This window comes from Buchnera aphidicola (Eriosoma grossulariae) (genome assembly GCF_964059045.1).
GTDB lineage: Bacteria > Pseudomonadota > Gammaproteobacteria > Enterobacterales > Enterobacteriaceae > Buchnera_D > Buchnera_D aphidicola_A.
Window position 1 is genome coordinate 519,042 of record NZ_OZ060402.1, and the last position, 57,671, is coordinate 576,712.

Here is a 57,671-nt window from a genome sequence, read left to right on the forward strand (position 1 = left end):
TCCTTCTTCTTTTAAAACACGACCTATAGATTGTTTTAATGTAGAATGAGGCATTTTTACTGAAATTTTATTAGCGATTTGTCCATTACGAATACGAGTTATCATATCAGATATAGGATCTTGCATACTCATCTATGTTTTTCCTAATGTTTTATTTATCATTATATTCTACCAACTAGATTTTCTTAAACCAGGAATTTCTCCTCTCATAGCAGCTTCTCTAACTTTCATACGACTTAAACCAAATTTTCTTAAAAATGCATGTGGACGACCTGTTTGACTACATCTATTTCTTTGACGAGATGGACTTGAATCACGAGGTAATGTCTGTAATTTCAACACAGCTTTCCATCTATTTTCTTGAGATAAAGTTAAATTAGAAATAATAGCTTTTAATTTTTTTCTCTGAATAAAAAATTTAGTAGCTAGTTTAATACGTTTTACTTCTCTCGCTTTCATTGATTCTTTAGCCATTTTAAATAAAACCTCATTTCTATCATAGAAAATTACTTACGAAATGGAAAATTAAAAGCAGATAATAATTCTAAACCTTCATCATCAGAATTAGCAGTAGTTGTAATTGTTATATCTAATCCACGAATATTATCAATTAAATCATAATTAATTTCAGGAAAAATAATTTGTTCACGAATACCCATGCTATAATTACCTCTTCCATCAAATGATTTTTTTGATAAACCACGAAAATCACGAATACGAGGTATCGCAATATTAATTAAACGATTTAAAAAACTCCATTTACGTTCCCCTCTTAATGTTACTTTACAACCAATAGGATATCCTTGACGAATTTTAAATCCTGCTACTGATTTTTTTGCTTTAGTAATATATGCTTTTTGACCAGAAATTAAAGCTAAATCTTTTACAGCATATTCTAAAATTTTTTTATCAACAGCTGCTTTTCCAACACCCATGTTCAAAGTAATTTTTTGTAATCTTGGAACTTGCATAGAAGAATGATAATTAAATTTTAACATCAAATTTTTTATTACAACTTTTTTATAATAATCATATGGATTGTTCATGATACATCTCCAATTTATTTAACTATTTTATTGTTAGATTTAAAAAATCTAACTTTATTACCATTTTCAAATCTAAAACCAATTCGATCCGGTTTTCCAGTTAAAGAATTAAAGATAGCAATATTAGAAATAGAAATATATGATTCTTTTTTTATAATTCCACCACTTTGATTACGAGCAGGAATTGGTTTTTGATGTTTAGTTACCAAATTAATACCATTAATAATTACTTTTTTAGATTTTAAAACAAATTTTATAATTCCCTTTTTTCCTTTATCTCTTCCTTTTAATACAATCACTTCATCATTTTTTTTTATTTTAGCTGCCATACCAAATAACCTTAATTATAATACTTCCGGAGCTAACGAAATAATCTTCATGAATTTTTCTGTTCTTAATTCTCTTGTTACTGGTCCAAAAATTCTGGTACCTAATGGTTGTTCATTATTATTAAGAATAACACAAGCATTACTATCAAAACGAATTAAAGAACCATCAGAACGACGAATCCCTTTTTTAGTTCTTACTACCACAGCTTTTAAAACATCTCCTTTTTTAACTTTGCTTCTAGGAATGGCTTCTTTAACTGTAATTTTAATCACATCCCCAATTTTAGCATATCGTTTTCTAGATCCACCTAAAACTTTAATACACATCGCAGATCTAGCTCCTGAATTATCAGCAATATTTAATACAGTTTGAGTCTGAATCATCATATACTCCATAAAAAAATATTTTTGATGTTAAAAAAATAACAATATAATTGTTATATATAATGTAAAAACATTAAGAAACATGTTTTTTAATTACACGTACCAATTTCCAAGATTTAGTTTTAGATATTGGACGACATTCACAGATTTCCACTGTATCACCTTCTTGACATTCATTGTTTTCATCATGTACATGTAATTTAGTAGTACGCCTAATAAATTTATTATACAAAGTATGTTTGACTAATCGTTCGATTGTAACGACTATAGACTTTTGCATCTTATTACTTGTTACAGATCCATTTAATACACGACTATTTTTGGTTTTCATATATTATTATTTTCACTTATTAATGTCTTTACTTGAGCAATATTACGCCTAACATTACGCAATAAATGATATTTTTGTAATTTACCAGCAGATAATTGTATTTTTAAATTAAATTGTTCTCTAAATAAATCCAATAATTCTATTTTTAATTCTAATAAAGTTTTTTTTTTTAATTCAATACTATGCATATTTTTATTACCTTTTTAATACAAAAGTAGTTTTGATTGGTAATTTAGCAGCAGCTAACCTAAAAGCTTCTCGTGATTGCTCTTCTGAAATTCCTTCAACTTCATATAATATTTTACCAGGTTGTACTAATGCGACCCAATATTCTACATTACCTTTTCCTTTTCCCATTCTAACTTCTAATGGTTTTTGAGTAATAGGTTTATCTGGAAAAATACGAATCCACATTTTTCCTTGACGTTTAACAGCACGAGTGATTGTACGTCTAGCAGCTTCAATTTGGCGAGATGTCAAACGCCCTCTATCAACAGCTTTTAAACCAAAATCACCAAAAACAACATCCGTTCCTACTGCTAAACCACGATTCCGGCCTTTGTGCATTTTTCGAAATTTAGTCCGTTTTGGCTGTAACATATATACTCTCCTTACTTACGGTTCTTTCGATGTTGTTTTTTTTGTGGAGTATTAGATTTATCTGAAGATATAACAGATACCATGCCATCTAATATTTCCCCTTTAAAAATCCACACTTTGATACCAATTACACCATATGTAGTATGTGCTTCAGAAGTATTATATTCAATATCTGCTCGCAATGTATGCAATGGTACACGACCTTCTCGATACCATTCTGTTCGAGCAATTTCTGTCCCTCCTAAACGACCACTAACTTCTACTTTAATACCCTTAGCACCTTGACGTATCGTATTCTGAACAGCTCTTTTCATAGCACGCCGAAACATCACTCTTCTTTCTAATTGAGAACTGATATTATCTGCAACTAATTTCGCATCTAATTCAGGTTTTTTAATTTCAGCAATATTAATTTGAGCAGGTACTCTAGAAATACTGGAAATTACTTTTCTTAATTGATCTACATCTTCTCCTTTTTTTCCAATAACTATACCAGGCCTTGCAGTATAAATCGTTACCCTAATACTTTTTGAAGGTCTTTCAATAACAATTTTAGATACAAAAGCCTTAGATAATGTTTTCATTAAAAAACTTCTTACTTTAAAATCACTATCTAAATAATTTGAAAAATCTTTACTGTTCGCAAACCAAACAGAATTCCAAGATTTTATTATCCCTAATCGCATACCATTAGGATGTACTTTTTGTCCCATTAATTGTCTCCAGTGGAAATTAACAACTTGATACTACTATAGTAATATGACTTGTACGTTTTAAAATACGATCAGCCCTTCCTTTAGCACGAGGCATCATTCTTTTCATTGAAGGTCCTTCATCAACTAAAATTTTTGTTACTTTTAATTCATCTACGTCAGCACCATTGTTGTGTTCTGCATTAGCTATAGCTGATTCTAGTACTTTTTTTAATAATAATGCAGATTTTTTATTAGTATAATTTAAAATATTCAATGCCTGAGATATATTCTTTCCACGTATTAAATTAGCTACTAAACGAATTTTTTGAGCTGAAGAATTAGCTTGTTTTAATTTTGCTATCGATTCCATTTATGTTCCTTTTTTAATACTGGTAACCTTTTTTATCTTTTTATCAGCTACATGCCCTTTGTATGTTCTAGTTGGAGAAAACTCACCTAATTTATGACCTACCATTTCTTCAGATATAAAAATAGGAATATGTTGTCGACCATTGTGAACAGATATAGTCAAACCAATCATATTAGGGAAAACAGTTGAACGACGAGACCAGGTTTTTAAAGGTTTTTTATCATTGTTTATTATAGATTTTTCTATTTTATTAAACAAACTAACATCTATAAATGGTCCTTTTTTTAAAGATCTTGGCATAAATTAATCCTTTCTATATCATTATTTTTTTCGATGATGTAAAATATATTTTTCTGTACGTTTATTATTTCTAGTTTTTTTTCCTTTTGTTTGAATTCCCCAAGGTGTGACAGGATGTTTCCCAAAATTTCTTCCTTCACCACCACCATGTGGATGATCAACAGGATTCATAGCAGTACCTCTTACTGTTGGTCGAACTCCTCTCCAACGAGAAGCGCCTGCTTTTCCTAAGACACGTAACATATATTCTGAATTACCAACTTCACCAATAGTAGCTCTACAGTTTGATTCTATTTTTCTCATTTCTCCAGAACGTAATCGTATACTAGCATAAACTAAATCCCTTGATACTAACTGTACGTAACTACCTGCTGAACGTGCTAACTGACCACCTTTTCCTGGTTTCATTTCTACATTATGCACTATTGTGCCTACTGGAATATTTTTTATTGGTAAAGTATGACCAATAGTTATAGTGACATTATTTCCTGATATGATTTTATTACCGACTTTTAACCCTTTAGGAGCTAAAATATATTTTCGTTCTCCATCTTTATATAAAATTAATGCAATATTAGCTGAACGATTAGGATCATATTCTAAACGTTCAACAATACCTGTAATATTATCTTTATTTCTTTTAAAATCAATTATCCTATAAGATTTTTTATGCCCTCCTCCTATATGACGTGTAGTAATTCGTCCATTATTGTTTCTTCCACCACTTTTATGTTTTTTTTGGATTAATGAACTGAACGGACGACCTTTATATAAATCTGGATTTATTACTTTAATAACATGACGTCGACCAGGGGATGTGGGTTTGCATTTTACTACTGTCATCGTTAAATTTCTCCAAAACTACTTATTTCTAGTTCCTATAAAATCTAAATTTTCACCATGATGTAAAGTCACGTATGCTTTTTTCCATTGATGACCATATACAATATAATTTTTATGACGTTTATTTTTACCTTTCACTATCAAAGTATTTATATTCTTTACTTTTACATTAAATAATTTTTGAATAGCTATTTTGATATCATATTTATTAACATTTTTTTGAACTTTTAACACCACCGTATTTTTTTTTTCTATTAAGACAGCAGATTTTTCTGAAATATGTGGTGAAATTAATATTTTAAACAAATTTTTTTCACTCATTATACTAACATTTCCTCTATTTTTTTAATTGCGTCTACAGTAATTACAATTCTTTTAAAAGCAATTAAACTGACAGGATCTATAGAATTAGCATATTTAACATCAGTTTTGTATAAATTACGGGAAGCTAAAAATAAATTTTTATCAGTTTTATCAATAATAATTAAGACATCTTGCAATTTTATATTTCTTAATTTATCAACTAATAATTTTGTTTTCGGGAATTCAATAGAAAATTCACTAAATACAATTAGTCTTTTTTGACGTAATAATTCAGAAAAAATACTTTTTAATGCACCTTTATACATTTTTTTATTAACTTTTTGACTGTAATCTTTATTTTTAGCTGCAAAAGTTACCCCACCAGAACGCCAAATTGGGCTTCTAATTGAACCTGCACGAGCACGTCCAGTTCCTTTTTGACGCCACGGTTTTTTTCCAGAACCAGAAACTTCTGCTCGACTTTTTTGACTTTTTGTACCTTGTCTAGTTCCAGCAGAATAAGCAACTATTACTTGATGAATTAATGGTTCGTTAAAATCACGTCCAAAAACTTCTTGAGAAACAGAAATAACTTTTTGTACATCATTTAGTGCTAATTCCATTATTTCAACTCCTTCTTAGACCTTAACAGCGGGTTTGACAATAAGATCACTACCTGTTGAACCAGGAACAGCACCTTTTACCAAAAGAAAATTCCGTTGTATATCAATACGAACTATTTTTAAATTCTGAACTGTCACTCGATGATTACCTAATTGACCAGACATTTTTTTACCTTTAAACACCTTACCAGGTGTTTGATTTTGACCAATTGAACCAGGAACACGATGAGATAAAGAATTACCGTGTGTAGCATCTTGTGTACGAAAATTCCAACGTTTTACTGTTCCAGAAAAACCCTTTCCTTTAGAAATGCCAATTATATCTACTTTTTTTATATTATCCAAAATATTTAAATGAATAATCTGACCAACTTTAAATTTTTGATCGTTGTTAATTCTAAACTCCCATAATCCTCTACCTGCAGCTACAGAAGCTTTAACAAAATGTCCTTTTTGTGCTTTATTTAAACGATTCGGTTTTTTTTCTCCAGTTGTAATTTGAATAGAATTACAATTATCGTAATTAAGTGTTTTTATTTGAGTAACTCTATTTGGTTGAACACCAATGACAGTTACAGGAATTGAAATACCTTCTTCCGTAAATACTCGAGTCATACCAATTTTTTTTCCAACTAAACCAACCACTTTTATCTCCTTAATTTCTTCATCATCCTAAACTAATCTGTACATCTACACCTGCAGCAAGATCTAAACGCATTAAAGCGTCTACAGTTTTTTCAGTAGGTTCAACAATATCAATAAGACGCTTATGCGTACGTATTTCATATTGATCACGAGCATCTTTATTGACATGTGGAGAAATTAAGATAGTAAAACGTTCTTTACGAGTAGGTAAAGGAATCGGTCCTCTTACTTGTGCTCCAGTTCGTTTAGCTGTTTCAACAATTTCAGCAGTTGAAAGATCTATTAATCGATGATCAAACGCTTTAAGACGAATACGAATTCTTTGGTTCTGCATTAGACCAGAACTCCATTTATATATAAAATAAAAAATTACACTATTCGATATATATATAATATGATTAGCGTAATTATTCAGTTTGTAACTCCATTAATTAGGAGTATTGTAAGATACGTAATTTATTAAAATTGTAATTATATAAAAATAAAATATTAATATATAAAAAATAATAAATATTAATTGTTAAAAATAAAGCATTATTTTTTTAAATAACTAATAAAATAATTTAAAAAATTAAAAACAAATTAATAAATTATAATAAAAATGTTTTATTAAAAAATTATATTTTTATGTATAAAATTAATTTTAAAAATACTTAAAAATAATAATATCAGATTTAATAAAAAAGGTATATATTTAAATATAAATTTTTTATAAAAAATTATTTTTAAATATATACCTTTTTATTTAACATAATTATTATTAATTTAAGATATAAATGATAATATACAATATATCAATATTTTTAATAATCATGACATCAAGAAAAGCTAATTAAAAATACTTTTCTTGATGAATAAATATTTTATTAATCATTTAAGAATGGTATACCAATTAACTTAAAACTTTAGATACAACACCAGCTCCAACAGTACGTCCTCCTTCACGAATAGCAAATCTTAAACCATCTGACATAGCAATTGGATGTATTAATGTAACTACCATTTTTACATTATCTCCTGGCATAACCATTTCCATTTCTTCTGGTAATTCTATTGAACCAGTGACATCTGTTGTTCTAAAATAGAATTGAGGACGATATCCTTTGAAAAAAGGTGTATGTCTGCCCCCTTCTTCTTTAGTCAACACATATACTTCAGATTCAAATTTTATATGAGGATGAATTGTTTTTGGCTTAGCTAATACTTGTCCTCTTTCTATTTCATCCCTTTTAGTGCCTCTTAATAATACACCAACATTTTCTCCAGCACGGCCTTCATCTAATAATTTTCTAAACATTTCTACACCAGTACAAGTAGTTTTAATAGTTGGTTTTATACCAACAATTTCTACTTCTTCTCCAACTTTAATAATACCACTTTCTACTCGACCAGTTACTACAGTCCCTCTCCCAGAAATAGAAAAAACATCTTCTATAGGTAATAAAAATGGTTGTTCTATAGCTCGTATTGGTTGAGGTATATAAGTATCTAAAAAATTAGCTAAATCAATAATTTTAGACTCCCATACTGGATCTCCTTCTAATGCTTTTAATGCAGATCCTCTTATAATAGGAGTTTCATCTCCAGGAAAATTATATTGAGTTAATAAATCTCTAACTTCCATTTCGACTAGTTCTAATAACTCTTCATCATCAACCATATCACATTTATTAAGAAAAACAATAATAAATGGAACACCTACTTGGCGGCCTAATAAAATGTGTTCTCTAGTTTGAGGCATAGGACCATCAGTAGCAGCAACCACTAAAACAGCCCCATCCATTTGTGCAGCACCAGTAATCATATTTTTTATATAATCTGCATGTCCTGGACAATCAACATGTGCATAATGTCTTATTTTTGTATCATATTCAACATGAGAAGTATTAATTGTAATACCTCTAGCTTTTTCTTCAGGAGCGTTATCTATTTGATCAAATGCATAAGCTGAACCGCCATAAGTTTTAGCTAAAACAGTCGTAATAGCTGCCGTTAAAGTAGTCTTTCCATGATCCACATGTCCTATAGTACCAACATTAATATGAGGTTTTGTACGATTAAATTTCTCTTTAGACATAATTATATCCTTTCATATTCATATAATATTTAATAAAATTATATTGCATTAATTTAAACCAGTGATGAATAATGCTATTATTCATCACTGGTTTATACTTATTTTATTTTTAATAATTGAATCAGAAATATGCATAGGTGCTTCAGAATATTGTAAAAATTCCATAGAATAAGAAGCCCTTCCTTGAGTTTGTGAACGTAAATCAGTAGCGTACCCAAACATTTCAGACAAAGGCATTCGAGCTTGAATTACTTTATTAGATAACGTATTATGCATTCCTTCAATAATTCCTCGACGACGACTTAGATCACCTATAACATCTCCCATGTAATCTTCAGGTGTTTCTACTTCAACTTTCATTATAGGTTCTAGTAAAATAGGATTGGCTTTATTAAAAGCATTTTTAAAAGCCATAGAAGCTGCTATCTTAAATGCCAATTCAGAAGAATCTACATCATGATATGAACCAAAACACAATCGTACTCCAATATCTACAACAGGATAACCAGCTAAAGGACCAAATTTTAATTGTTCTTGAATACCTTTATTAACTGCCGGAATATATTCTCCAGGAATTACCCCACCTTTAATTTCATTCAAAAAAAGATATCCTTCCTTTCCAGGATCTAATGGAAATATATCTATAACAACATGACCATACTGACCTCGTCCTCCTGATTGCTTAATATGACGACCTTCAACACCTTTGACTATATTGCGAATAGTTTCTCGATAAGCAACTTGTGGTTTTCCTACATTAGCATCGACACTAAATTCACGTTTCATTCTATCTACAATAATTTCTAAATGTAATTCTCCCATTCCTGCGATAATGGTTTGATTAGACTCATGATCTACCCAAACACGAAAAGAGGGGTCTTCTTTAGCTAATCTTGCTAAAGCTTGACCCATTTTTTCTTGATCTAACTTGGTTTTTGGTTCAACAGAAATAGAAATAACTGGTTCAGGAAATTCCATTTTTTCCAAAATAATCACTTTATTAATATCACATAAAGTATCGCCTGTTGTAACATTTTTTAAACCAATGGCTGCAGCTATATCACCTGCTCTTACTTCTTTAATTTCTTCACGTTTGTTAGCATGCATTTGTACTATTCGACCAAATCGTTCTTTTTGAGATTTAACTGAATTAAATATCACATCTCCAGAATTAACTACACCAGAATATACTCTAAAAAAAGTTAAATTACCTACAAAAGGATCTGATGCTACTTTAAATGCTAATGCTGAAAAAGATTCTTTATCATCTGAAATTCTTATGCTAGGTGTAGAAAATATATCATTAGAAACTCCTTTAATATCTTGAATATCAGTAGGAGAAGGTAAATATTCAATAATGGCATCTAATAAAGTCTGAACGCCTTTATTTTTAAATGCAGAACCACATGTTACTAACATAATTTCATTATTTAATGCTCTTTTCCTTAAAGCTGATTTTACTTCATTACTACTAATCACAACACCTGATAAATATTTTTCCATGATAATTTCATTAGCTTCTGCCGCTGATTCAATTAAATTCTGATGCCAATGCTCTGATAATTCTAACATATCTATAGGAATATTTTCATACGTAAAAGTTAAACCTTTATCTAATTCATTCCAATAAATTGCTTGCATTTTTATCAGATCAACAATTCCAGAAAATTTTTCTTCCGATCCAATTGGTAATTGCAAAGGAACCGGATTCCCTCCTAGTCTTGTTTTTATTTGATCTATTACTTGGAAAAAATTAGCACCCATTCGATCCATTTTATTAACAAACGCTAATCTTGGTACTTTATATTTATTAGCTTGACGCCATACTGTTTCTGATTGTGGTTGAACTCCTCCTACTGCACAATAGACCATTACAACACCATCTAAAATACGCATAGAACGTTCTACTTCTATTGTAAAATCAACATGTCCAGGTGTATCAATAATATTTATTCTATATGGAGAAAATTGTTTTTCCATACCGGACCAAAAGGCGGTTGTTGATGCTGAAGTAATAGTGATACCTCTTTCTTGTTCTTGCTCCATCCAATCCATAGTAGCAGCACCATCATGAACTTCACCTATCTTATGATTAATACCAGTATAAAATAAAATTCGTTCAGTAGTAGTTGTTTTTCCTGCGTCTATATGAGCGCTAATTCCAATATTACGATAATTTATAATAGGTGTTTGACGTGACATTCGATTCCTATAATGTATTGTATTTTTACTAAATTAATTTTTATTATAAAATATAAAAATCTTACCAACGATAATGAGCAAAAGCTTTATTAGCTTCAGCCATTCGATGCACATCTTCTTTTTTGCGTACTGATGCACCTTTATTTTCTAAAGACTCAAATAATTCATTAGACAAACGTAAAGCCATTGATTTATCATTTCTTTTTCTAGATGATTCAATTATCCATCTCATAGCTAATGCATTTCTACGAATAGGACGTACTTCTACAGGTACTTGATAAGTAGATCCACCAACTCGACGAGATTTTACTTCTACAGTAGGACGGACATTATCTAATGCTAAATCAAAAATCTCTAATTCATTTTTTCCAGTTTTTTTGGATAATATATTTAAAGCTTGATATACAATTACTTCAGCTATAGATTTTTTTCCATCTATCATTAATATATTGATAAATTTTGCTAATAATTCAGAATTAAATTTTGGATCCGGTAAAATTTTTCTATGACCTATAACACGACGTCTTGGCATATCTAACTATTCCTGTAACAAATATTAAAAATCAATAATACTATAAAGAAATAGTATTATTATAATAAGAATTATATTCTAGTTTATTTTTATTTTTATTTCTTCACTTTTTTTACACCATATTTAGAACGACTAGTTTTTCTTTCTTTCACCCCTGCACAATCTAAAGCTCCACGTACTACGTGATATCTAACTCCTGGTAAATCTTTTACTCTCCCTCCACGTATTAAAATAACAGAATGTTCTTGTAAATTATGACCTTCTCCTCCTATATATGATGTAACTTCAAAACCATTTGTAAGACGTACTCGACATACCTTACGTAAAGCAGAATTAGGTTTTTTAGGAGTAGTAGTATATACACGAGTACACACTCCTCTTTTTTGAGGAGATCCCATTAAAGCAGGAACATTGCTTTTTATAATTTTTCTTGAACGAGGTTTTCGCACTAACTGATTAACTGTTGACATTATATTTCCTTATTGAACAAAATTTTAAAAATACATTAAAATATTAAATTTTTAAATATATTGAAATATAGTAATATATTTTTTTATAATTAATGCTAAATTAATTATTATGAAAATAATTCATTGACCTAATCTCTGTTAATTACCAAGTAATTTGTTTATGATTTTTTACTGTTAAATTAACAAAATAATTATAATCAATAATAGAAAATTGTGATGAAATATATACACTTAAACCACGAGCAATGATATCTTCTTTCAAAACGTACAACATTACTGAATTCAAATTTATTTTTTTTAAAAATATATTATGTTCAATAGCAATTAACACTCCATCCTGTAATGCAATTAAATCATCCTGATGTTCTAACATACTAGAAAGCAATTCAAGATTACAATAACAAGGAGAATTAATAAGAATATGCAACATATTTTATTATCCTTAAAAATTTATAATGAAATTATAATTATTAATATATTTTTTCAGATCTTTAGGATTTAAATATTTTACATTGAATGATAAATTATTAATATTAGACATACCTCTATCTTTAAAAGATTTTTTACAACAATAAATGGTTTTTATTCCATAAATTGGAAGCAACTCCAGCAATAATAAATAATTATGTAATAAAATTTTTTGTGGTTGTTGATTAGGTATTAATTGAAAAATTCCTTCATTAACAAAAAATAAACCTATTTTTTTAAATACTAAAGATGCAGATAAAACCGAATCTACACCTTCACGTCCTATATTACAACCATAAGGACTATGAGAAAATATAAAAGCAACAGATTTCATAATAATATTTAAAATCAATAAAAAACAATATTAAAATTGTATAAAACGATCAGTTTTTTGAATAGAATTTAATAATTCCAAAAAACCTGATAATTTAAAAAAATCACCAATATTACTTTTTTTAAAACCTAATAAAGAAGATTTTTCTGTTTCTAATAATCCACGTTTTAAAGAAGAATTTATACAAATATATAATGGAACTTGAAAATCCTGGTAAAATTTTTTCCATTCATCAAATAAATTCACTTCATTATTAGCGACTGATAACATTAAGTTTGAATTTAATACTCCATTGCCATAAAAAAAAATTAAATCTATTCTATGCTTTAATGATAATAACGCACGAGAAAAAAATAATGCACTACGAGAATTTTGACTATCATAAGGTGATCCTGTAACAATAATAGTATATGTCATATAAATACCACAATCATATATAAAGATATAATTTTATAATGATTATTTATTATTTTTTAAAAAATATATTACTAAAAATAAAACTTGAAAAAATATCTTTATTTAATTTTCATAATTATTAAAATATTATTTATTTAAATACCATACATTACAGCAAAATATTATTTGTAATTTGATTATTTTTTAAATAAAAAATAAAAATGTAAAATATTGTTAATATAAAACTAAATAAAAAATATCTTTCCTAGTGTATTAAAAATCTTTTTTAAAATTATTATTATTTTTATAAAGAATAATATATATAAAATATAAAAACATCATTATTTTAATAACTAAATAATATTTAATGATCAATATATTCAAAATAATAAATATTATTCATTATTTACTAATAATCTGATTATATAAATTTATTCGTTATCAATAAATATCTTCAAAAAAATATCATTGATTTTTTTTAAAATTAATTAAATCAATATAATATTATAAAAATCATAATAAAAATGAAATTATTTATAAATTAAATAAAAAATATATTTTTATGATTAAAATTTTACTGATCGACCATAAACTATTCTGAGTGTTCTATAAAAACGTAGTAAACCTTCATTAATATCTATATTTTTTATATTTAAAGGAGGCGCTAAACGAATGACGTTTGTTCCTGCTTTTAGTATAATTAAACCTTCTTTTAATGCTGTTTTAATTACAATAGGAATATTAATAATATATTCTTGACGAAATACAATTCCTATTAATAATCCTTTTCCTCGAATTTCACTAAATAAATTTAACTTTTTATTTATTTTCACTAATTCTTTTTTAAATATCTGAAATTTACGCTGCACTCCTAATAATAATTTTGGATGATTAATTAAATCTAAAACTGCATTAGACACTGAGCAAGCTAAAGGATTACCACCATAAGTCGTTCCATGTATACCTAATTGTACGATTTTTGCTATTTTTGTACTGGCTAAAGTAGCACCAATAGGAAACCCACCTCCTAAAGCTTTCGCTAATGTAAGAATATCAGGTTTAATACCATAATGTTCATACGCAAATAATTTACCAGTTCTACCAATACCTGTTTGGACTTCATCAATGATTAATAGTACATGATGTTTATTACATAAATCACGTAATCCTACCATAAAATCTATAGTAGCTAATTCTACTCCACCTTCTCCTTGAATTGGTTCTACAATAATTGCACAAGTATGATCATCAATCACTGATTTAACTGATTGCAAGTTATTGTAAGGTACATGAATTATATCTGGAGGTTTAGTTCCGAAACCGTCTGAATATTGATATTGACCACCTACTGATACTGTAAAAAATGTTCGACCATGAAATGAATTATAAAAAGAAATAATTTTATTTTTGTAAACATTGAATTTTTTATTGGAATAATAACGAGCTATTTTTAAAGCAGATTCATTAGCTTCTGCTCCTGAATTAGAAAAAAATACACGTGATTCAAAACTATAATCAATTAATTTCCTTGCTAAATTTAATGATGGTTCATTTACAAATAAATTACTTGTATGCCATAATTTATTACTCTGTTCTTTTAGTGCTTTGATTAATTTAGCATGACAATGTCCTAATGCTGTTACAGCAATACCGCTAGAAAAATCAATATAATCTTTATTCAATTGATCAAATAATCGGCTGCCTTGACCTAAGACAGGAATAAAATCCGCTGGATTATAAAATGGAATCATTACATCATCAAACATTTGTCTATTAAGTATTTTTTTTTTTTCTTTCATTGAAATCCTTACAATAAATTTATTTCATCAATATCTGATTAAAAATATTTTTGTAGTATATAAATAAATATTTATTTTATAAATAAATATTTATTTATAATATTAAAAAATAATTATCAATTGTTTTTTAATTAAATTACTTAACATTATTCTTCCAGTTAAAAAAAAATAAAAATATATTCTTTATATATATCAATTATACTGATTAATATTAATTAATATATCATATCTTTAATAAATATATTTTATATCAAAATGCTTTATGAAAATAATTAATTATTAAAAAACACAAAAAAATAAAATATTTTTTTAAGAAAATAATTATTAATGTATATATTTAAAAATATTTATATATCATATTTAAAATATGTTTCATACACATCTTTATGGTAATACAGGTTAATAAATAATGATATACAAAAACAAAATCAGTCTAACTTTAATTAGTTTTTTTTCTTATTTTTTAACAGGTTCATTAGTAATTGTGACTGGAATGATCATGGGGAATATTGCTAAATTTTTTAATACATCACTTTCTTCTATGAGCTATACTTTTACTATTTTAAATTTTGGAATTTTAATGGCTATTTGTTTGAATACTTGGATAAAAAATTATATATCATTTAAAATACAAATATATTTTGGATACATTTGTATTATTGTGGCAATACTAGCACTGATATATAGTAAAAATTTAATTATTTTTTCAATGAGTATGTTTATATTAGGAATAGTAAGTGGTATCACCATGTCAATAGGAACATTTTTCATAACATATCTATATGACGGTCATCAAAGAGCGATAGTGTTGTTAATAACAGATTCTTTTTTTAGTATGGCAGGAATGGTATTTCCTTTTATAAGTAGTATGATATTATCATATCAAAAACCATGGTATTGGATATATATTTTAATTGGAATAATTTATTCTATAATATTTATTATTGCTATTAATACAAATTTCCCACAATTAAACAATTACCTAAATAATAAAAAAACAATAAACCAAAAAAAACCAATCAAAATCAATATAATTATACTTTCTATATCAGCTACATGTTATATCTTAGGACAATTAGGATTTATTTCTTGGATTCCAGAATATATTATGCAAACTAAACATTTAACAATTAACCAAGCTGGTAAATTAGTTAGTTACTTTTGGATGTTGTATATGATTGGTATGTGGATATTTAGTATAATATTAAATTTTATTAACATAAAAAAATTATTTTTATTTTTAACCGGTACATCAACTATTTTAATGTATTTATTTATTAATAATCAAGAAATAAACAAGTTAGAATACTTAATAGCATTACTGGGTTTTTTTTCTAGTGCAATTTATACAATAATTATTACTTTAGCTTCTTTGCAAACAAAAAAACCTTCAGTTAAAAATATTAATTTAATTCTGATATCTGGAACGATAGGAACACTTTTAACATTTATTATTACTAGTGTCATTGTAGAAAAAAAAGGAATTTACGCAGTATTAATTACATCTAATATATTGTATGCTATTGTTTTTATATTATCTATTACTCTCAACTTTTTTACCATTAATAAAAGTATAATCAAAAATTATATTAAAAAATAAAAATATCGCTCATCAAATAAAATTATCGGTTAAATAATTTTCAATATATTTTAATAATATTTAACCGGTAATCCTATAGCTTTATAAACTTGATCTAAAGTAATTTTTGCTTGACATTGAGCTTTTTCAGCTCCAGATTTTACAATATTTTGCAAATAATCTTCGTTTTTTCTAAAATCAAAATATTTCTTTTGCAAACAAGATATTTTATCTGCAATAAAATCAGATAAATCATGTTTAAATTTACTATACATTACATTAGCATATTCATTTTCTAAACTTTTTATTGTTTTTCCAGAAAAACTAGAAAATATATTTAATAAATTTGATATACCTGCTTTATTTTTTTTATTATAAATGATTGAACAAGGATTATCAGAATCTGTTTGAGCATGATGAATTTTTTTTATAATAGATGAAATATCTTCTAATAAAAATATCGTGTTTTTTGTATTAGGATCAGATTTAGACATTTTTTTAGTAGGATTTAATAAAGACATAATTTTAGAACCAGTTTTTGAAATTAAAGATGAAGGCAATACAAATAATTTTTTGTATATATTATTAAATCGAATAACAATATCATGTATTAACTCTAAGTGTTGCTTTTGATCTTCACCTACTAATATTATATCAGTTTTATATAATAATACATCAGAAGCCATTAAAACAGGATAATTTAACAATCCAACGTTAATATTGTTCGAAAAACGTATAGATTTATCTTTAAATTGAGTCATTCGTGATAATTCACCAACATAACTAAAACAATTTAATATCCAACTCAACTGTGTATGTTCATAAACATGAGATTGAATAAAAATAATTGCTTGATTAGGATCAAACCCACAAGCTAAATATAATGCTATCATATCTAAAATAGATCTAGATAAATCATTTGATTTTCTTCTAACAGTAATAGAATGTAAATCAGCTATACAAAATAAACAATCAAATTTATCTTGTATATGAACTAAATTATTTAAAACACTAATATAATTACCAATAGTAGGCATTCCTGATGGTTGGATGGCACTGAATAATTTTTTTTTAAATAATTTCATTATTTTTTCCATTTATTTTATTTTAAAAAAAAATAAAACAATATTTATTAATAATGTAAAATAAATATCAATTTACTTTTATATTTTTCATATTTCTCTTAATTAAAAAATTTCAAATAAAATTTTTTTACTAAACACAATCACTTAAAAATACTGAATTTAATTTAGATCGAATGGAATTTAAAACTAATTTATAATCCAAACTATCAAATAATACTGATCCTAATACAAAAATATTGGCTCCAGCAGATGCAATGTCCACTATGTTACTAATTTTTATACCACCATCTACTTCTAATAAAACATTGAATTTACTACGATCAATTAAATTCCTTACTTGATAAATTTTATTCATAACAGATGAAATAAATTTTTGATTACTAAAACCTGGGTTCACTGACATTAATACAATTAAATCTAATTTATCTAAAACATAATCTAAATAATGTAATGAAGTAGATGGATTAAAACTTAACCCAGCTTTACAGCCAAATTTTTTAATTAAATTTATAGTATTATCTATGTGATTAGTTGCTTCTGGATGAAAAGTAATAAATGTAGCTCCTGCTTGAGCAAAAGCAGGAATAAATATGTCTACTGGTTTCGTCATAAGATGTACATCAATTGGCGCTGTGATATTAAAATCTCTAAGAGATTTTAATATCATTGGACCCATTGTTAAATTATTTACATAATGACCGTCCATAACATCAAAATGAATTAAATCCCCCCCTGCAGTTAAAGCTCTCGTTACATCTTCACCTAATCGAGCAAAATTAGCTGATAAAATTGAAGGAGCTAACAAAAACTGATTCATTTATTTCTCCAATATTTAAATTAAATCATTTTTTTAAATTTATTGATAATAATAAAAATAATTAAATAAATATTCAAATAATATTAATTTTTTTAAAATATTTTTTATGTGAATTATATAAAAATTAAAATATAAAAAAAAATAATTATCATTAATATAATTTTAAAAATCAAGAAAAGGTGCAATAAAACAATTTGAAAAATATAAAATTAATTAAAAGTTTAACATTGACACCTTTTCGTTTTTAAAACTACATATTGTATATATTTACTGATAACTCACTTTTTCGTATAAAAATTCTGTAAATATACTATAATGCTCATTATTATATAACTTATTGTGTTAAAATATTTTTAGAATCAATATTTGATATTAATTAATGAATATTACATTTTTATATAAAAATAATATTAACAATATTATATCTAAAATTATCAATATAAAATTTATTAAAATTTTATATTGATAATATAAAATAATTAAATTAATTATTCAAAATATTTTATTTTTTAAAATAATTAATATTATTCTATGTGTTTAATATAATTATTAAGAATCATAATTAGTTTTTATAACAAAATCGTTACTGAGACTCTTTTATCGCTGCTAATATTATATTTTTATCAACACCAGTTTGAATTTTAGCTTTGCCTATATTGATAGGCAATATTAATCTTACTGTGCCAGAAATTACTTTTTTATCTCGCATAATATATGGTAAATATGAAGATGGAGGCATATTTTTTGGTCCTTTGGTTGGCAAACCTGCTCTCATTAACAAATTTATAATACGTTTGGTATCTATGCGTTTTAAATAACCTAACATTTCTGAAGTACGAGCAGACATTACAATGCCTACTGATACTGCTTCTCCATGTAACCAGTTACCATAACCAGAATGAGATTCAATCGCATGTCCATAAGTATGCCCTAAATTTAATATTGCTCGTATATTGGCTTCTCTTTCATCTAAAGAAATAATTTTAGATTTTATTTCACAACACTTTTTAATACAATATATAATTTCTTTTTCTTGTAATATTAATAATAAATGTAAATTGTCTTCAACCCAAGAAAAAAATTCTTCATCAAATATAATAGCATATTTAATTACTTCTGCTAGTCCAGCAACTAGTTCATTAGTTGACAATGTGCTTAAATAATTTAAATTAATAATAACAGACGAAGGTTGCCAAAAAGTACCTATCATATTTTTTCCTAAAATATGATTAACTCCAGTTTTACCACCTACAGAAGCATCTACTTGCGATAAAAAAGTAGTTGGTATTTGAATAAAACGAACACCTCTTTGATAAATCGAAGCAGCAAAACCTGTTATATCTCCTATTACTCCACCACCTAATGCAATTAATGTAGTATCACGACTGTGTTGTTTATCTAATAAAGCAGAAATAATTACTTCAGTTTCATTAAAAGTTTTATACTGTTCTCCATCAGACAAAATGACTTGATCAACTTTAATTCCAGATTTTCTTAGTTCATATAATAATTGATCTTTCCATAAATTAGCCAGAGTTTTATTAGTTACAAGCATTGCTTGCTCACCTGACTGCAAAGGATAAAAAATAGAATCATTTTCAAATAAAGAAGATCCTATAATTATAGGATAACTTCGTTTGCCTAACATTACTGTAATTTTTTCCACGGTATTTTTATATCAACCTTATTCATTGAACTATTACATATAATTAATTTTTATCTAAAATTTGAATAATAAATTGTGAAACAGATTTTGCACTTTTAGAATCAGTACTCACTTTAAAATCTGCGATCTCTTCATATAAAAAATTTCTATCTTTGGCTAATTTTTCTAATATCATTCTTGTTGAAATTTTTTTATTTTCTTCTTGTAACAAAGGACGGTTTTTATCTCTTTTTGTTCTAATTAATTGCTTATCAATACTAGTTTCTAAATAAATAACAATACCTCTAGAAGACAGACGATTTCTTGTTTCTTTAGATTGAATAGAACCACCACCAGTAGCTAATATAATCCCTTGTTTATCTGTTAATTCATTAATAATTTTTTCTTCTCGATCACGAAAACCTATTTCGCCTTCTACATCAAAAACCCAGCTAATATCTGCTCCAGTTCGACGCTCAATTTCTTGATCCGAATCATAAAATTCCATATTGAGTTGTTGAGCTAAATGCCGGCCTATAGTACTTTTTCCAGCTCCCATCGGACCTACTAGAAAAATATTTCGTTTTTCTGCCATATTTATATTATTACTAAAATAATTTGTGAATGATAACCAATCCATTGTTGTGAACGGATGGTAAGATAGTAAGATTATATTTATATATACATGAATAATAATCAATTTTTAAAAACATAATAAACTTGTTATATCTAAAATTTTATTTAGAATATCAATTCTATCAATATATTTTAACTTAATATAAAATACAACTTAATTATAAACACTAATTAAAATAATTATATATATTAATATTATTATTTAATACCATAAACAAATGTAATAAATCAATATAATTCAAACAATAATAATAAATATCATAATATAAAATTAATGAAATAAAATATAAATATATTATTCACTATATAATATTCAATATTACTGATCACAATATATAATATACAAAATAATAATTTGAATCTGAAATTAATTCATGATATTATCTATGACCAAGATGTATTAATGAAATCATTAACGAATGATTTCATTAATACATCTTGGTCATAGATAATATCATGAATTAATGATGAATTATTTTTTTTAATTTTTTATTATTCAAAAAAAAAAAAAAAAAAAAATAAATAATTCATCATTAATTTAAAAATAATAAAATATTATATATAATAAAAATATTAAATTGATATAAATTAGAATACATATAAAATTATTTGCATTAAAGGTGAGATGTCCGAGAGGCTTAAGGAACATGCCTGGAAAGCGTGTATACGGAAACGTATCAAGGGTTCGAATCCCTTTCTCACCAAAAAAATATCAATAAAAACATGAATATTCTTCAAATGAACCTTAATAAAAATATTTTCAATAAGTTTGTTTAATTGAAAAAAAAAATCATTATAATAAAACTGATTCCAACGCTAATAATATCATATCATCAAATGTCTGTTCTCTATCTTGAGAAGAAATATGTTCTTGATGCAGAATATGATCAGATACTGTACAAACAGATAAAGATTTTACTCCCAGTTCAGCTGATAAACCATATATTCCAGCTGTTTCCATTTCTATTCCTAAAATATTAAATTTTTTAATCAGAGTTAATCTAAAATCATCATTTTGACAATAAAACAAATCTGTACTAAATAAATTTCCAATTAAAATTGGAATTTGTAATTTTTTTGCAACCAATACCATGTTCATCATCATCTGAAAATCAGCTATAGCAGAAAAATCATAATTATTAAATCTTATTCGATTTACTTGTGAATCTGTACAAGCTCCCATTCCAATAATAATATCTCTTAATTTTATATTTTTATGTATAGTACCACATGTTCCAATACGAATAATTTTTTTTACATTATATGATTTAACTAACTCATAAACATAAATTGAACAAGAAGGTATACCTATTCCATGACTTAAAACAGAAATCTTACATTTCTTATAATAACCAGTAAAACCTAACATAGCACGAGTATTATTAACTAAAACACTATCCGTTAAATATTTTTCTGCAATATATTTTGCACGAAGTGGATCTCCAGGCATTAATACAATATCTGAAAAATCATCTTTATTAGCATTGATATGAATAGTCATAAAAATTATTGTTTCCTATCATCTAAAAATGGTTAAATTTTAATCATTTTTTAAAAATGATAATCATTATCATCAAAAATATATTTAAATCATACTAGTACCATAATGCATACTTGAAAGAGAAAAATACTGTGAAATAGTTTGAGCAATATCCGAAAAAGTATTACGATGTCCTAAATAATGACTTTTATAACCAGGTCTATACAACAATATTGGAATAAATTCTCGAGTATGTTCTGAACCAATCCAAGTAGGATCACATCCATGATCTGCTGTAATAATTAATAAATCTTTTTTTTGTATTTTATTAATTATATTTAATAATTTTAAATCAAAAAATTCTAAACCTTTGGCATAACCGGAAACATCTCTTCTATGCCCCCAAACAGAATCAAAATCAACAAAATTTGTAAAAATTATTGAATTATCTTTAGCCTGATCAATTGCCATATTTGTTTTTTCAAATAAATCTGCTAATCCATATGCTGGTATTTTTTGCGTAATACCTCTTCCTGAAAAAATATCTGATATTTTTCCAATACCAATAACTTCTCCATGTTTTTCTAAAATTAATTTTTCCATGACTGTACGTTCATTTATTGCAATTGAATAATCTTTACGATTATTCGTTCTTGTAAATTCTTTTTTGTTATTACCTAAAAATGGTCTAGCGATGACTCTTCCAATATTATATTTTGTATTATTTAAAATATTACGTACTGAACAAGATAGTTTATAAAGATTATTTAAACCAAAAAAATTTTCATGACAAGCAATTTGAATAACAGAATCCATTGAAGTATAAAAAATTGGTTTACCAGTATGAATATGTTCTTCTCCAAACTGTTGTAATATTGTAATGCCAGAAGAATGACAATTACCAATAATTCCAGGAATATTACAGTGTGAAATAATATTTTCTAATAATTCTTCAGGAATACTAGATTTTTTATTTAAAAATCTATCCCATGATGTTAAAATTGGCACTCCCATAATTTCAAAATGACCAGACAAAGTATCTTTTCCGGAAGAAATAGAACTAGCATACGCATAACTCGCAATTACATCTATATTAAAATTCAATTCTATAGGAAAAGAACCAGTTAATCTGTGCATTAATTTCCCTAAACCTAAAGAAATTAAATTAGGAATATTCAAAGGACCTTGTCTTCCATGATTGGCTTTTTTTAAAAAACACATTTCATAAATATGTTTAAAAGTATTAGCTCCTTCATCATTAAATTTAAATGCATCTGTTGAAGATCCTATTCCAAAAGAATCTAATAACATAATAACAACTCTATTCATAGAATATCTATCTCGAATAAAATAATAATTTTAATAAAATATAGATACATAAAAAATAAAATAAAAATATTAAATTAATGTAATCATAGTATTAATTATTATTAAAAAATTTATTAATAATGTAATGAATAAAATCTTTTTAAAAAGTTGTAAAAAAATAATATAATCAAAAATCAGTAAAAAATTAATTTTGTCTTATTTCACTAAATTTTATTTGAGGATAATTAGAAATTATTAAATTTAAATTAAATAAACTAGGAGCTATATATGTCAAATAACCAGAACTATCAATTGCTAAATATTCTTTGTTTTGCAACTTAAATTGATCTAATTGAATTAAGTCATTACAAAATATCCATCTAATAGCAGCAATACTAACATTCTTATAACATGCTTCAATTTGATATTCTAATTTTAACCTTTCCAAAATCACATCTAATTGTAAAATACCTAAAACACCTAAAACTAAATCATTGTTTATTAAAGGATAAAATATTTGAACAGCACCTTCTTCTGATAATTGCAATAAACCTTTAAATAATTGTTTTTTCTTTAATGGGTTTTTTAAATAAATAATACGAAATATTTCAGGAGAAAATCGTGGTAGTTCAAGAAAATTAATCAATTCTCCTTCCGTAAATGTATCTCCTATTACAATAGATCCATGATTATATATACCAATTATATCTCCTGGATATGCTTCTTCTATAATATTTCTATCTCCAGCTAAAAATCTAATTGCATTATTTAAAATAAATGTTTTTCTCAGACGAACGTTTTGTAATTTAATTCCTTTGTAATAACGACCTGATACAATCCTTATAAAAGCAATACGATCACGATGTTTTAAATCCATATTGGCTTGTATTTTAAAAACAAATCCAGTAAATAAATTTTCTTCAGGATATATAACACGAGTATTACTATGTTTAAATTTTGGACACGGTCCCCATCGGACTAAAAAATTAAACATGTGATTAATTCCAAAACTACGCAAAGCGCTACCAAAAAAAACCGGAGTTATTTTCCCATCAACAAAACAACTATTATTAAATTGACTATAGCATGTATTAATTAATTCAACATCTTCTCTTAATTTTTTTGCAAAATCCAATCCAATATGCATTTCTAATGATTTATTATATAAATCTGATAATGTTGTAATATTATAATCATTAAAATTATTATTTTGTTTGAATTTATAAACGTCTACCATTGAATTATAAAAATTATAAATTCCTTTGAATGAAGAACCACAACCGATAGGCCAAGTGATAGGAATACATTTTATTTTTAATTCTGATTCAATTTCATCTAATATTTTTATCGGATCTTTACTATCTCTATCTAATTTATTAATAAAAGTTACAGTAGGTGTATTATTTAATGAAAGAACATGCATTAACTTCTTAGTTCGTATTTCCACACCTTTAGCAGAATCAATAACCATTAAACAAAAATCGACTGCAGTCAAAATTCTATATGTATCTTCTGAAAAATCTTCATGTCCTGGAGTGTCTAATAAATTAATTAAACAATTACAATAAGTAAATTGCATAACAGAACTGGTAATAGAAATACCTCTTTCTTTTTCTATTTTCATCCAATCTGATTTAACATATTTTTTAGATTTTTTAGATTGAATAGTACCAGTCTCATGGATAACTTTTCCTAAAAATAAAATTTTTTCAGTCAAAGTTGTTTTTCCAGAATCAGGATGCGCAATAATCGCAAAAGTACGTCGTTTTTGAATTTCTATAAAATTATTTTTAATAGACATTAATTGTCTCATTTTTTATCTAAAATTAATAGTGATAAACAACAAAAACAACGCTAAAAAAATAAATTAAAATATAATTATTTATTATTAAATAATAATAAAAAAATTAATGTAATAAAATATTTTTATATAAATATCAATACTATTTTTCAAAAAAATAATAATTGTTATTAAACAATTATCTTCAATTTTAATTTTAAAATTTATAAATATTATCAAAAATAAAACACATTATGATATAAATACCGTTTCAAAAAATTAATCAATATCTTTAATAAAATGAATGGTTCCCACGGTTATGATTAGTAATATCTTGAACACCTTTTAAATTTGGAAATTCTAACAATATTTTTTTTTCTATTCCATCTTTCAGAGTCATGGTTATCATGGAACAACCATTACATCCACCTCCAAATTCTAATATTATATAACCTTCATCAGTAATATTGATTAATTTTACATATCCACCATGATTAGATAATTGAGGATTAATGTGATATTCTAAAAAATCTTCTACACGATTATTTAACATCAATTTTTCAGATAATACTTGTTTAACATATGGAGCTTTTAAAATCAATCTTTCTTCTAATTTATCTGTAATGAGATCAATGTAAGCGTTTTTTAAATATGGTAAGTATTCCTTATTAATATAAATACAAAAACCAACATAGTAAAAAACACTATCAGATGTTCTTATTTCATCTTTTAAACAGTAAGTAACTTTACCTTCAGCTTGATTAGTTCCAACATTTTGTACAAAAATTCTAATTTGTGTACCTGCATCTTCTTTTTGCAATAATGTACGAAAATATAACTCTGCTTTTTTTGAAATAACAATCATAATAATATTTAATCAAAAATAATATAATATTAAAATATTTTAACTGATTAATTTAATAAAAACAATATTCAAAAAAACAAGAACGATGATTTAAATTTATATATTTTTAAAATAATTATATATTATATATATATATATATGAACTATAATCAATAAATATATGAAAAAACTAATATTTAATATTATTGGAAACGGAAAACCAAATTTAGTATTACTACATGGTTATGGATTTAATTCAAAAATATGGAATATAATAATCAATAATCTGAAACCATATTTTAATTTGTATTTAATTGATTTACCTGGATTTGGTAATAATAATCAATATTATATGAATTTAGAAGAAACAGTTAATACTTTATCTCAAAATATACCAGAAAAATCTATTTGGATGGGATGGTCATTGGGTGGCCTTGTTGCGAGTAAATTATCGTTAATGTATCCTAATAATGTTATAGCAATTATCACAGTTAGTTCTTCACCATACTTTATTCAAGAAAAAAGTTGGCCTGGAATAAGTAGAATTCAATTAAAAAATTTTTATTATAAAACTAAAAATAATTTTTTAGATACAATAGAAAAATTTTTATTATTACAATCAGGTGATATTGCTAATCAAAATCAAATAAGATATTTAATTAAATTAATACTATTAGAAAAAAAACCAAATTCTTTAGCATTGAAAATTGGTTTTAATATACTAAATAAAATTGATTTAAGAAAAAAAATAAAAAAATCTTCTATTCCATTATTAAGAATATATGGAAAATTAGATACTATAGTACCATATGAAATAAAAAATATTTTAGATCAATACTGGCCAAATACATATTCTAGTATATTAAACAAATCAGCACATATTCCATTTATCTCACAATCTCATTTATTTTGTCAAATTATATTAAAATTTTTATATTTTTTAAAAAAATACAAAAAAATGAATTAATTATTTAAATAACAGATACAGTTCTATAAAAATATAGATCCATATCTGTTATTTTAAAAAAATATTAAAAAGGAATTTCATCATCGAAATCTATTGGAGACAAAGAATTTACAGCAGAGTTTTTCCCAGGATAATCATTTAATGAATCATCTTCTAAAACATTTTTTTCTTTTTTAGAAATTTTTTTCTGATTATTTAATTGTGTTGACATTGAAGATGATATATTAGAATTACGATTACCTAACATTTGCATTGTTCCTGAAACGTTAACAACTACTTCAGTGGTATAACGTTCTACACCATTTTGGTCTTGCCATCTTCTAGTATGCAAAGATCCTTCAATATATACTTGAGAACCTTTTTTTAAATATTCACCTGTTATTTCAGCTGGTTTTCCAAATAATACAACTCTATGCCATTCTGTTTTTTCTTTTAATTCACCTGTATTTTTATCTTTCCAACTATCAGATGTAGCAAGAGTAATGTTAGCTACTGCATTACCATTAGGCATATAACGAATATCTGGATCTTGTCCTAAATGTCCAATTAAAATAACTTTATTAATTCCTCTGCTAGCCATAATACTATATACCTTTTAAAAAATAAAACATGATATTTAAAAAAATAATGAAAATACTGCTAAATTATTATATACATTTTAATAACAATATATTCATATATATATTGATTATTTATATATTTTTTTTTAAAATATTATAATATATATCATAATAATTAATAAAAAAAAAATAATAAAATTGATATTATTTAAAATAATATTTATAAACATAATTCAATATATGTTTAAAATACATGAATATTCATAAAATTAATATTAAAAACCATTGCAATAAAAATAAAATATGATAAAAAATAATCAAATAAATAATTAGCAATATATATATAAATATATTATTCTTAGATATAATTTATTATATCTAAGAATAATATATTTAAAAATTTTAAAAAAAAATATAATTAAATTTTTAAAAACTACAAAATCATAAATTGATAATCAAATAACCATTTTAATCAAAAAAAAAGTAATAACATAAAAACAATTATTATTGTATTATAATTAAGTATTATTTTTATTTTAAAAACTAAAAATAATATTTCTTAAAATCTGTAATAAATAAATCAAATATAAATATATTCAATATCATTGAAAGATTTGTATAACATAATTAATTTACAAATAATCTAAATAATAATAAATATTTTTCTAAAAAAATATATATCAAAAATAATTATAAATATGTAAAATCATTTTTGCAAAAATAATTTATGTTTTTTATTAAAATTTTGATTTATATAAAATATATAAATTATATTTTTATTTTGATCAATAAAAATAACAACCATCAATTTTGATATATTATCATCAATAAATCAGAAATAATCAAAATTAATATAATTTATTTATTTAATCTAAAAATAGTCTAAAAAAATTCTAAAAAAAATCACAAAATTATTTTATTTATAGATCTGTTGTTTATTAATTTTATATAATATATATTATCAATGATTAAAAACTTTAAGAAATATTATTTTTATTAAAAAATGTAAAAAAAGCTATTAATTATAGTAAAAATAGTAATAACATCATCTTAATTTATCAATAAATATTATATTTTTAATAAAAATAATTAAATTAATAATTTATTTCCTTAAACCTTAGTAAAAATTTTTTGATTTTTATCTCATATGAAAGATAATAAATTGTTTAAAAAAGAAAATGAAAAAAATGTTAATAACATTAAAATTCCACCACACTCTTTAGAAGCTGAACAATCAGTTTTAGGTGGATTAATGTTAGATAATGAACAATGGGATTGTGTATCAGAACATGTAGTAGAAGAAGATTTTTTTAGCAAAGCTCATCAATTGATATTTCGTGAAATGCAATCTCTTTTAGATCTTGGTTATCCCATTGATTTGATTACGTTATCTGAATCATTAGAACAAAATGGAAAACTAGAGCAAGTCGGACGTTTTTCATATTTAGCAGAATTATCAAAAAATACTCCTAGTACTGCAAATATCATTGCTTATGCAGATATAGTAAGAGAAAGAGCTATTGTTAGAGAAATTATTTCTGTTTCTAATAGAATATCTAATGCTAGTTATAATCCTCAAGGAAGAAAAAGTGAAGAATTATTAGATTTTGCTGAATCCAGTGTATTTAAAATTGCAGAAAAAAGATCTAAAAAAAATTCTGGACCGAAAAATATAGAAGAAATATTAGATTCCACTATTGCTAGCATTGAAAAATTATTTGATAATCCTCATAATGGAATCACAGGAATCAATACTGGATATCATGATCTTAATAAAAAAACTTCTGGTTTACAACAATCAGATCTGATTATTATCGCTGCACGTCCTTCAATGGGAAAAACAACATTTGCTATGAATATTTGTGAAAACGCAGCAATGATATACAAAAAACCAGTATTAATTTTTAGTTTAGAAATGCCAGTCGAACAAATTATGATGCGTATATTATCTTCATTATCTCGTGTACACCAAACAAAAATACGTACAGGACAATTGAACGATGAAGACTGGGCAAGAATTTCAAGCACAATTAATATTTTATTAAAAAAGAAAAATATTTATATTGATGATGCTTCAGGATTAACTCCTAGTGAAATACGATCTCGATCTAGAAGAATATATCGAGAAAACAATGGACTCAGTTTAATTATGGTAGATTATTTACAATTGATGAAAGTACCATCACTATCAGAAAACAGAACTTTAGAAATAGCAGAAATATCTCGAACCTTAAAATCTTTAGCTAAGGAATTAGAAGTTCCAATTATTGCTTTATCGCAATTGAATCGTTCATTAGAACAAAGATCTGATAAACGTCCAATCAATTCTGATTTACGTGAATCAGGATCATTAGAACAAGACGCCGATTTGATTATGTTTATTTATAGAGATGAAATATATCATGAAAATAGTGATTTAAAAGGAATAGCGGAAATTATTATAGGTAAACAAAGAAATGGACCAACTGGAACAATTAGACTGACATTTAATGGACATTGGTCTAGATTTGATAATTATGCTGGACCGAAATACTCGGAAGAATAAATACATAAATAATGATATATATTAATTATCATATATGATCATTTATCATAACTGATGAATCAACAACAACTATAAATATAACAATCATTATAACAAAATTAATAATCATATCTAATTTTAGATTAGATGCATAACCATTATCAATATGTTCATATAAAACATTTTTTTATAATAAAAATATTAATATTGTTATTATAAAAAATAAAAATACAATATATTAATTTTAATTATTACAATATAAATATAAACTATGAAAATAAAGTTTGGTATAGTAATGGATCCTATTAATAATATTAATATTAAAAAGGATTCTAGTTTTGCAATGTTATTAGAAGCACAAAAAAGACAATATATAATTTATTATATGGAACTAAAAGATTTATATTTAAAAAATAACCAAGCATATGCAAGAACACGTATTTTAAAAATTCAAAAAAAAGAAAAAAAATTTTTTAATTTTATTAAAGAAGAAAATATTTTATTATCCAATATAAATGTTATATTTATGAGAAAAGATCCTCCTGTAAATATGGAATTTATTTATGCAACATATATTTTAGAAAGAGCCGAACAAGAAGGTACTTTAGTTATTAATAAACCTAAAAGTTTAAGAGACTGTAATGAAAAATTATATACAACTTGGTTCCCATCTATTACACCAAAAACTTTAGTTACTAGTCAAATTGAAAAAATTAAAAATTTTTTAGTTCAAAATAAAGATATTATTTTGAAACCACTAAATTCTATGGGCGGAGACTCAATTTTTCGTGTAACTATACATGATCCAAACGTATCAGTAATTTTAGAAACCATTACAAAGAAAAATAATAATTATTGTTTAGTGCAACAATATCTTCCAGAAATTCAATATGGTGACAAAAGAATATTAATGATTAATGGAAAAGCAATTCCATTATGTTTAGCAAGAATTCCAAAAATAGGTGAAACTAGAGGAAATTTAGCAGCTGGGGGGATAGGAAAAATACAACCACTGACTGAAAATGATTGGAAAATTGTCAATATACTATCGCCAATATTAAATAAAAAAGGACTAATAATAGTAGGATTGGACGTTATCGGAAACAAATTAACTGAAATCAATATTACTAGTCCTACAGGAATATGCGAAATTCAATCTAAATATGAAAAATCTATAACCGAGTTAATATTTCAATCTATAGAAAAAAAAATATTTAAAAAATAAAAATATAATATATATATTTTATATACATATAAATCATTCTTTACTAATATAATATATTAACTATAATAATTTTAATATTAGTTAATTCATTTGAATGGAAATATCATAAAAAAATATTATGTTTATAATAGCATTTGATTTTGGTACTCAAAATATCGGATTAGCTGTAGGACAAAAAATTACTCTTACAGCTCAACCATTAACTGCTATTCCATCAAAAAATGGAGACCCAAATTGGGATATAATAAAAAAAATATTATTTGAATGGAATCCTATGATTATTATAGTAGGATTACCATTAAATATGGATGGAAGCAAACAAGAAATTACTTACAGAACAGAAATATTTGCTCAAAATCTTAAAAATAAATTTCATTTTCCCGTAAAATTACAAGATGAAAGACTTAGTACTATAGAAGCAAAATCAATTTTATTTCAACGTTATGGATTTAAATCTCTAATAAAAAATAAAATTGATTCTATATCAGCTATGATTATTTTAGAAAGTTGGCTGAATAATAATTAATTAAATTAATATTATTCATTTCATAATTTCATAATAAAAATATATTTATTTCTTAAAAATATTTTTAATAAAAAAAAAACAAATAAAATATATTTTATATATATAAATATATTTTTATCATTGAAAAATAATTTATTATATATATTTAAAATATCACATTTTTCTTATTTAAAAATATTATTTTTCAATTTATTATTCATGAATTATATAAAATAAAACAAAAATATGATTAAAATACCATCACTTAGTTTATATATTCATATTCCTTGGTGTAAAAAAAAATGTCCCTATTGCGATTTTAATTCTTATCCTACCACAGGAGAAATTCCAGAAAAAAAATATATTTTTCATTTATTGCAAGATTTAAAACAAAATATACAATTAATAAAAAATAGAACTATATGTAGTATTTATATAGGAGGAGGAACACCTAGTTTAATTCATCCGAAAATCATAAAAAAATTGCTAGAAGATGTTAAAAATATTGTTCCTGTTTTAAAAAATGCTGAAATTACTATAGAAATGAATCCTAACATTCAAGAAATAAAATATATTCCAGATTATTGCAATGCTGGAATTAATAGAATTTCAATTGGAATTCAAAGTTTTAACAAAAATTTATTAAAAAAAATAGGAAGAAATTATACTGACATGGAAATTTATAAAATTATGAACTTTATAAAAAATATTCCATTTATTAATTTAAATTTAGATCTTATGTATGGATTACCTCAACAATCTATAAATACTGGTATATTAGATATAGAAAAAACTATTCAATATAATCCCACACATATTTCATGGTATCAATTAACCATAGAACCAAATACATTATTTGAATTAAATCAACCTATTTTGCCTAAAGAAAATATATCATGGAATATTTTTAAATATGGTAATCAATTATTAAAAAAATCAGGTTACCAACAATATGAAATATCATCATTTTCTAAACCAGGATATCAATGTAAACATAATTTAAATTATTGGCGTTATGGTGATTATTTAGGAATAGGATGCGGAGCACATAGTAAAATCACTAAAAAAAATGGAGATATAATTAGAATAATTAAAAAAAAACAAATTTTTAATTTTATGAATGGTGAATATATTGAAAAAATAACATTCATAAAACCAGAAGAGCGAGCCTTTGAATATTTTATAAATCATTTTAGAATATTTGAACCAATATCTAAAAAACATTTTTCACAATTAACCGGATTAAATCCTATTGACATTAAAAATGAAATAAATGATGCAGTTTTAAAAAAATATCTTAAAAAAAATCATACACATTGGGAAACAACAAAAAAGGGAAAATTATTTTTAAACAATTTACTAGAAATATTTATAAAAAATAATATTAACCAATCTTGATCAAAGATATAAAAATTTTAAACAAATATAAAATTAGTTTTTCTTCTGAAATAATAAATCAAAAATTTTATGTCCTAAAATTTGTCCTTTTTTTTCAAATTTAGTTATTATTCTCGATTTTTTTATATCTGCATAAGCCTGATTAAATGATTGATCGACATAAATATCAATATTTTTTATATAATTAATGATATCATATGCATAATTATTCCAATCTGTTGCAATATGTAAAATACCATTTTTAATTAATTTTTGAGAAAGTAAAAATAAAAAATCAGGTTGTAACATTCTTCTTTTTTGATGTTTTTTTTTAGGCCATGGATCTGGAAAAAATATTTTAATTTGATATAATTGACTATTTGAAATCATATTATTTATAACATCTACTGCATTATAACAAATAATCTTTAAATTTTTTATATTCAGTAAATATACTTGATTAAGACAAGAAGCAATACCTGGCAAATATACTTCTATTCCTAAAAAATTTTTTTCTGGATGATTTAAAGCCATATTAACTAAATTTTCTCCTGTTCCAAAACCGATTTCTAAAATTAATGGTGCATTACGATTAAATATTTTTACAAAATTAATTAATTGATTTTGAAAACTTATACCAAAAATTGAAAAATAATTTTTAATTGATGTTGTATGAGATTTAGTTAATCGACCTCGACAAGAAGTTGATAAAGGAGTAGTAAACAACCCAGAACTTTGAAATAAATATTTTTGAATAAACGAATCTCTGTTCAACATAGTATCAAACCTGAATAATAGATTAATCTTTTATTAAACTATATATATTTTATTGAAAAATATAAATATATATTTACATTCAATTTTTTAATTTTTGATTGATATGATGTACGATATTAAATAAAATAAATGAGATATTTTATGATTTTTTCGCAATTAGTATTAAATTGGTTTCATTTTTTTGGTAGAAAAAATCTGCCATGGCAAAAACAAAAAAATTTATATAATATTTGGATATCAGAAATTATGCTACAACAAACACAAGTCAAAATTGTTGTTCCATATTTTAAAAAATTTATAAAAACGTTTCCAAATATAAAAACGTTAGCAAATAGTTCTTTAAAAAATATTATGTATGTTTGGAGTGGTTTAGGTTATTATACTAGGGCAAGAAATTTACATAAAACATCTAAAATTATTTTGGAAAAATATAACGGTATTTTCCCTGATAATTTTAATGTAATTATTAATTTCCCGGGTATAGGAAAAACCACTGCTGGAGCTATTTTATCATTTGCATTAGGATCATATTTTTCTATTTTAGATAGTAATGTAAAAAGAGTATTATTAAGATTTTATCTAATAAAAAAATATATAAAAAATCAAAATTCAGAGAAAAAACTATGGAAAATAATTGAATTAATTACACCAATTTATAACACTGATAAATTTAACCAAGCTATAATGGATATAGGGTCTTTAATTTGTACTATTAAACAACCAAAATGCCATTTATGTCCATTAAATTACTTATGTTTATCTTATAAAAATCAAATATGGTTAAATTATAAAATAAAAAAAAATACAAAAAGTAAAATTAATAAAACTTTTTTATGTACTATTATAAGATACAAAGATTCTATTTTTTTAGAAATGAATAAAATTTATAATTTATGGAATTCTTTATTTATTTTACCTATGTTTGAAAAAAAAACAGAAATGTTAATATGGTTTAAAAAAAATCAATTAGATTATAAAAAAACAATTAAATTAAAATCAATTCATTGTATATTAAGTAATTACTCTTTAAAAATAAACATCAATATAATAAATATTAAATCAAAAAAAGAAATTTTAAAAAAAAAATCTAATATATGGTATAAATTATTTAACCCTCAATCAATTGGTATTCCAAAACCTATTGATAGTCTTTTAAAACAATTAAAATAAATTAAGATAATTATTATGAATAACAATATCAATCGAATTATTTATTGTCAATTTTTTAAAAAAAAATTAGAAGGATTAAAATTTCAAGTTTATCCTGGTAAAACTGGTAAAAAAATTTTCAATCAAATTTCTAAACAAGCTTGGGAGAATTGGTTAAATGAACAAACAAAAATAATTAATGAAAAAAAACTCAATATGATAAATGAACAAGATAGAAATCAATTAAAAAAAATCATGATTAATTTTTTATTTTCTAAAGAACAATAAATATTTAATTTTAAAAAACATAACTATCAAATTACATAAAATTAAAAATAAATTATTTCATATTAATGATGTATATTTAAAATATATTTAAAATATTCGAATATTTTTTTTAATAAAATTTTATTATCATCATCATTTTGATATAATTTTAATAATTTTGTTAATTTTAATTGATATTTTTTAAAATATTCATTATTTAAAACATGATTGCAATATTTAGTCCAAAAAATTTTTTCAAAATTATTTAGACTAAAAAAATAATTTCTTGCACGAAATTTAAATAATAAATTATTAATTCTTTTATCTTGAAACTTTAATTTCAAAAAACATAATTTTTCAGGAGTAGAAGAATGTATTATTTGCATGTATTTTTTATCTGTTGCTGAAAAAAAATTATTATAAAGTTGTAAATCAACATTTTTAGATAAAACACATAATTTTTGAATAGAAAAATAATTAAAGATTTTTTTTTTAAATAATTTATATTATTTTTTAAGTTATAAAAATTACTCCATAAAAATCTTTTATTTATAGATAATCGAATATAATCTTTGTTTTGAAAAATAGATTCATTAAATAAAGCAGGACATTTATTAATATATAAAAAATTTATTCCATATAAAAATAATTGATTTATAGTTATTTCATTGATATTTTTTGTTTTAAATAAATTTAATAAAAACAAAATATTTTTTTTTAAATCAAAAAAAATTAAAGAATTGATATTTTTAGGATGCCAAATAATTGGAACAATAATGCTCATATTATTATTTTTTGATCCAAACACATTAGAAATATAAATTAACAATTTTAACTCTGGATAATTAATTAAATTTAATATATTTTCTTTTTTTCTTAATAAAAATAAAAAATTAAATAATTTTGTTTTTTTTTCATATAATAATTTAGCAACAGATATAGTAGCATATACATCTGATAATGCATTATGAGCTTGAATATGTTTAATATTATTCAATGCAGTAAATTTACTTAAATTAAAAACAGAAAAACCTAATTCATTTTTAGGCCAAATAAAATTTTTTGGAGAAATAACATAACAAGCTCTTAAAACATTAATAATATCCCATCTAGAATTGTTTCGTTTCCAAGACCATTCATAAGAATCAAAAAAATTACGATAAAATAAATTTCTCGTCATCTCATCATCAAATTGAATATTATTATATCCTAATATACATGTATTACTTTGTGAAAAAATATTATAAATTTCTTTTGCAAAATTATATTCTTTTATACCATTATTTAAAAATATATCTTGTGGAGTAATCTTAGTGATCATAATAGCATCTGGATCTGGCAAATAATCCAAAGGAGGAATACAATAATATATTTTTGGTTGATCAACAATATTAAATTTTAAATCAGTACGAACACAAGAAAATTGAGCTATTTTATCTATAGCAGTGTGTGTGCCAAAAGTTTCATAATCATAAAAAAGAAAATATTTTGTATTCTTCATTGAACTAATTTTTTAAATAAATATTTTAATAAAATAAATTGATTTTATATACTTTTAAAAACTATCTATATATTATATTTTTATTCATTTTAATATTGGCTCCCCCGACTGGATTCGAACCAGTGACATACGGATTAACAGTCCGCCGTTCTACCAACTGAACTACAGGGGAATCTAAAGATAAAATATATAACAAATATTAATTAAAAAGTCAAGTACATATCTTTTTTTTTAAATAGTATTTATAATAAATTAAGTATATTACATCCATAATATATTAATATTAATTTATAATAAAATAAAATTACAATAAATATTTGTATACATCTAAAAAAATAATATTAATAAATTAATAAAGTTATTCATATATATCATCTAATTTTTTATAAATCAAAATTAAAAAAGTAAAATATTTATTATAAAAAAATATTATAAATTCAAATATTCATGCAATGAATTATTATTTATTTTAATCAATTTTAAGTATCAATTGATATTTTGAATCTCATTTTGATTAATTTCATTAAAATAATAATCTGAAATATATTACAATAATTAACATTATATGTTTATATATAAAATTTTTAAAATTGATTAAAAACAATAAAATTAATTTTTTTAATAATCATTATTATTAAATTGAAATCAATTTGTCATCAAAACAATTTTTAAAATATAAATACTAAATATAAATTTTTTATCAATTTTAAATTATAATTTTTTAAAAAAAAATATATCTTTTTTAGCCCAATATATTTAAATAAAAATAAAAATTTTAATATAAAATTTTTTTCAATAATAAAAATATCAATATTCAAATAATTTATAATGAGGAATGATTATTTTTATATGTTATTAACGATCATCAATAACTGATGAATTTAGAAATCAAATTTTGAAAAATAAAAATTAATATTTTAATTTATATTTCCAATTAACATTATTATAAAAAATATTTAATAAAAATATATTTTTTTAGTTGTTTTTATTACTATTTTTTTTTATTTTTAAAACAAAAAAATATTTTTATTAAAATATAATATAAAAATTATCGTTCTATTATTCGAATTAATTATTATTTGACTAATTGTATTAAATAATTAAAAATATAAAATTAATTTTTTATAAATACTAGTATAATAATTTAAAAATAAAATTAATTTTTAATTCTAAGAAAAATTATTACTTAATCTTAATATTTATAAGATAAAAATATATAAATATTATATTTACAGTATAAAAGATTACTAGATTATTAATTAAAATTGTTTTATTATATAATTTAATAAGGCCCTTTAGCTCAGTGGTAAGAGCAATCGACTCATAATCGTTTGGTCGCTGGTTCAAATCCAGCAAGGGCCAAAAAAATTAATTATGAATATATATAAATATACATGTTATTAAAGAAAAATAATTATTCTTTTTTATTATCTTTTTGATTATACAAAATAAAGGATTCTGAAACATATGTTAGATTTTAAAAAAGAATTTATTGATTTTTCTTTAAAAAAAAAAGCATTACAATTTGGAAATTTTAAATTAAAATCAGGTCGTATTAGTCCTTATTTTTTTGATACAGGATCTTTCTATACCGGAAATGATATAAAAAAAATAGGCTATTTTTATGCTAAATTAATTATTAATAATAACATTAATTTTGATAGTTTATTAGGATTAGCATACAAAGGTATACCTATTGTTGTATCTACTTGTATATCACTTAAAAAAAATTATAATTTAAATATTCCATATTCTTTTAATCGAAAAGAAAAAAAAAAATATGGTCAATATGATGAAATTGTAGGATATTATCCAAAAAAAAATGTTGTTCTTATTGATGATGTTATCACTGCAGGAACCGCTATTTGTAATGCTGTTGAACAAATTAAATTAAAAATTAAAAATAAAATAATAATTACTGCCACTATTGTCGCTTTAAATCGTAATGAAATTGGATATAACAATATATCTTCTATCAAAGAAATCAAAAATAGATATTTTTTTCCAATTTTTTCTATTATCACTATACAAGATGTAATAAAATTTATGATTGAAGAAAAAAAAATATCCTTAAATATTAAAAAATTAATAAATTATACAAAAAAATATGGAGTCAAATAAAAATATTTGTTAATCAATTAAATTGAACAAATAAAATATATTTAAAAAAATAATATTGAAAAAAAAAAAATAAACCCAATAATTAAAGTATAAATTATAAAAATTATTTTAATTTAAAAATAATCAATAAATATTTTTAATTATGTTAAATGAGGAGAATAACATGTCATACCGTTCATTTTCTCTTATTCCAGAACTAAGTCATAATATTTTTTCTGATCGATTTAATCAAATAGATAAAATGTTTAGTACTATTACTGGTGAAAAACCAATTTCAGATATTCCATCTTATGATTTAATACAAAAAAACGATAATTTTTATCAACTAACTATTAGTATACCGGGATACAAAGAAGAAGAATTAGAAATATCTGTACATAAAAATCAACTTTCCATTGTTGGTAAAAAAAATACCGACAATTTAAATGAATCTAAAGAACAGATTAAATTCTTACATCAAGGATTAAAAAAAAATAATTTTTCTATAAATTTTAATCTTAATTATAGAATAAAAGTAAAAGAAGCAGAGTTATCTAGAGGTTTATTGAATATACAATTTGAATATCATATACCTGAAGAAGAAAAGCCAAAAAAAATAATTATTAAAGATACAAATAAAAAACAAAAAATAATTGAAAATAATCAATAAAAATTTAAATATTAATAATATATTATTTTAAACATCTTGATATATTATAAAAATTATATAGCCCTTATATATAAAATATATAAGGGCTATATAATTTTTATAATATATCAAGATGTTTAAAATATATTATTTTAAACCTGAAGAACCAAAACCATGAGTTTTTCTTAAACTTGTATGATCATCAAATTTTTTTACTAAATTAAATTCTACATGAATCACAGGAAGAAAAACAATTTGTGCTATTCGATCTCCTGGCATAATAGTAAATGCATTCTGACTACGATTCCAAATAGAAACAAACAATTCTCCTTGATAATCAGAATCGATTAATCCAACTAAATTCCCTAATACAATTCCATGCTTATGACCTAATCCAGAACGCGGCAAAATCATTGCTGTGATAGATGGATCTAATATATGTATAGCTATACCTGTTGGTAATAAATTTGTTTCATTAGGAATAAAAATTTTGTCTTGATGAATACATGCTCTTAGATCTAATCCAGATGATCCATTAGTTGTATATTGAGGATAAGGAAAATCTTTACCGATACGTGAATCTAATACTATAAAATCAATTTTTTTCATTATAATTTTTATCAAAATAATTATGATTTCTTTAAACAATCATACACAAATAAAATGATATATCATTAATATTATGAATTAATATTAATTAATATTAAATACTTTTTAATATAAATGCATTGATTTTTTAATCAATATATTTTTATGTGAAATAATTATATAAATATTATGTTATAATCTATAAAACTGAAGCAATAAAACCAGGATTAAAAATAGATTTTTTAGAAGATATTATATAATCTATTTTTTTTTCTGGTATCATACTACGTAAAAATCCACCAGCAGCTGAAATAATAGCATGACCAGCTGCAATATCCCATATTGCAGTTCGACCAAAACGTGGATATAATTGTATTTTCCCCTCTGCTAATAAACAAAACTTTAACGCAGAACCTAATTTAATTATTTTAGCATTATTAATAGTAGAAATATATTTATTTAATTCAATATCATTATGAAAACGACTAATAGCTATAGTAGGAGGATTCTGATCTATAACCATTATTTTTTTTTTTATTCCATCTTTTTCTTTCCATGATATTCCTTCCCAAGTATAATAAAGAGTATTATACATGGGTGCATATATAAAACCTAAAACAGGTATGCCTTTTTCAATTAGAGCAATATTTACAGTAAATTCATAATAATTATTTATAAAGTCTTTAGTTCCATCTAAAGGATCAATTAACCAATATTTAGAACAAGATATACAATCTTGAATATCTAAATTATTTTCTTCAGATAATATAGGAATGTTTGGAGTTAATCTTTTTAATCCTTTAATAATAATTTTTTCAGAAATATAATCTGCATTAGTTACAAAAGATTGGTCAATCTTATAAAAAATATTCAAAGAATTTTTTTTTTCATAAATATTTTTTATTTCATGTCCAGCTTGAATAATTAAAAAAGACAATTGTTTTAACATAATTATTCCTTATAATATTAAAATTAATTATTCAATAAATTTATATATAAATTTAAAATTAAAAAAATATTTTAATAAATAAAAAATATATTTTTAAACTATGAAACAATATTAATTTTAATCGGAATTAATAATTCAAAATGAGGTTGAAAAATAATTTCATGAATGCCTATATTTTTTAATAATCCATTTGGTAATTTAATTTCGTTCTTGTTAACAGTAATACCTAAAGAACTAATATGATCAGCAATATCTCGAGAACCAATAGAACCAAATAATTTGCCTTCTTCACCTGACTTAGCTAAAATATTAATTAAACCGATTTTAATAATTTTTTCAGCCCTTTGTTTTGATAAAGCTAATTGATGATTTTTCTTTGCTTCCATTTGTGTTTTTTTCAATTCAAATAATTCAATATTTTTTTTATTTCCTATCATTGCTTTACCTGTAGGAATTAAATAATTACGAGCATAACCAGATTTTACATAAATTAATTCACCTATTTGACCTAATTTATCTACTTTTTTTAACAGAATTATTTGCATATATATACCTATTTATTCTTTTTGATATTTTGTATAAATTATTGATGTTGATCTGTATATGGTAATAAAGAAAGATAACGAGCTCGTTTAATAGCTCTTGCTAATTGACGTTGATATTTTGCTCGAGTACCAGTAATACGACTGGGGACAATTTTCCCACTTTCAGTAATATAATTTTTTAACATAGAAATATCTTTATAATCTATTTCTTTTATTCCTTCTGCGGTAAAACGACAAAATTTACGACGACGGAAATAACGTGCCATAATTTTTTCTCCTTTGATCACTTAATTTAAATATAATTTTATTCAGATTAATCAAAAAACAGTATGTATTGATATATAATTAATTTATAATGTAATATTTATTTTATCAGCTGGATTTAATATTGATAAATGATTTAGTTCATCTATTTTTTCTTTTCTTTCATCTTTTGCTTTTAACATAGGAGAAGATTCTGATATTGGCTTTTTCATTAATAAAATTAAATTTCTAATAATAGCATCATCGTATCTAAAATTTTTTTCTAATTCTTGCAATACACTAGATTGTACTTCTATATTCATTAATACATAATGTGCTTTATGTAATTTATTAATAGAATAAGCTAACTGACGCTTTCCCCAATCTTCGAGACGATAGATTTTTCCTTTTTGATTGGCAATTATCTTTTTGTATTGATCAATCATACTATGTACTTTTTCACTTTGATCAGGATGAATCATGATTAAAATTTCATAATTTCGCATTATTAATGGTTCCCTCAAAAATATTTTTCTATTTTTAATAATATATTAATGATATCTAATTAATGTAAAAATCAATCATAATAGTATATATAAAATATACTAATTAAATTAAAAATTAAAATATATTTAAAAGTTAAAATTTATTCAGATTTAATGTCTATTATATATTATACATATAATTATTTAAAATAATATTAAAATAATTAATATACTATATTAATATACTTATATTATAATATTTTATTTTTCTATTTTTAACATACCTAATATTATTATTTTATAATGTAACAAAATTATCGTAAAAGAACTACTTCTATTTTCGATTGCAAAATATGAACAGATTTAATACAAACTTTTAATACATCACCTAAATGATATTTTAATCCTGTTTTTTGACCTACTAAAACACATCTTTTAGCATCAAAAATATATTTATCATTATCTAAAGATGCAATATTCAAAACTACATCAATTAAAAATTTTTTCAAACGAATAAAAATATACATATTAGTAATACTAATAATAAATCCATAAAAAGAATGATTAATTTTATTAAACATAAAATCACATTTTAACCAATCAAGCACATCTCGAACAGCCTCATCTGAACATCTTTCACTTTTTGAACATATCAATCCTAATTTTTTCATTTCTATATTAGTATAATGAAAACTACCTATTAAAGAATTTTTTTTACTAAAGTCATTTTTATTTTTTTTTAATAAATATTTTATAGAACGATGCAACAGTAAATCTGAATATCGACGAATAGGTGAAGTAAAATGTGTATAGGAAAATAAAGATAATCCAAAATGACCTCGGTTATGAGAATCATATAAAGCCGGTTTCATGGAACGTAGTAAAATTATTTGAATAACATCATAATCTAACCTTTGAGAAGCAATATTTAATAATTGATTGTATTGTAAAGCAGTAGGAACAGATTTATCTGGCCAATTTAAATTTAATTCTTTTAATATTACTTTTAATTTATCAATGTTATTAATACTAGGAGGATCATGATCTCTAAACAAAGTGGGTTCTTTAAATTTCTTCAAAAATATAGAAGCAACTGAATTTGCAATAATCATACAAAATTCTATTAATTTGTGTACATCATTATTATATCGACAATAAATATTTTTAATTTTACCATTTGAATCTAATAAAATTTTAGGTTCAATAATTTTAAATGCAATTCCTGTATTAAATTCTTTTGAAGCATATAAAAATTGATGTAATTGTTTTAAACGATTTAATTCAACTAATAAATAATTGTATTTCTGCATTAATAATTTATCACCTTGCCATATTTTATATACTTCAGAATATGTCATTTTTCCATGAGAACGGATTACAGCTTCATAATGGTGATAAGAAAGTATCTGACCTGTATGAGATAATTGAACTTCACATATAAAAGCTAATCTATCTAAATTAGGTAATAGAGAACATAAGTTCATAGATAATTTTTCAGGTAACATTGGAATAGTGCAAGAAGGAAAATAAATTGAATTTCCTCTTTTTTGAGCTTCTTTATCAATTTCTGTACCTGGTTGAACATAATAACTAACATCAGCAATAGCAATTTTTATATTCCATATCGAATTATTTATTTGATTACAAAAAATAGCATCATCAAAATCATTTGCATCTTGACTGTCAATGGTAATAAATGGCACTGAACGTAAATCAATGCGGTCTTTAGTATTAATATTAGATGTTGAAATATTAAAAGATTCTAATTCTTTTATTATATTTTTATTCCAATAGTTTGAAATCTTATACGAACGAACAGCAATTTTAATAGCCAACTGAATATTCATAGAATCACCAAGTAATTCTAAAATTTTTCCTAATGCCTCTGTTTGTTGTATTGGACGTCTTAATAATTTTACTGAAACTATCGATCCATGTTTAATATTTTTTTCTATTTTATTAACTAATATAACAAAAGCTAAACGATTATCATTTGGAATAACAAAACATCGGTTTTTTTTAAATTCACAACGACCTATAATAATATTATTATTAGGTTTTAATATTTTTACTATACGTACTTCTTTTTTGTTTTTTTTGGGAATAAAAAAAACTGATGCTAAAACAAAATCACCATGAATACATGATTTCATATTTTTGATGGAAATCCAAATATCTTGTTGAAATGTACTAGTTCTTAAAAAACCATAACCATCCCGATGACCTATTACTTGACCAGAAACAAGTTTTAATAAATCTGGAACAGTATATAAACCATTAGACATTGATACAATTTTTCCATTTTTTTCCATAGTTTTTAATTTATTATTAAAAGCTATTCGATTATTTTTAGTATCAATATTAAAAATTAATTCTAATTTTTTTCTACTGATTAGTTTCTTATGTTCATGTAACCATGAATATATAAATTCTGAATTAGGTATAATATTTTTTTTTTTACCATCTATTTTAATTTGGCAAAAAGGTACTGCCTTCATACAAACTCCAATTTAAAAACCATAAACTATTTAATTTTAAAATAGTTAATATTTCTATGTTATGTAACATTTTTATATATCAATATTAAAATAATTACTTTGAATAAAAATATGCATAATAATTATTATTATTCATATACATTAAAAAATAAAGTTCAATATATAAAATATAAATATATTAAAATTTTAAAAAAATTAAATTTTATGTATAAAATATATAAATAAACATTGTATTAAAAAATTATTTTACCATACAAAAATCAATATTAAAAAAAGATCATATTTTAAATACAAGGATTCTTTAATATAATTGTTTCAGTTCGATCAGCTCCGGTAGAAATCATATCAATAGAAATTCCAACTAAACGTTCAATTTCTAAAATATAATTTTGAGCTGCTAAAGGTAATAAATTAAATGATTTAATACCTGCAGTACTTTCCATCCAACCAGGAATGGTTTTATATATAGGTGTTAAATCATTCCAATCATTGATGCAAAATGGTGTATTTGTAATTTCAATTCCATTAGATAATTTATAAGCAATACAAATCTTTATGTTTTTTAATCCATCTAAAATATCTAATTTTGTCATACATAAACCGGATAAAGAATTAATTTTGATTGATCGACGTAATGCAACAATGTCTAACCAACCTGTACGTCTTCTTCTCCCTGTACTAGATCCTAACTCTTTACCTACATTAAAAAAATGTAAATCAATTTCATCAAATAATTCTGTAGGAAAAGGACCTAACCCAACTCTAGTAGTATAACATTTTGTTACTCCAAGGATATAATTAATTGAAAGAGGACCTATCCCAGAACCAGAACAAACTCCACCTGCAGTACAATTAGAAGAAGTAACATATGGATAAGTACCATGATCAATATCAAGGAATGTCCCCTGAGCTCCTTCAAATATAACTGTATGATTATTTTTACAAGCCATATTTAATATTTCTGGAACATCCTTTGTCATAGATAATAAATCACTACGAATTTCTAAAATATTTTTTATCACATTATCATAATTGATAGTTTCTTCATGATAATAGTTTGATAACAAAAAATTATAATAATCAATATTTTTTTTTAAATAAGTAGAAAAACATTTGATATTTTTTAAATCACCTATATGTAAAGCGCGACGAGCTACTTGATCTTCATAAACTGGACCAATACCTCGACCAGTAGTTCCAATAACTAAATTAATATTTTTATCAATAATTTTTTCACGAGCTTTATCCATAGCAATATGATACGATAATAATAATGGAGCAGCTTCAGAAATAATAATTCTATCCTTAACACATACTCCTTGTTCTTTTAGCATGTTTATTTCATTCATCAAATCCACTGGAGAAAGTACTACACCATTACCAATAATACCAATGACATGTTCATGTAGTAATCCAGAAGGTAATAAATGTAAAATGGTCTTATGCCCATTAACAACTAATGTATGACCAGCATTATGACCACCTTGAAAACGAACAACATAATGCGCATAAGGAGATAAAAGATCAATGATCTTACCTTTTCCTTCATCTCCCCACTGCGTTCCTAAAATAACAATATTTTTACCCATTAGTTATCTTTCTTATATAAAATTATTATTTTATTATATACAAAAATATTAATTTTATATATATAAATATATGAGATCCATTGATCAATAAATAATATTTATTTTATAAATTATTTTTAATTATATTCATTAAAATCAAAATAAAAATTAAATAATAGATCAAGAAGAAAAAAATATCTGATTAAATTTAAAATTAACAATTTTTTTAAAAAATATTAATTTATTTTTAGCCATTGTTAAAATTCTAGTAGCTTGAATATGAGTCAATGATTTTATTTTTTCAGCTTCTTCTACACCACTTAAACGATAATAATCAATCATATGATTCAATCTGTTATTCATGCTTAATAAAATTGAATTAAAATAACTTTCATTAAAAATTATATTATTAATTCTAATATCTATAATTTGTATTCCTAATATATTTATATCATTATTTTTAAAAATAAATTTTTGATTAATATTTTTATTTATACATTGTTTTAATTCATTTATTTTTAATGGTAACAAAAATGGTTGTTTTATACTAAATAAAGATAATGAATCTAATTTAATATCATTTAAATTTAAATGACTAATAGTATTATATAAAAAATTATTTAAATAATCTTTTAATAATTTTGTTATATTTTTTTTATCTTTATTAAAACTAAAAGCATAGAATTGATTTAAATTTATAATTTTCCATTTCATACATGCATCAACATATATATTCTTTTGATCCTTAGTTATAAACCATTTTCCTAAATTATCTGTATTTTGCATTCTAAAATCAAATATTTTTATAGATTCTAAATATGGTATTTTTATATGCAAACCAGGAAAATAAAAAATGATATTTTGATTATTATCTTTAAGAATTTTACCAAATTGTAATATTACTGCTTTATGACCATCATTAACAATAAATAAAGATGAATATAATAATATAAAAAAAGCACAACAAAAAGAAAAAAAAAATTTATTTATGTTCATTAAATCCTCTATAAAAATAAAATTATTAAAAAAATAATAAAACTAAAATAATAAAATAACTTTATTATTATCAATATAATTTATTATATAAATCTTATTTTATTTCAAAAATTTTAATTTCATTAATATATTATTCATATAATCAATTATTTTTTAATAATATTAATTATAGATAATCGATATATTTTATCTTGAATTTCTATTAATTTACGTATTTTATAAGATTCAAATTCTTGTAAAATATTTTTTTCATATTTATAAATTATGTCTAATAATCGTTTTGAATACTGCTCTGCATCATAAATACATTTTTTTTTATAAATTTTAGAAATGATCACTGAATTTAAATTCTTATAAATAATTTTTGGTAATAATATTTTTAAAAAATGTACATCTGTAATTTCAATTCCTAATTTATAAAAATTACTAATATTTTGAATTTTATTTTTTATATCTATTTCTAAAGATTTAAAATGATTAATAAGCACATCATTCATATTAATATGATTAGACAAATTATTTAATACACTATCTGAAATTTGTTGAATAATATGATCAGGATGAACAACAAAAAAATAATATTGAACAGGATTGTTAATTTTATATTCTACTTGCATTTTTGTTTTAATGATATTTTTTTCAATTGTCAATACAATACCTGAAGACATAAATTTTTTTATTAAATCCATGTTAATAACATATACTTTATTAATAAATTTAGGCTGCCAAGATAAACCAGGTTCTAATATATAACTAAACTTGCCGAATTTTACGACCATTGCTTTTTGATTAGATTTAATAAAATAAAAACTGTTAATTACCCAAAAAAAAATAAAAAAAATGCTAATAAAAAATATTAAACCATATAATCTATTATATATTTTCATATTTTTAAAAATATGAATTTTATTTTTATTGAAAAAAACAATAAATAATAATTTTTTAAAATAATTAAATAATATTAATTTTATTTTTGTTACTTTTTCATAAAATTTTTTATTCTTTTTATTCCACGGATTTAATTTTGATTGATTATTACTTGGTTTTTTCCAAGGCATTTAATACTCCATTTATTATGTATATTAATTATAAATTAAGTTATCTAATAAAAAATTAAAATTTATTTTAAAACTATTCTAAAATATATCAAAATAATAAATAAAATATTATTGTTCTTAAATTTTTATTGTAAATTGTAAGAATTTATATTTTTATATAAAATGAAAATATAAATTATTTTAATCATTCATATTAAAAGTTAATAAATTAAATTGTTCATATTATTTTTGAATATTAATTCTATTCATGAAAAATATAAATTAAATAAAAAATAATTATTATTGTAACAATTATGTATTGAATCAAAATATACAATGTGAAATTTTTAATATATTCTGTTATCTATCAAACATATTCCTTTATTTATAAAAAAAAAAATTATTTTTAATATATTTAGATATCATCTTACTAATAATATCTATTGAAAAATCAAAATTCTCACTATTTAAAATAAATAAATTATCCCATTTTTTAGACCAAGTAATTTGTTTTTTGGCTAATTGCCTAGTTGCACAAATAGATTGAAATATCATATCGTCATAAGAACATTTATTAGATAAATAAGACCACATTTGACGATATCCAACACGTTGCATAGAAGGTAAATGAGGATTTAAATCTCCTCTATAAAATAAATTTTTGACTTCTTCTTCAAATCCTATGTCTAACATTTTTTTAAAACGTGCAGAAATTCTATTATGTAATACTGTTCTATTAAAAGGCATTACAAAAAACTGTAATACTTTGTATGGAAAACAATAAAAATCTTTTTCACTCTTTAAATATGTTGTTAAATTTTTACCAGAAACTAAAAAAATTTCAATAACCCGTAATATTTTTTTAATATTATTAGGATGAATTTTCAAAGATGCTTCATTATCTATTTTTTTTAGATATTGGTATAAAATAGCATTTTCAACATCTTTAAAATTCTGATAAAGATTTGAACGAATAACATAACTAGTAGAGGGTAATGATGCTAAACCATGTAATAATGATTTATAATAAAACATTGTTCCACCTACAAGGACTGGAATCCTTTTATTAAAAACTATTTTATTAATTTCATATAAAGCATTATTTCTAAAATCTTCTACTGAATAAATATCTATAGGATCTCTAATATTAACCAATTTATGAGGATATTTTACTAAATCTTGTGTACTAGGTTTATCAGTGCCAATATTCATATCTCTATATATTAACCCTGAATCAACACTAATAATATCTATTGGTAGAATTTTACTTAAATGAAAAACCATTTTAGTTTTTCCACTGGCAGTTGGACCCATAATAAATATTATAATTGGTAGAGTTTTTTTTATATTCATATTGTTTCATAAAATGATGTTAAATTAAAATACATTAAATTTAAAAGTTAAAATTATTTTTATAATTAGATTAATCTCTAATTATTTTTATTATTTTTATAACATTTATAATATTTATTTTAATAATTATTGAAAAATTAATACTATAATTAAATTATTTTTATTCTGATTATTTGTTTAATTTTTTTTTAAAAATTATAAATATTAATTCAATAAAAATCATATTTATTTATAATTATCAAAATTTAAAACAATAATAATCTTAAATAAATCTTATTCTTGAATAAAAACTTATTAAATAATATTTTAAAATTATTATATAAATTATAATTAAAAAATATTATTTAATAATAATTATTCAATTTATTTTGAAATAATTTAATTTTATTAAATATTTTTATAATCAAAATTATCAAAATAATATAATCAATTTTTATTTAAAAATTTATAATGAATTAAATTATAATATTCCTCAACTATTGATAGTACTAATTTATAATTCATATTTATTCCTGAAATTTTGATTAATGCATTAATTAAACCTATTTTTTTAATTAAATTTTGTATATGATGAGATTCAATATCCTGATCATCACAATAATGCAAAACAGATGCAACACCAATCGATAAATTTTTATATAAGAAATTATATTCTATATTGCCTAAAATTGGTTTGAATAATCGTTCATTTCGATTTAATTTTTTTAATGGAAATCTTGCTATTCTTTTTAAATTATCAGATAAGTAAAAATTTGAAAATCTATTTAAAATTGTATGAATATATTGATCATGTAAGACGTGATTAAAATTGTAACGTTTAATTAAAACCTGTCCGCTTTCTTTCATAGCATTCAAAACAATATTTCTAATTTTATTATCAGATATTGCATTATAAACTGTTTTATATCCAAAAAATAAACCTAAATAGGCAGTAACAGAATGAGCTGTATTTAAAGTAAATAATTTTCTTTCAATAAATGAAATTAAATTATTACTGAATTTTAAACCTATAATATTAGGAAAAACACCTTTTATTTGAGTAGAATCAACAATCCATTCATAAAATTCTTCTACTAATACTAATAATGAACTTTCCATATTAACATTAGACATAGATGGAATAATTCTATCTACTACAGAATCTATAAAATTTACATATTGATGTAAATAACTATGATATTGAACAGGTAAAAACCTTAAAACATATTTTTTTAAAACACTAGTACCTCTAGTCATATTTTCACATGCAATAATATATAATATGTTTTTAACTCTATTTTTTACACGACATATCACACTTTCAGCAATATTTTCTGCAATACATTCTAATACATGAGATCCTACAGCTGTAGTAATTAAATTCACCTCAGAAAGTAATGGAATTAATACAGATAAATTTTTACTATTTATAGCTTTTATACCTGAAATAATTTTTTCTTGAAACTTATCTGATTGTATTATTTTAATAGTATATTTATGATGAAAATTTATAGACTCAACTAAATCTTCATTAATGTCTGAAAAAGTTAAATCAAATCCTGACTCAACTAATTTCTCTCCTATAAATCCACGCCCAATATTACCAGCACCAAAATGTAATGCTTTCATAAAATAATTCCGTATTACATTAATTTAAAATTAATTATACTTATTATTAAAAATAACAACAAATACATATAATCAATTTAATTTTTTTTATGAATAATTATTTAAATATATTTAATATATCTTTAATTTTATTAGTGTGTGATAATTTTTTTATTATTTTTTCATCATCTAGTATATTAGTAATATTGTTTACTAATTGCATGTGTTCATTGTTTTTTGCTGCAATTCCAATTACAATATATGCAACATCTTCAATATTATCACCAAAAACAATTCCTTGAGGATATTGACAAAAGATCATACCTGTTCTTAAAATAGAATCTTTTGATTTTAATGTACCATGTGGTAAAGCTATAGATTGACCTATCCATGTTGGTGATATTTTTTCTCTTTCTAACATTGCATCAACATATTCAGAATTAACGTAGCCTTGTTTAATTAATTGAGATCCAATAAATTTAATTACTTCTATTTTAGATGATGCTTTTTGACCAATAAAAATATTTTTCTTTGAAATGGTAAACAATTTTTGACTTTTTTCATTTAAAATTATTGATTTTTCTATTTGATTATTAATAAATTTTTTATTGTGATTGATTAAAAATTTCACTAAATCATTATAAAAATCATGATCTAAAAAATTTTTTATCGATATATGTTTTAAATTAGGTTTTTGAAGACGAGCTCTATCTGTTAATTTATAATGGGTAATAACTAAATCTATATTTTTTTTAGATAATAAATTAATAGCTAAATTACATACTAAAATATTATCTAAATTAACACGAGATAATTTTCTTTTTAAAATACCAACACCTATAGCACTAGATCCCATTCCTGCATCACATGCAAAAACTATATTTTTGATTAATTTAGTATGATTACTAAACTCATTTTGAATATAAGAATAATAACTTAATCTTGAATGGCATGTTTTATCATGCATATCCTTTAATAAAAAATTATTATTTTTATTATTGTGATTAATTTTCAAAATTATAAAAGCAGAAAAAAAAGAAACTAAGAAAGATAAAAAAATACTTATAATATTTACAAAATAATTATTTTTAGGAGTCATCGCTAAAATAGATATTATTGAACCAGGGGAAACAGTAGATACTAATCCTCCATGGCAAACTATTAATACATAAATACCTGTCATGCCACCCAAAATAACCGAAAAAATTAATTTTGGTTTAATTAAGACATAAGGAAAATAAATCTCATGTACTCCCCCTAAAAATTGGACAAAAATAGCCGATTTAATAGAATTTTTTATTTTTTCAGGTCCTAAAAATAACCAAGCTACTAAAACACCTATGCCAGGGCCAGGATTTGATTCAATGAAAAAAAATACAGATTTATGATTTTTTACTACTTCTTGAATTCCTAAAGGAGAAAAAATACCATGGTTGATTGCATTATTAAGAAACAAAATTTTTGCTGGTTCAACAAAAATAGCTGTTAATGGTAATAAATTATTTTCTATCATTTTTGTTATAATACATGATAATAAATAAGAAATATAATTAACAAAAGGACCAAAATAAAAAAAAGATAATAATAACAAAATAGTAGAAATTATACCTGAAGAAAAATTATTAACCAACATTTCAAAACCAGAATAAATTTTATTCTGTATAATTTTATCAAATAAATTAATAATCCATCCTCCTAAAGGACCAATTAACATAGCACCAAATAACATTGGCATTGAAGAACTAAGAATTAAACCAACTGTTGCTATACTACCAACAACTGCTCCTCTATCTCCTCCAACTAATTTACCACCTGTATAACCTACTAAAATAGGTAATAAATATATGATCATTAAATTAATTAATTGTTCACAATTTTTATTTGGGATCCACCCTGAAGGTAAAAATAAAGTAGAAATTACTCCCCAAGCGATAAATGCACTAATATTAGGCATAATCATATTACTTAAAAAACGACCAATTTTTTGAACTTTGATTTCTAATGAAGTAGTCATTAAATATTTACTCTTATGTATAATTTTTATTAAAAAACATAGATATGTATTATTAAATATTAAATTTAATATATAGAGAAATAATATTTATTAATAAAAATTATACATTGATGTGAGTATTATTTAAACAAATCAATTGTATTCAAATAATATATTTTTAAATAGATTAATATTTATAAATATAATTTTTATTATATGTTTATATAAATCCACATCTTAAAATTATTTAACAATCATTATAAATATTTATGAATTATAATTAATTATTTAAATAATCAAATAAAAAGCTAAACATTAAAAATCAATCCTTTAATTATTTAAAAATGATATTTTATATTAAAAATATTATAATTTTTTTATAAACAGTAACAATTCATATAATTATATATATTTTTATAAAATATTTTTTAATGTTTAATATAAAAATATTATTTATAAAAATAATATTTTTATATTGATTAAAATTTAATTTTTCCAATCATTATATGTACGAATCAAATTATTTGTCGAAGAATCATAACATAAATCAATATTTTCTTTTTTTAAAGTACTTAAAATTTCTGAAGCTAATTCTTTTCCTAATTCTACCCCCCATTGATCAAAACTAAAAATATTAAAAATAACTCCTTGAGTAAAAATTTTATGTTCATATAAAGCTAGCAATGATCCTAAAGTATACGGAGTTAATTTCTTAATTAAAATGGAATTGGTTGGTCTATTACCTTCAAATAATTTAAAAGGAATAATTTTTTCAATCAATTCTGGATCATTTTTATCTAAAATTATTTTTTTCTTGTTATCATCAACCGATTGACCAAATGCTAAAGCTTTAGTTTGAGCAAAAAAATTAGATAATAATCTTATATGATGATCACCTAATTGATTATGTGTTTGTAATGGTATAATAAAATCAGAAGGAATTATTTTAGTACCTTGATGTAATAATTGATAAAATGCATGTTGACCATTAGTACCTGCTTCACCCCATATGATTGGTCCAGTTTGCCATTTTACTAATTTTCCATTCTTGTTTATAGATTTTCCATTCGATTCCATATTACATTGTTGTAAATAATTAGCAAATTTATGCATATTTTGATCATACACAAACATTCCTTCAGTTTCAAAACCAAAAAAATTGTTATACCATATTCCAATTAATGCTAAAATAACTGGAATATTTTTTTCTAAATCTGTGTTTAAAAAATGTTCATCCATAGATTGAGCTCCTGATAATAAATCCACAAAATTATCAAAACCTATAGATAAAATAATTGATAAACCTACTGAAGACCATAATGAATACCGACCTCCTACCCAATCCCAAAACTCAAAAAAATGATTATCATGAATACCAAATTTTTCAACTTCAATCCAATTCATCGAGATTGCTAAAAAATGATCAGAAATATACTTAATATTACCAGATTGTTCTAAAAACCAATTTCTAGCACTATAAGCATTAATCATAGTTTCCTCTGTAGTAAAAGTTTTTGAAGTAATAATAAATAAAGTGGTTTCTGGATTAACAATTTTTAATACTGAAGAAATATGGGTTCCATCTAAATTAGAAACATAATGCATTTTTAAATGATTTTTATATGGAATTAAAGCTTCAGTGGCCATATAAGGACCTAAATTAGATCCTCCTATTCCAATATTTACAATATCTGTTATAGATTTCCCAGTATATCCTTTTTTATCACCATTAATTACTAATTTAGAAAATAATTTCATTTTATTCAATACAAAATGTACTTGAGGCATAATATTTTTGCCATTCACATAAATTGGTTTATTCTTAATATTTCGTAATGCAATATGTAATACAGAACGATTTTCTGTATAATTAATTTTATGCCCTTCAAACATTAATTTTTTTTCATCTTCTAATTTAAGCTCATAAGCCAATGAAATTAATTTTCTAAAAGTTTTATCAGTCATTCTATTTTTTGAAAAATCAATTAACATTACATTATCAAATACAATGGAAAATTTTTTAAAACGTTCAACATCTTGATTGAATAAATCTCTAAGATGAACATTTTTTATATCTTGAAAATGATTTTTTAAATTTTTCCATGATTTTGTGTGAATTGGATCTATATATTGCATAATACATTCTCTTATTATATGTATATAAAAAAATAAAAATTTCCATAAAAATTGAAATAAATTCTATTAATCATGTTATTCAAAGTTGATATACATGACAAAAATAATTATTAAAATAATAAAACATATTCAATCTATAAATTCATACATTAATATTATTAAACAATATCAATTTATTTATAATAATGTATAATTCATTTAATATTATTATTAATGTATTAAATAGATAATATATATAAAAATCATCAATAATATTAAATGAATTATACATTTAAGATTATTTATACAAAATATATTCATTTTTATAAAATTTAATTTTTCAGATTGGTACAATATTTTATTTTTACTATTCTAAAAATATTTTAAAATATCAATATGATTGAAAAATTATCCTTCAATCATAATTGAAATAAAAGAATATTTTCCCTAAAAAATTAATTTTATATTTTGAATTAAATGAAAACAATTAAAATTTAAAAAATAGATTTTTAATTATTTTTTAAAAAAAATTAATCTTTTTTCATATAAAAATTTAATTATAATATATGATAAAAAATTAAAAATATAAACTAATACAAACCATACATAACTTACTTTTATTTTACAAAAATCAAATATATTTATTTAATACACACCCACTAAATTCAATTAATTTTTAAATAAATTGATCATTAATAAATATTTAAACAACAATGCCATTTAAGCCAAGAAAAATTTAATAATATAAATATAATTTTAACTATACAATATGATAGAAATTTTTATTACAAAAAATAGTTATTTGATCTTAATAGTAAGATGTTAATAATATTACTATCTTAACAGTTATTGAATTAAAAAAAAAAACAAATATTAAATCATAATATACACTTATGTATTAAATTTGATGAATATTAATTTTGTTAAAATAATAATTTTATTAAAATTTTTGTTAATTTTTCTATTTTTATTAAATATTTTAAAAATTATTTATTTTTGAAAAATATTTATATTTACTCTTCGAAATGATTGTTTTAAAAAATCTTAAAAAAATTTTATAAAATAACAAACAATTAACTATATTTTAATATATTTATATTATTTTAATTATAAAAATTTAATTGATTAAGACTGTAATAAAAAAAATCTTCAAAAAATAATTACCATAGATTAATTTTTTAAAATATTTAGAAATAATATATAATGTATAAAATATATTTCTAAAAAAAATTATTTGTAAGTTATAAAAAATATATCAATAGTTATTTTAAAAAATAATCAATAAAAATATAAAAATTATATTAATTTAATCATAAATTATCTTTAATATTGTTTATCAAATTACAGAAAATAATAAATGAATATAAATAAACAAAATTTAATATGGATTGATTTAGAAATGACAGGATTAAATCCAGAAAAAGATCGTATTATTGAAATAGCAACGTTAATCACAGATAATCAATTAAAAATTCTAGATATAGGTCCAGTCATTCCTATTTTTCAACCTTTATCTCAATTAAATAATATGGATAAAAAATTTTATAATATACATAAAAAAAATGGACTAATAGAACTCGTAAAAAATAGTCAATTTCATGAACAAAAAGCAGAATTAAAAACTATAAAATTTTTAAAAAAATGGGTACCAAAAAATACTTCACCTATTTGCGGAAATACTGTTGCTCAGGATAGAAAATTTCTATACCACTATATGCCAAAATTAGAATCATATTTTCATTATAGATATATAGATGTCAGCACAATTAAAGAACTAGCTTATAGATGGAAACCAAAAATATTTAAGTATTTTCATAAAAAAAATAATCATTCAGCTTTAAATGATATTTACGAATCTATTTCAGAATTAAAATTTTATAAAAAAAATTTTATAAAAATATAAAATTAATACTTGATAAAAATTTTATTTTTAGAATATAATATAATTAAAATAAGATGCGGGAATAGCTCAGTTGGTAGAGTACAACCTTGCCAAGGTTGGGGTCACGAGTTCAAATCTCGTTTCCCGCTAAAAATTTTTTTAAAATTTTAAAAATTTAAATTTCCTAAAATAATTTAATATTAAAAAAATAAAATAATTAAATTAAAATATTTTTAAATTATATTATTAAAATAATATTTTATAATATAATTATTGTTGTTGTTAAATATTATCAAATAGAATATTTAAC

General features: G+C 22.6%; 58 protein-coding genes, 4 tRNA genes and 1 pseudogene (1 of these 63 only partly in view). 14 read left to right on the forward strand and 49 right to left on the reverse strand.

Annotation, left to right across the window (positions count from 1 at the left end; translation table 11 throughout):
- The 24 genes from rpsH to AB4W51_RS02360 form a co-directional block, all read right to left on the reverse strand.
- Window positions 1-132: the beginning of a 30S ribosomal protein S8 gene (gene rpsH / locus AB4W51_RS02245; protein ID WP_367676506.1), read on the reverse strand. Its footprint begins 261 nt before the window's first position; 132 of the gene's 393 nt are visible here — the first part of the coding sequence; it begins with the start codon at window positions 130-132; its stop codon lies off the left edge, out of view.
- 36 nt (window positions 133-168) lie between these two features.
- Window positions 169-474: a 30S ribosomal protein S14 gene (gene rpsN, locus AB4W51_RS02250; protein WP_367676507.1), complete on the reverse strand. Its 306-nt coding sequence runs from the start codon at window positions 472-474 to the stop codon at window positions 169-171.
- A gap of 32 nt (window positions 475-506) precedes the next feature.
- Window positions 507-1,046 (reverse strand): 50S ribosomal protein L5, encoded by a 540-nt coding sequence (rplE, locus tag AB4W51_RS02255; protein ID WP_367676508.1) that lies wholly within the window; start codon window positions 1,044-1,046, stop codon window positions 507-509.
- A 14-nt stretch (window positions 1,047-1,060) separates the two neighbouring features.
- A complete protein-coding gene (gene rplX, locus AB4W51_RS02260; RefSeq protein WP_367676509.1) occupies window positions 1,061-1,375 on the reverse strand; it encodes a 50S ribosomal protein L24 in 315 nt (104 codons plus the stop codon).
- A 15-nt stretch (window positions 1,376-1,390) separates the two neighbouring features.
- Window positions 1,391-1,759: a 50S ribosomal protein L14 gene (rplN, locus tag AB4W51_RS02265; RefSeq protein WP_367676510.1), complete on the reverse strand. Its 369-nt coding sequence runs from the start codon at window positions 1,757-1,759 to the stop codon at window positions 1,391-1,393.
- 73 nt (window positions 1,760-1,832) lie between these two features.
- Window positions 1,833-2,090: a 30S ribosomal protein S17 gene (rpsQ, locus tag AB4W51_RS02270; protein WP_367676511.1), complete on the reverse strand. Its 258-nt coding sequence runs from the start codon at window positions 2,088-2,090 to the stop codon at window positions 1,833-1,835.
- Entirely contained in the window at window positions 2,087-2,278 is a 192-nt protein-coding gene (gene rpmC / locus AB4W51_RS02275) for a 50S ribosomal protein L29 (RefSeq protein WP_367676512.1), read from the reverse strand. Before rpmC ends, rpsQ begins: the two co-directional genes overlap by 4 nt.
- Before the next feature lie 7 nt (window positions 2,279-2,285).
- Entirely contained in the window at window positions 2,286-2,690 is a 405-nt protein-coding gene (gene rplP, locus AB4W51_RS02280; protein WP_367676513.1) for a 50S ribosomal protein L16, read from the reverse strand.
- 11 nt (window positions 2,691-2,701) lie between these two features.
- Window positions 2,702-3,403, reverse strand: a complete 702-nt coding sequence (rpsC, locus tag AB4W51_RS02285) for a 30S ribosomal protein S3 (protein ID WP_367676514.1) — start codon at window positions 3,401-3,403, stop codon at window positions 2,702-2,704.
- 19 nt (window positions 3,404-3,422) lie between these two features.
- The gene (gene rplV, locus AB4W51_RS02290) at window positions 3,423-3,755 is read right to left on the reverse strand and encodes a 50S ribosomal protein L22 (protein WP_367676515.1); all 333 of its coding nucleotides are present in this window, start codon (window positions 3,753-3,755) and stop codon (window positions 3,423-3,425) included.
- Window positions 3,756-4,055, reverse strand: a complete 300-nt coding sequence (rpsS, locus tag AB4W51_RS02295) for a 30S ribosomal protein S19 (RefSeq protein ID WP_367676516.1) — start codon at window positions 4,053-4,055, stop codon at window positions 3,756-3,758.
- Between the two features lie 21 nt (window positions 4,056-4,076).
- Window positions 4,077-4,898: a 50S ribosomal protein L2 gene (rplB, locus tag AB4W51_RS02300; protein WP_367676517.1), complete on the reverse strand. Its 822-nt coding sequence runs from the start codon at window positions 4,896-4,898 to the stop codon at window positions 4,077-4,079.
- Window positions 4,899-4,916: 18 nt separating this feature from the next.
- Window positions 4,917-5,222, reverse strand: coding sequence for a 50S ribosomal protein L23 (gene rplW, locus AB4W51_RS02305; protein WP_367676832.1), 306 nt, complete (start codon window positions 5,220-5,222; stop codon window positions 4,917-4,919).
- Window positions 5,219-5,824 carry a 50S ribosomal protein L4 gene (rplD, locus tag AB4W51_RS02310; RefSeq protein ID WP_367676518.1) on the reverse strand — a complete coding sequence of 202 codons (606 nt, stop codon included), beginning with the start codon at window positions 5,822-5,824 and terminating at the stop codon, window positions 5,219-5,221. The genes rplW and rplD overlap by 4 nt, the downstream gene beginning before the upstream one ends.
- A gap of 15 nt (window positions 5,825-5,839) precedes the next feature.
- Window positions 5,840-6,469: a 50S ribosomal protein L3 gene (gene rplC, locus AB4W51_RS02315; protein WP_367676519.1), complete on the reverse strand. Its 630-nt coding sequence runs from the start codon at window positions 6,467-6,469 to the stop codon at window positions 5,840-5,842.
- 22 nt (window positions 6,470-6,491) lie between these two features.
- Complete coding sequence (gene rpsJ / locus AB4W51_RS02320) at window positions 6,492-6,803, reverse strand: 30S ribosomal protein S10 (protein ID WP_367676520.1); 312 nt, start codon at window positions 6,801-6,803, stop codon at window positions 6,492-6,494.
- Window positions 6,804-7,361: 558 nt separating this feature from the next.
- Window positions 7,362-8,546 carry an elongation factor Tu gene (gene tuf, locus AB4W51_RS02325; protein ID WP_367676521.1) on the reverse strand — a complete coding sequence of 395 codons (1,185 nt, stop codon included), beginning with the start codon at window positions 8,544-8,546 and terminating at the stop codon, window positions 7,362-7,364.
- Between the two features lie 84 nt (window positions 8,547-8,630).
- Window positions 8,631-10,748 carry an elongation factor G gene (gene fusA / locus AB4W51_RS02330; RefSeq protein ID WP_367676522.1) on the reverse strand — a complete coding sequence of 706 codons (2,118 nt, stop codon included), beginning with the start codon at window positions 10,746-10,748 and terminating at the stop codon, window positions 8,631-8,633.
- A gap of 61 nt (window positions 10,749-10,809) precedes the next feature.
- The gene (rpsG, locus tag AB4W51_RS02335) at window positions 10,810-11,280 is read right to left on the reverse strand and encodes a 30S ribosomal protein S7 (protein ID WP_367676523.1); all 471 of its coding nucleotides are present in this window, start codon (window positions 11,278-11,280) and stop codon (window positions 10,810-10,812) included.
- Window positions 11,281-11,375: 95 nt separating this feature from the next.
- On the reverse strand, window positions 11,376-11,750 hold the full coding sequence (rpsL, locus tag AB4W51_RS02340; RefSeq protein WP_367676524.1) for a 30S ribosomal protein S12: 375 nt from the start codon (window positions 11,748-11,750) through the stop codon (window positions 11,376-11,378).
- Window positions 11,751-11,892: 142 nt separating this feature from the next.
- Window positions 11,893-12,180, reverse strand: a complete 288-nt coding sequence (tusB, locus tag AB4W51_RS02345; protein WP_367676525.1) for a sulfurtransferase complex subunit TusB — start codon at window positions 12,178-12,180, stop codon at window positions 11,893-11,895.
- Window positions 12,181-12,192: 12 nt separating this feature from the next.
- Complete coding sequence (gene tusC, locus AB4W51_RS02350; RefSeq protein ID WP_367676526.1) at window positions 12,193-12,552, reverse strand: sulfurtransferase complex subunit TusC; 360 nt, start codon at window positions 12,550-12,552, stop codon at window positions 12,193-12,195.
- A gap of 30 nt (window positions 12,553-12,582) precedes the next feature.
- Window positions 12,583-12,969 (reverse strand): sulfurtransferase complex subunit TusD, encoded by a 387-nt coding sequence (gene tusD, locus AB4W51_RS02355; RefSeq protein WP_367676527.1) that lies wholly within the window; start codon window positions 12,967-12,969, stop codon window positions 12,583-12,585.
- Between the two features lie 545 nt (window positions 12,970-13,514).
- On the reverse strand, window positions 13,515-14,747 hold the full coding sequence (locus AB4W51_RS02360; protein WP_367676528.1) for an acetylornithine/succinyldiaminopimelate transaminase: 1,233 nt from the start codon (window positions 14,745-14,747) through the stop codon (window positions 13,515-13,517).
- Between the two features lie 409 nt (window positions 14,748-15,156).
- Between AB4W51_RS02360 and tsgA the strand changes: the two genes are divergently transcribed.
- Window positions 15,157-16,347: an MFS transporter TsgA gene (gene tsgA / locus AB4W51_RS02365; RefSeq protein ID WP_367676529.1), complete on the forward strand. Its 1,191-nt coding sequence runs from the start codon at window positions 15,157-15,159 to the stop codon at window positions 16,345-16,347.
- 50 nt (window positions 16,348-16,397) lie between these two features.
- Here tsgA and trpS read toward each other — a convergent pair whose 3' ends face one another.
- The 4 genes from trpS to aroK all read right to left on the reverse strand — a co-directional run bounded on the left by trpS (window position 16,398) and on the right by aroK (window position 20,468).
- Window positions 16,398-17,411: a tryptophan--tRNA ligase gene (gene trpS / locus AB4W51_RS02370; RefSeq protein ID WP_367676530.1), complete on the reverse strand. Its 1,014-nt coding sequence runs from the start codon at window positions 17,409-17,411 to the stop codon at window positions 16,398-16,400.
- A 130-nt stretch (window positions 17,412-17,541) separates the two neighbouring features.
- Entirely contained in the window at window positions 17,542-18,228 is a 687-nt protein-coding gene (gene rpe / locus AB4W51_RS02375) for a ribulose-phosphate 3-epimerase (protein WP_367676531.1), read from the reverse strand.
- 583 nt (window positions 18,229-18,811) lie between these two features.
- On the reverse strand, window positions 18,812-19,894 hold the full coding sequence (gene aroB / locus AB4W51_RS02380; protein WP_367676532.1) for a 3-dehydroquinate synthase: 1,083 nt from the start codon (window positions 19,892-19,894) through the stop codon (window positions 18,812-18,814).
- Between the two features lie 43 nt (window positions 19,895-19,937).
- Window positions 19,938-20,468, reverse strand: a complete 531-nt coding sequence (gene aroK, locus AB4W51_RS02385) for a shikimate kinase AroK (protein WP_367676533.1) — start codon at window positions 20,466-20,468, stop codon at window positions 19,938-19,940.
- 660 nt (window positions 20,469-21,128) lie between these two features.
- On the opposite strand from aroK, the gene AB4W51_RS02390 reads away from it, so the two are divergent.
- Window positions 21,129-21,213: transfer RNA gene (locus tag AB4W51_RS02390), tRNA-Ser, on the forward strand.
- An 89-nt stretch (window positions 21,214-21,302) separates the two neighbouring features.
- On the opposite strand, the gene deoD is transcribed toward AB4W51_RS02390, so the two are convergent.
- The 4 genes from deoD to AB4W51_RS02410 all read right to left on the reverse strand — a co-directional run bounded on the left by deoD (window position 21,303) and on the right by AB4W51_RS02410 (window position 25,942).
- Window positions 21,303-22,010 carry a purine-nucleoside phosphorylase gene (gene deoD / locus AB4W51_RS02395; RefSeq protein ID WP_367676534.1) on the reverse strand — a complete coding sequence of 236 codons (708 nt, stop codon included), beginning with the start codon at window positions 22,008-22,010 and terminating at the stop codon, window positions 21,303-21,305.
- Window positions 22,011-22,094: 84 nt separating this feature from the next.
- Window positions 22,095-23,318 (reverse strand): phosphopentomutase, encoded by a 1,224-nt coding sequence (locus AB4W51_RS02400; RefSeq protein ID WP_367676535.1) that lies wholly within the window; start codon window positions 23,316-23,318, stop codon window positions 22,095-22,097.
- Window positions 23,319-23,502: 184 nt separating this feature from the next.
- The gene (locus tag AB4W51_RS02405) at window positions 23,503-25,098 is read right to left on the reverse strand and encodes a peptide chain release factor 3 (protein WP_367676833.1); all 1,596 of its coding nucleotides are present in this window, start codon (window positions 25,096-25,098) and stop codon (window positions 23,503-23,505) included.
- Window positions 25,099-25,369: 271 nt separating this feature from the next.
- The gene (locus AB4W51_RS02410) at window positions 25,370-25,942 is read right to left on the reverse strand and encodes an NfuA family Fe-S biogenesis protein (RefSeq protein WP_367676536.1); all 573 of its coding nucleotides are present in this window, start codon (window positions 25,940-25,942) and stop codon (window positions 25,370-25,372) included.
- Between the two features lie 160 nt (window positions 25,943-26,102).
- Between AB4W51_RS02410 and bioH the strand changes: the two genes are divergently transcribed.
- Window positions 26,103-26,888, forward strand: a complete 786-nt coding sequence (gene bioH, locus AB4W51_RS02415; RefSeq protein WP_367676537.1) for a pimeloyl-ACP methyl ester esterase BioH — start codon at window positions 26,103-26,105, stop codon at window positions 26,886-26,888.
- Window positions 26,889-26,952: 64 nt separating this feature from the next.
- Here bioH and ssb read toward each other — a convergent pair whose 3' ends face one another.
- A complete protein-coding gene (ssb, locus tag AB4W51_RS02420; RefSeq protein WP_367676538.1) occupies window positions 26,953-27,468 on the reverse strand; it encodes a single-stranded DNA-binding protein in 516 nt (171 codons plus the stop codon).
- Between the two features lie 1,127 nt (window positions 27,469-28,595).
- Between ssb and dnaB the strand changes: the two genes are divergently transcribed.
- The 4 genes from dnaB to hemW all read left to right on the forward strand — a co-directional run bounded on the left by dnaB (window position 28,596) and on the right by hemW (window position 33,100).
- Entirely contained in the window at window positions 28,596-29,993 is a 1,398-nt protein-coding gene (gene dnaB / locus AB4W51_RS02425; protein ID WP_367676539.1) for a replicative DNA helicase, read from the forward strand.
- A 250-nt stretch (window positions 29,994-30,243) separates the two neighbouring features.
- Window positions 30,244-31,197 (forward strand): glutathione synthase, encoded by a 954-nt coding sequence (gshB, locus tag AB4W51_RS02430; RefSeq protein ID WP_367676540.1) that lies wholly within the window; start codon window positions 30,244-30,246, stop codon window positions 31,195-31,197.
- A gap of 118 nt (window positions 31,198-31,315) precedes the next feature.
- Window positions 31,316-31,723, forward strand: coding sequence for a Holliday junction resolvase RuvX (ruvX, locus tag AB4W51_RS02435; RefSeq protein WP_367676541.1), 408 nt, complete (start codon window positions 31,316-31,318; stop codon window positions 31,721-31,723).
- Window positions 31,724-31,948: 225 nt separating this feature from the next.
- Window positions 31,949-33,100 carry a radical SAM family heme chaperone HemW gene (gene hemW, locus AB4W51_RS02440; protein WP_367676542.1) on the forward strand — a complete coding sequence of 384 codons (1,152 nt, stop codon included), beginning with the start codon at window positions 31,949-31,951 and terminating at the stop codon, window positions 33,098-33,100.
- Window positions 33,101-33,133: 33 nt separating this feature from the next.
- On the opposite strand, the gene trmB is transcribed toward hemW, so the two are convergent.
- On the reverse strand, window positions 33,134-33,856 hold the full coding sequence (trmB, locus tag AB4W51_RS02445; RefSeq protein ID WP_367676543.1) for a tRNA (guanosine(46)-N7)-methyltransferase TrmB: 723 nt from the start codon (window positions 33,854-33,856) through the stop codon (window positions 33,134-33,136).
- A 141-nt stretch (window positions 33,857-33,997) separates the two neighbouring features.
- Here trmB and mutY point away from each other — a divergent pair, with 141 nt between their 5' ends.
- Window positions 33,998-35,026, forward strand: a complete 1,029-nt coding sequence (mutY, locus tag AB4W51_RS02450; RefSeq protein ID WP_367676544.1) for an A/G-specific adenine glycosylase — start codon at window positions 33,998-34,000, stop codon at window positions 35,024-35,026.
- Between the two features lie 27 nt (window positions 35,027-35,053).
- On the forward strand, window positions 35,054-35,293 hold the full coding sequence (locus AB4W51_RS02455; protein WP_367676834.1) for an oxidative damage protection protein: 240 nt from the start codon (window positions 35,054-35,056) through the stop codon (window positions 35,291-35,293).
- 62 nt (window positions 35,294-35,355) lie between these two features.
- On the opposite strand, the pseudogene sbcB reads toward AB4W51_RS02455, so the two are convergent.
- Both sbcB and AB4W51_RS02465 read right to left on the reverse strand, forming a co-directional pair.
- A pseudogene (gene sbcB, locus AB4W51_RS02460) lies at window positions 35,356-36,773 on the reverse strand (exodeoxyribonuclease I).
- A gap of 96 nt (window positions 36,774-36,869) precedes the next feature.
- Window positions 36,870-36,945, reverse strand: a tRNA-Asn gene (locus tag AB4W51_RS02465).
- A 1,117-nt stretch (window positions 36,946-38,062) separates the two neighbouring features.
- Here AB4W51_RS02465 and AB4W51_RS02470 point away from each other — a divergent pair.
- The 3 genes from AB4W51_RS02470 (at window position 38,063) to AB4W51_RS02480 (ending at window position 39,543) form a co-directional block, all read left to right on the forward strand.
- A tRNA-Ile gene (locus AB4W51_RS02470) sits at window positions 38,063-38,135 on the forward strand.
- Window positions 38,136-38,240: 105 nt separating this feature from the next.
- A complete protein-coding gene (gene pyrE / locus AB4W51_RS02475; protein WP_367676545.1) occupies window positions 38,241-38,894 on the forward strand; it encodes an orotate phosphoribosyltransferase in 654 nt (217 codons plus the stop codon).
- Window positions 38,895-39,057: 163 nt separating this feature from the next.
- Window positions 39,058-39,543: an Hsp20 family protein gene (locus AB4W51_RS02480; RefSeq protein ID WP_367676546.1), complete on the forward strand. Its 486-nt coding sequence runs from the start codon at window positions 39,058-39,060 to the stop codon at window positions 39,541-39,543.
- Between the two features lie 126 nt (window positions 39,544-39,669).
- Here AB4W51_RS02480 and dut read toward each other — a convergent pair whose 3' ends face one another.
- The 13 genes from dut to pgi all read right to left on the reverse strand — a co-directional run bounded on the left by dut (window position 39,670) and on the right by pgi (window position 55,500).
- Window positions 39,670-40,134 (reverse strand): dUTP diphosphatase, encoded by a 465-nt coding sequence (gene dut, locus AB4W51_RS02485; protein ID WP_367676835.1) that lies wholly within the window; start codon window positions 40,132-40,134, stop codon window positions 39,670-39,672.
- A gap of 175 nt (window positions 40,135-40,309) precedes the next feature.
- A complete protein-coding gene (gene cysQ, locus AB4W51_RS02490; protein WP_367676547.1) occupies window positions 40,310-41,059 on the reverse strand; it encodes a 3'(2'),5'-bisphosphate nucleotidase CysQ in 750 nt (249 codons plus the stop codon).
- Window positions 41,060-41,157: 98 nt separating this feature from the next.
- Window positions 41,158-41,604, reverse strand: coding sequence for a 50S ribosomal protein L9 (gene rplI / locus AB4W51_RS02495; protein WP_367676548.1), 447 nt, complete (start codon window positions 41,602-41,604; stop codon window positions 41,158-41,160).
- Window positions 41,605-41,642: 38 nt separating this feature from the next.
- Window positions 41,643-41,870, reverse strand: a complete 228-nt coding sequence (gene rpsR / locus AB4W51_RS02500; protein ID WP_367676549.1) for a 30S ribosomal protein S18 — start codon at window positions 41,868-41,870, stop codon at window positions 41,643-41,645.
- A gap of 84 nt (window positions 41,871-41,954) precedes the next feature.
- Entirely contained in the window at window positions 41,955-42,353 is a 399-nt protein-coding gene (gene rpsF, locus AB4W51_RS02505) for a 30S ribosomal protein S6 (protein WP_367676550.1), read from the reverse strand.
- A 293-nt stretch (window positions 42,354-42,646) separates the two neighbouring features.
- A complete protein-coding gene (gene rnr / locus AB4W51_RS02510; RefSeq protein WP_367676551.1) occupies window positions 42,647-44,830 on the reverse strand; it encodes a ribonuclease R in 2,184 nt (727 codons plus the stop codon).
- A gap of 284 nt (window positions 44,831-45,114) precedes the next feature.
- Window positions 45,115-46,419 carry an adenylosuccinate synthase gene (locus AB4W51_RS02515; RefSeq protein ID WP_367676552.1) on the reverse strand — a complete coding sequence of 435 codons (1,305 nt, stop codon included), beginning with the start codon at window positions 46,417-46,419 and terminating at the stop codon, window positions 45,115-45,117.
- 159 nt (window positions 46,420-46,578) lie between these two features.
- Window positions 46,579-47,394 carry a protease modulator HflC gene (gene hflC / locus AB4W51_RS02520; RefSeq protein WP_367676553.1) on the reverse strand — a complete coding sequence of 272 codons (816 nt, stop codon included), beginning with the start codon at window positions 47,392-47,394 and terminating at the stop codon, window positions 46,579-46,581.
- 146 nt (window positions 47,395-47,540) lie between these two features.
- Entirely contained in the window at window positions 47,541-48,452 is a 912-nt protein-coding gene (locus AB4W51_RS02525; protein ID WP_367676554.1) for an SPFH domain-containing protein, read from the reverse strand.
- A gap of 360 nt (window positions 48,453-48,812) precedes the next feature.
- Window positions 48,813-49,784 (reverse strand): tRNA (adenosine(37)-N6)-dimethylallyltransferase MiaA, encoded by a 972-nt coding sequence (gene miaA / locus AB4W51_RS02530; protein ID WP_367676555.1) that lies wholly within the window; start codon window positions 49,782-49,784, stop codon window positions 48,813-48,815.
- Window positions 49,785-50,210: 426 nt separating this feature from the next.
- A complete protein-coding gene (locus tag AB4W51_RS02535; RefSeq protein ID WP_367676556.1) occupies window positions 50,211-51,392 on the reverse strand; it encodes a mannitol-1-phosphate 5-dehydrogenase in 1,182 nt (393 codons plus the stop codon).
- Between the two features lie 97 nt (window positions 51,393-51,489).
- The gene (locus AB4W51_RS02540) at window positions 51,490-53,385 is read right to left on the reverse strand and encodes a PTS mannitol transporter subunit IICBA (RefSeq protein ID WP_367676557.1); all 1,896 of its coding nucleotides are present in this window, start codon (window positions 53,383-53,385) and stop codon (window positions 51,490-51,492) included.
- 465 nt (window positions 53,386-53,850) lie between these two features.
- Window positions 53,851-55,500: a glucose-6-phosphate isomerase gene (gene pgi / locus AB4W51_RS02545; protein WP_367676558.1), complete on the reverse strand. Its 1,650-nt coding sequence runs from the start codon at window positions 55,498-55,500 to the stop codon at window positions 53,851-53,853.
- A gap of 1,336 nt (window positions 55,501-56,836) precedes the next feature.
- Here pgi and orn point away from each other — a divergent pair.
- Window positions 56,837-57,382, forward strand: a complete 546-nt coding sequence (orn, locus tag AB4W51_RS02550) for an oligoribonuclease (RefSeq protein WP_367676559.1) — start codon at window positions 56,837-56,839, stop codon at window positions 57,380-57,382.
- Window positions 57,383-57,437: 55 nt separating this feature from the next.
- A tRNA-Gly gene (locus tag AB4W51_RS02555) sits at window positions 57,438-57,510 on the forward strand.
- Window positions 57,511-57,671 lie beyond the last annotated feature (161 nt).

What these genes read in the sequence shown, in the direction of transcription:
- rplV (WP_367676515.1), bottom strand. Translation starts at nt 3,755, where the DNA reads ATGGAATCGATAGCAAAATTAAAACAAGCTAATTCTTCAGCTCAAAAA.
- rpsN (WP_367676507.1), bottom strand. Translation starts at nt 474, where the DNA reads ATGGCTAAAGAATCAATGAAAGCGAGAGAAGTAAAACGTATTAAACTA.
- ruvX (WP_367676541.1), top strand. Translation starts at nt 31,316, where the DNA reads ATGTTTATAATAGCATTTGATTTTGGTACTCAAAATATCGGATTAGCT.
- AB4W51_RS02410 (WP_367676536.1), bottom strand. Translation starts at nt 25,942, where the DNA reads ATGATTGTTATTTCAAAAAAAGCAGAGTTATATTTTCGTACATTATTG.
- AB4W51_RS02535 (WP_367676556.1), bottom strand. Translation starts at nt 51,392, where the DNA reads ATGAAAGCATTACATTTTGGTGCTGGTAATATTGGGCGTGGATTTATA.
- rpsJ (WP_367676520.1), bottom strand. Translation starts at nt 6,803, where the DNA reads ATGCAGAACCAAAGAATTCGTATTCGTCTTAAAGCGTTTGATCATCGA.
- tusC (WP_367676526.1), bottom strand. Translation starts at nt 12,552, where the DNA reads ATGAAATCTGTTGCTTTTATATTTTCTCATAGTCCTTATGGTTGTAAT.
- rpsR (WP_367676549.1), bottom strand. Translation starts at nt 41,870, where the DNA reads ATGGCACGTTATTTCCGTCGTCGTAAATTTTGTCGTTTTACCGCAGAA.
- AB4W51_RS02515 (WP_367676552.1), bottom strand. Translation starts at nt 46,419, where the DNA reads ATGGGTAAAAATATTGTTATTTTAGGAACGCAGTGGGGAGATGAAGGA.
- miaA (WP_367676555.1), bottom strand. Translation starts at nt 49,784, where the DNA reads ATGAATATAAAAAAAACTCTACCAATTATAATATTTATTATGGGTCCA.
- tusD (WP_367676527.1), bottom strand. Translation starts at nt 12,969, where the DNA reads ATGACATATACTATTATTGTTACAGGATCACCTTATGATAGTCAAAAT.
- rpsC (WP_367676514.1), bottom strand. Translation starts at nt 3,403, where the DNA reads ATGGGACAAAAAGTACATCCTAATGGTATGCGATTAGGGATAATAAAA.
- dnaB (WP_367676539.1), top strand. Translation starts at nt 28,596, where the DNA reads ATGAAAGATAATAAATTGTTTAAAAAAGAAAATGAAAAAAATGTTAAT.
- trpS (WP_367676530.1), bottom strand. Translation starts at nt 17,411, where the DNA reads ATGAAATTATTTAAAAAAAAATTATTCAGTGCCATCCAACCATCAGGA.
- tusB (WP_367676525.1), bottom strand. Translation starts at nt 12,180, where the DNA reads ATGTTGCATATTCTTATTAATTCTCCTTGTTATTGTAATCTTGAATTG.
- rpmC (WP_367676512.1), bottom strand. Translation starts at nt 2,278, where the DNA reads ATGCATAGTATTGAATTAAAAAAAAAAACTTTATTAGAATTAAAAATA.
- rplE (WP_367676508.1), bottom strand. Translation starts at nt 1,046, where the DNA reads ATGAACAATCCATATGATTATTATAAAAAAGTTGTAATAAAAAATTTG.
- rpsS (WP_367676516.1), bottom strand. Translation starts at nt 4,055, where the DNA reads ATGCCAAGATCTTTAAAAAAAGGACCATTTATAGATGTTAGTTTGTTT.
- aroK (WP_367676533.1), bottom strand. Translation starts at nt 20,468, where the DNA reads ATGGCAGAAAAACGAAATATTTTTCTAGTAGGTCCGATGGGAGCTGGA.
- bioH (WP_367676537.1), top strand. Translation starts at nt 26,103, where the DNA reads ATGAAAAAACTAATATTTAATATTATTGGAAACGGAAAACCAAATTTA.
- rplD (WP_367676518.1), bottom strand. Translation starts at nt 5,824, where the DNA reads ATGGAATTAGCACTAAATGATGTACAAAAAGTTATTTCTGTTTCTCAA.
- rplB (WP_367676517.1), bottom strand. Translation starts at nt 4,898, where the DNA reads ATGACAGTAGTAAAATGCAAACCCACATCCCCTGGTCGACGTCATGTT.
- ssb (WP_367676538.1), bottom strand. Translation starts at nt 27,468, where the DNA reads ATGGCTAGCAGAGGAATTAATAAAGTTATTTTAATTGGACATTTAGGA.
- trmB (WP_367676543.1), bottom strand. Translation starts at nt 33,856, where the DNA reads ATGTTGAACAGAGATTCGTTTATTCAAAAATATTTATTTCAAAGTTCT.
- rplX (WP_367676509.1), bottom strand. Translation starts at nt 1,375, where the DNA reads ATGGCAGCTAAAATAAAAAAAAATGATGAAGTGATTGTATTAAAAGGA.
- AB4W51_RS02360 (WP_367676528.1), bottom strand. Translation starts at nt 14,747, where the DNA reads ATGAAAGAAAAAAAAAAAATACTTAATAGACAAATGTTTGATGATGTA.
- rplN (WP_367676510.1), bottom strand. Translation starts at nt 1,759, where the DNA reads ATGATTCAGACTCAAACTGTATTAAATATTGCTGATAATTCAGGAGCT.
- pgi (WP_367676558.1), bottom strand. Translation starts at nt 55,500, where the DNA reads ATGCAATATATAGATCCAATTCACACAAAATCATGGAAAAATTTAAAA.
- AB4W51_RS02400 (WP_367676535.1), bottom strand. Translation starts at nt 23,318, where the DNA reads ATGAATAGAGTTGTTATTATGTTATTAGATTCTTTTGGAATAGGATCT.
- rpsL (WP_367676524.1), bottom strand. Translation starts at nt 11,750, where the DNA reads ATGTCAACAGTTAATCAGTTAGTGCGAAAACCTCGTTCAAGAAAAATT.
- orn (WP_367676559.1), top strand. Translation starts at nt 56,837, where the DNA reads ATGAATATAAATAAACAAAATTTAATATGGATTGATTTAGAAATGACA.
- rpsQ (WP_367676511.1), bottom strand. Translation starts at nt 2,090, where the DNA reads ATGAAAACCAAAAATAGTCGTGTATTAAATGGATCTGTAACAAGTAAT.
- cysQ (WP_367676547.1), bottom strand. Translation starts at nt 41,059, where the DNA reads ATGTTAAAACAATTGTCTTTTTTAATTATTCAAGCTGGACATGAAATA.
- rpe (WP_367676531.1), bottom strand. Translation starts at nt 18,228, where the DNA reads ATGAATCAGTTTTTGTTAGCTCCTTCAATTTTATCAGCTAATTTTGCT.
- AB4W51_RS02405 (WP_367676833.1), bottom strand. Translation starts at nt 25,098, where the DNA reads ATGTCTATTAAAAATAATTTTATAGAAATTCAAAAACGACGTACTTTT.
- mutY (WP_367676544.1), top strand. Translation starts at nt 33,998, where the DNA reads ATGATTTTTTCGCAATTAGTATTAAATTGGTTTCATTTTTTTGGTAGA.
- tuf (WP_367676521.1), bottom strand. Translation starts at nt 8,546, where the DNA reads ATGTCTAAAGAGAAATTTAATCGTACAAAACCTCATATTAATGTTGGT.
- pyrE (WP_367676545.1), top strand. Translation starts at nt 38,241, where the DNA reads ATGTTAGATTTTAAAAAAGAATTTATTGATTTTTCTTTAAAAAAAAAA.
- rpsF (WP_367676550.1), bottom strand. Translation starts at nt 42,353, where the DNA reads ATGCGAAATTATGAAATTTTAATCATGATTCATCCTGATCAAAGTGAA.
- hemW (WP_367676542.1), top strand. Translation starts at nt 31,949, where the DNA reads ATGATTAAAATACCATCACTTAGTTTATATATTCATATTCCTTGGTGT.
- AB4W51_RS02480 (WP_367676546.1), top strand. Translation starts at nt 39,058, where the DNA reads ATGTCATACCGTTCATTTTCTCTTATTCCAGAACTAAGTCATAATATT.
- fusA (WP_367676522.1), bottom strand. Translation starts at nt 10,748, where the DNA reads ATGTCACGTCAAACACCTATTATAAATTATCGTAATATTGGAATTAGC.
- rnr (WP_367676551.1), bottom strand. Translation starts at nt 44,830, where the DNA reads ATGAAGGCAGTACCTTTTTGCCAAATTAAAATAGATGGTAAAAAAAAA.
- deoD (WP_367676534.1), bottom strand. Translation starts at nt 22,010, where the DNA reads ATGACTATTCATATCAATGCTAATAAAGATGATTTTTCAGATATTGTA.
- rpsG (WP_367676523.1), bottom strand. Translation starts at nt 11,280, where the DNA reads ATGCCAAGACGTCGTGTTATAGGTCATAGAAAAATTTTACCGGATCCA.
- gshB (WP_367676540.1), top strand. Translation starts at nt 30,244, where the DNA reads ATGAAAATAAAGTTTGGTATAGTAATGGATCCTATTAATAATATTAAT.
- rplP (WP_367676513.1), bottom strand. Translation starts at nt 2,690, where the DNA reads ATGTTACAGCCAAAACGGACTAAATTTCGAAAAATGCACAAAGGCCGG.
- AB4W51_RS02525 (WP_367676554.1), bottom strand. Translation starts at nt 48,452, where the DNA reads ATGCCTTGGAAAAAACCAAGTAATAATCAATCAAAATTAAATCCGTGG.
- hflC (WP_367676553.1), bottom strand. Translation starts at nt 47,394, where the DNA reads ATGAACATAAATAAATTTTTTTTTTCTTTTTGTTGTGCTTTTTTTATA.
- AB4W51_RS02540 (WP_367676557.1), bottom strand. Translation starts at nt 53,385, where the DNA reads ATGACTACTTCATTAGAAATCAAAGTTCAAAAAATTGGTCGTTTTTTA.
- rplI (WP_367676548.1), bottom strand. Translation starts at nt 41,604, where the DNA reads ATGCAAATAATTCTGTTAAAAAAAGTAGATAAATTAGGTCAAATAGGT.
- tsgA (WP_367676529.1), top strand. Translation starts at nt 15,157, where the DNA reads ATGATATACAAAAACAAAATCAGTCTAACTTTAATTAGTTTTTTTTCT.